At 72.0% G+C, this 56,862-nt stretch carries 51 protein-coding genes and 1 pseudogene (2 of these 52 cut by a window edge); 25 read left to right on the top strand and 27 right to left on the bottom strand.

What is annotated here, in order from left to right; genetic code table 11:
* On the bottom strand, positions 1-452 hold the beginning of the coding sequence (gene gyrB / locus AC0OO9_RS14665; protein ID WP_484517654.1) for a DNA topoisomerase (ATP-hydrolyzing) subunit B. 1,495 nt of this gene lie to the left of the window's left edge; only the first 452 of its 1,947 coding nucleotides appear in the window; its start codon is at positions 450-452; the stop codon falls past the left edge of the window.
* A 506-nt stretch (positions 453-958) separates the two neighbouring features.
* On the opposite strand from gyrB, the gene AC0OO9_RS14660 reads away from it, so the two are divergent.
* Entirely contained in the window at positions 959-1,513 is a 555-nt protein-coding gene (locus AC0OO9_RS14660; RefSeq protein WP_484517653.1) for a hypothetical protein, read from the top strand.
* Here the strand turns inward: AC0OO9_RS14660 and AC0OO9_RS14655 are convergent.
* Positions 1,498-1,974 carry a MarR family winged helix-turn-helix transcriptional regulator gene (locus AC0OO9_RS14655; RefSeq protein ID WP_484517652.1) on the bottom strand — a complete coding sequence of 159 codons (477 nt, stop codon included), beginning with the start codon at positions 1,972-1,974 and terminating at the stop codon, positions 1,498-1,500. The two genes, AC0OO9_RS14660 and AC0OO9_RS14655, sit on opposite strands and share 16 nt — an antisense overlap.
* A gap of 94 nt (positions 1,975-2,068) precedes the next feature.
* Here AC0OO9_RS14655 and AC0OO9_RS14650 point away from each other — a divergent pair, with 94 nt between their 5' ends.
* Positions 2,069-2,296, top strand: coding sequence for a hypothetical protein (locus tag AC0OO9_RS14650; protein ID WP_132235445.1), 228 nt, complete (start codon positions 2,069-2,071; stop codon positions 2,294-2,296).
* A 3-nt stretch (positions 2,297-2,299) separates the two neighbouring features.
* Here the strand turns inward: AC0OO9_RS14650 and AC0OO9_RS14645 are convergent, their stop codons facing one another.
* The 5 genes from AC0OO9_RS14645 to dnaA form a co-directional block, all read right to left on the bottom strand.
* Positions 2,300-2,911, bottom strand: coding sequence for a DciA family protein (locus AC0OO9_RS14645; protein ID WP_484517651.1), 612 nt, complete (start codon positions 2,909-2,911; stop codon positions 2,300-2,302).
* Positions 2,901-4,034, bottom strand: coding sequence for a DNA replication/repair protein RecF (gene recF, locus AC0OO9_RS14640; RefSeq protein ID WP_484517650.1), 1,134 nt, complete (start codon positions 4,032-4,034; stop codon positions 2,901-2,903). The genes AC0OO9_RS14645 and recF overlap by 11 nt, the downstream gene beginning before the upstream one ends.
* Positions 4,035-4,050: 16 nt before the next feature.
* A complete protein-coding gene (gnd, locus tag AC0OO9_RS14635; RefSeq protein WP_132235451.1) occupies positions 4,051-4,923 on the bottom strand; it encodes a phosphogluconate dehydrogenase (NAD(+)-dependent, decarboxylating) in 873 nt (290 codons plus the stop codon).
* A 41-nt stretch (positions 4,924-4,964) separates the two neighbouring features.
* Positions 4,965-6,098, bottom strand: coding sequence for a DNA polymerase III subunit beta (dnaN, locus tag AC0OO9_RS14630; RefSeq protein WP_132235453.1), 1,134 nt, complete (start codon positions 6,096-6,098; stop codon positions 4,965-4,967).
* 762 nt (positions 6,099-6,860) lie between these two features.
* On the bottom strand, positions 6,861-8,693 hold the full coding sequence (dnaA, locus tag AC0OO9_RS14625) for a chromosomal replication initiator protein DnaA (RefSeq protein ID WP_484517649.1): 1,833 nt from the start codon (positions 8,691-8,693) through the stop codon (positions 6,861-6,863).
* Between the two features lie 633 nt (positions 8,694-9,326).
* Here dnaA and rpmH point away from each other — a divergent pair.
* From rpmH to AC0OO9_RS14580, 9 genes are all read left to right on the top strand, one after another.
* A complete protein-coding gene (gene rpmH, locus AC0OO9_RS14620; RefSeq protein ID WP_089002791.1) occupies positions 9,327-9,464 on the top strand; it encodes a 50S ribosomal protein L34 in 138 nt (45 codons plus the stop codon).
* Between the two features lie 36 nt (positions 9,465-9,500).
* Positions 9,501-9,917 (top strand): ribonuclease P protein component, encoded by a 417-nt coding sequence (rnpA, locus tag AC0OO9_RS14615; RefSeq protein ID WP_132235457.1) that lies wholly within the window; start codon positions 9,501-9,503, stop codon positions 9,915-9,917.
* Positions 9,918-9,961: 44 nt separating this feature from the next.
* Positions 9,962-10,201, top strand: coding sequence for a membrane protein insertion efficiency factor YidD (yidD, locus tag AC0OO9_RS14610; RefSeq protein ID WP_207914193.1), 240 nt, complete (start codon positions 9,962-9,964; stop codon positions 10,199-10,201).
* A 3-nt stretch (positions 10,202-10,204) separates the two neighbouring features.
* Complete coding sequence (gene yidC / locus AC0OO9_RS14605) at positions 10,205-11,188, top strand: membrane protein insertase YidC (RefSeq protein WP_484517648.1); 984 nt, start codon at positions 10,205-10,207, stop codon at positions 11,186-11,188.
* Between the two features lie 215 nt (positions 11,189-11,403).
* Positions 11,404-11,994: a Jag family protein gene (locus AC0OO9_RS14600; protein ID WP_151452753.1), complete on the top strand. Its 591-nt coding sequence runs from the start codon at positions 11,404-11,406 to the stop codon at positions 11,992-11,994.
* Between the two features lie 208 nt (positions 11,995-12,202).
* Positions 12,203-12,949 (top strand): 16S rRNA (guanine(527)-N(7))-methyltransferase RsmG, encoded by a 747-nt coding sequence (gene rsmG, locus AC0OO9_RS14595; RefSeq protein WP_484517954.1) that lies wholly within the window; start codon positions 12,203-12,205, stop codon positions 12,947-12,949.
* 277 nt (positions 12,950-13,226) lie between these two features.
* On the top strand, positions 13,227-14,531 hold the full coding sequence (locus AC0OO9_RS14590; protein ID WP_484517647.1) for a ParA family protein: 1,305 nt from the start codon (positions 13,227-13,229) through the stop codon (positions 14,529-14,531).
* A 27-nt stretch (positions 14,532-14,558) separates the two neighbouring features.
* The gene (locus AC0OO9_RS14585) at positions 14,559-15,638 is read left to right on the top strand and encodes a ParB/RepB/Spo0J family partition protein (RefSeq protein ID WP_484517646.1); all 1,080 of its coding nucleotides are present in this window, start codon (positions 14,559-14,561) and stop codon (positions 15,636-15,638) included.
* Between the two features lie 1,654 nt (positions 15,639-17,292).
* Complete coding sequence (locus AC0OO9_RS14580) at positions 17,293-18,030, top strand: hypothetical protein (protein ID WP_484517645.1); 738 nt, start codon at positions 17,293-17,295, stop codon at positions 18,028-18,030.
* A 125-nt stretch (positions 18,031-18,155) separates the two neighbouring features.
* Here AC0OO9_RS14580 and AC0OO9_RS14575 read toward each other — a convergent pair whose 3' ends face one another.
* Both AC0OO9_RS14575 and AC0OO9_RS14570 read right to left on the bottom strand, forming a co-directional pair.
* Positions 18,156-19,154: a D-alanine--D-alanine ligase family protein gene (locus AC0OO9_RS14575; protein ID WP_484517644.1), complete on the bottom strand. Its 999-nt coding sequence runs from the start codon at positions 19,152-19,154 to the stop codon at positions 18,156-18,158.
* A 7-nt stretch (positions 19,155-19,161) separates the two neighbouring features.
* Positions 19,162-20,475 (bottom strand): aminotransferase-like domain-containing protein, encoded by a 1,314-nt coding sequence (locus tag AC0OO9_RS14570; protein ID WP_421456392.1) that lies wholly within the window; start codon positions 20,473-20,475, stop codon positions 19,162-19,164.
* A 294-nt stretch (positions 20,476-20,769) separates the two neighbouring features.
* Here AC0OO9_RS14570 and AC0OO9_RS14565 point away from each other — a divergent pair, with 294 nt between their 5' ends.
* Positions 20,770-21,435, top strand: a complete 666-nt coding sequence (locus tag AC0OO9_RS14565; RefSeq protein WP_101413445.1) for a GNAT family N-acetyltransferase — start codon at positions 20,770-20,772, stop codon at positions 21,433-21,435.
* Positions 21,436-21,483: 48 nt separating this feature from the next.
* Here AC0OO9_RS14565 and AC0OO9_RS14560 read toward each other — a convergent pair whose 3' ends face one another.
* The 7 genes from AC0OO9_RS14560 to murJ form a co-directional block, all read right to left on the bottom strand.
* The gene (locus tag AC0OO9_RS14560) at positions 21,484-22,647 is read right to left on the bottom strand and encodes an N-acetylmuramoyl-L-alanine amidase (RefSeq protein ID WP_484517643.1); all 1,164 of its coding nucleotides are present in this window, start codon (positions 22,645-22,647) and stop codon (positions 21,484-21,486) included.
* 150 nt (positions 22,648-22,797) lie between these two features.
* Positions 22,798-23,121: a thioredoxin gene (gene trxA / locus AC0OO9_RS14555; RefSeq protein ID WP_132235478.1), complete on the bottom strand. Its 324-nt coding sequence runs from the start codon at positions 23,119-23,121 to the stop codon at positions 22,798-22,800.
* Between the two features lie 32 nt (positions 23,122-23,153).
* On the bottom strand, positions 23,154-24,107 hold the full coding sequence (gene trxB / locus AC0OO9_RS14550; RefSeq protein WP_484517642.1) for a thioredoxin-disulfide reductase: 954 nt from the start codon (positions 24,105-24,107) through the stop codon (positions 23,154-23,156).
* Between the two features lie 177 nt (positions 24,108-24,284).
* On the bottom strand, positions 24,285-25,478 hold the full coding sequence (locus AC0OO9_RS14545) for a hypothetical protein (protein ID WP_484517641.1): 1,194 nt from the start codon (positions 25,476-25,478) through the stop codon (positions 24,285-24,287).
* A complete protein-coding gene (gene sigM / locus AC0OO9_RS14540; RefSeq protein ID WP_484517640.1) occupies positions 25,475-26,260 on the bottom strand; it encodes an RNA polymerase sigma factor SigM in 786 nt (261 codons plus the stop codon). Before sigM ends, AC0OO9_RS14545 begins: the two co-directional genes overlap by 4 nt.
* A gap of 43 nt (positions 26,261-26,303) precedes the next feature.
* Positions 26,304-27,908 (bottom strand): protein kinase family protein, encoded by a 1,605-nt coding sequence (locus AC0OO9_RS14535; protein WP_484517639.1) that lies wholly within the window; start codon positions 27,906-27,908, stop codon positions 26,304-26,306.
* Between the two features lie 462 nt (positions 27,909-28,370).
* The gene (murJ, locus tag AC0OO9_RS14530) at positions 28,371-30,122 is read right to left on the bottom strand and encodes a murein biosynthesis integral membrane protein MurJ (protein WP_484517638.1); all 1,752 of its coding nucleotides are present in this window, start codon (positions 30,120-30,122) and stop codon (positions 28,371-28,373) included.
* A 134-nt stretch (positions 30,123-30,256) separates the two neighbouring features.
* Here murJ and AC0OO9_RS14525 point away from each other — a divergent pair, with 134 nt between their 5' ends.
* Complete coding sequence (locus tag AC0OO9_RS14525) at positions 30,257-31,711, top strand: CCA tRNA nucleotidyltransferase (RefSeq protein WP_484517637.1); 1,455 nt, start codon at positions 30,257-30,259, stop codon at positions 31,709-31,711.
* A gap of 226 nt (positions 31,712-31,937) precedes the next feature.
* Complete coding sequence (locus AC0OO9_RS14520) at positions 31,938-33,989, top strand: S8 family serine peptidase (protein WP_484517636.1); 2,052 nt, start codon at positions 31,938-31,940, stop codon at positions 33,987-33,989.
* 201 nt (positions 33,990-34,190) lie between these two features.
* Here the strand turns inward: AC0OO9_RS14520 and AC0OO9_RS14515 are convergent, their stop codons facing one another.
* Together AC0OO9_RS14515 and AC0OO9_RS14510 are read right to left on the bottom strand one after the other, a co-directional pair.
* A complete protein-coding gene (locus tag AC0OO9_RS14515) occupies positions 34,191-35,708 on the bottom strand; it encodes a flotillin family protein (protein WP_101413437.1) in 1,518 nt (505 codons plus the stop codon).
* Positions 35,709-35,737: 29 nt separating this feature from the next.
* Complete coding sequence (locus AC0OO9_RS14510; RefSeq protein ID WP_484517953.1) at positions 35,738-36,259, bottom strand: hypothetical protein; 522 nt, start codon at positions 36,257-36,259, stop codon at positions 35,738-35,740.
* Positions 36,260-36,352: 93 nt separating this feature from the next.
* Here AC0OO9_RS14510 and AC0OO9_RS14505 point away from each other — a divergent pair, with 93 nt between their 5' ends.
* Positions 36,353-36,832 carry a methylated-DNA--[protein]-cysteine S-methyltransferase gene (locus AC0OO9_RS14505; protein ID WP_357577720.1) on the top strand — a complete coding sequence of 160 codons (480 nt, stop codon included), beginning with the start codon at positions 36,353-36,355 and terminating at the stop codon, positions 36,830-36,832.
* Between the two features lie 107 nt (positions 36,833-36,939).
* Here the strand turns inward: AC0OO9_RS14505 and AC0OO9_RS14500 are convergent, their stop codons facing one another.
* Together AC0OO9_RS14500 and AC0OO9_RS14495 are read right to left on the bottom strand one after the other, a co-directional pair.
* Complete coding sequence (locus AC0OO9_RS14500) at positions 36,940-38,019, bottom strand: inositol-3-phosphate synthase (protein ID WP_484517635.1); 1,080 nt, start codon at positions 38,017-38,019, stop codon at positions 36,940-36,942.
* 23 nt (positions 38,020-38,042) lie between these two features.
* Positions 38,043-38,681 (bottom strand): PadR family transcriptional regulator, encoded by a 639-nt coding sequence (locus AC0OO9_RS14495; RefSeq protein WP_484517634.1) that lies wholly within the window; start codon positions 38,679-38,681, stop codon positions 38,043-38,045.
* A gap of 174 nt (positions 38,682-38,855) precedes the next feature.
* Between AC0OO9_RS14495 and AC0OO9_RS14490 the strand changes: the two genes are divergently transcribed.
* From AC0OO9_RS14490 to AC0OO9_RS14475, 4 genes are all read left to right on the top strand, one after another.
* A complete protein-coding gene (locus AC0OO9_RS14490) occupies positions 38,856-39,323 on the top strand; it encodes a DUF5318 domain-containing protein (RefSeq protein WP_311409953.1) in 468 nt (155 codons plus the stop codon).
* 197 nt (positions 39,324-39,520) lie between these two features.
* Complete coding sequence (locus AC0OO9_RS14485) at positions 39,521-42,457, top strand: transglycosylase domain-containing protein (protein ID WP_484517633.1); 2,937 nt, start codon at positions 39,521-39,523, stop codon at positions 42,455-42,457.
* 117 nt (positions 42,458-42,574) lie between these two features.
* Positions 42,575-44,155 (top strand): glycosyltransferase family 87 protein, encoded by a 1,581-nt coding sequence (locus AC0OO9_RS14480; RefSeq protein WP_484517632.1) that lies wholly within the window; start codon positions 42,575-42,577, stop codon positions 44,153-44,155.
* Positions 44,156-44,191: 36 nt separating this feature from the next.
* Positions 44,192-44,518, top strand: coding sequence for a hypothetical protein (locus tag AC0OO9_RS14475; RefSeq protein WP_484517631.1), 327 nt, complete (start codon positions 44,192-44,194; stop codon positions 44,516-44,518).
* A gap of 12 nt (positions 44,519-44,530) precedes the next feature.
* On the opposite strand, the gene AC0OO9_RS14470 is transcribed toward AC0OO9_RS14475, so the two are convergent.
* Positions 44,531-46,726 (bottom strand): hypothetical protein, encoded by a 2,196-nt coding sequence (locus AC0OO9_RS14470; RefSeq protein ID WP_484517630.1) that lies wholly within the window; start codon positions 46,724-46,726, stop codon positions 44,531-44,533.
* Positions 46,723-47,514: a deoxyribonuclease IV gene (locus AC0OO9_RS14465; RefSeq protein ID WP_484517629.1), complete on the bottom strand. Its 792-nt coding sequence runs from the start codon at positions 47,512-47,514 to the stop codon at positions 46,723-46,725. Before AC0OO9_RS14465 ends, AC0OO9_RS14470 begins: the two co-directional genes overlap by 4 nt.
* Positions 47,515-48,153: 639 nt before the next feature.
* Between AC0OO9_RS14465 and rpsF the strand changes: the two genes are divergently transcribed.
* The 4 genes from rpsF (at position 48,154) to rplI (ending at position 49,804) form a co-directional block, all read left to right on the top strand.
* A complete protein-coding gene (gene rpsF, locus AC0OO9_RS14460) occupies positions 48,154-48,444 on the top strand; it encodes a 30S ribosomal protein S6 (RefSeq protein WP_121397433.1) in 291 nt (96 codons plus the stop codon).
* An 81-nt stretch (positions 48,445-48,525) separates the two neighbouring features.
* Positions 48,526-49,062 (top strand): single-stranded DNA-binding protein, encoded by a 537-nt coding sequence (locus AC0OO9_RS14455; protein WP_172896610.1) that lies wholly within the window; start codon positions 48,526-48,528, stop codon positions 49,060-49,062.
* Positions 49,063-49,103: 41 nt separating this feature from the next.
* The gene (gene rpsR / locus AC0OO9_RS14450; RefSeq protein WP_007073789.1) at positions 49,104-49,343 is read left to right on the top strand and encodes a 30S ribosomal protein S18; all 240 of its coding nucleotides are present in this window, start codon (positions 49,104-49,106) and stop codon (positions 49,341-49,343) included.
* Positions 49,344-49,357: 14 nt separating this feature from the next.
* The gene (gene rplI, locus AC0OO9_RS14445; protein ID WP_421456350.1) at positions 49,358-49,804 is read left to right on the top strand and encodes a 50S ribosomal protein L9; all 447 of its coding nucleotides are present in this window, start codon (positions 49,358-49,360) and stop codon (positions 49,802-49,804) included.
* A gap of 215 nt (positions 49,805-50,019) precedes the next feature.
* On the opposite strand, the gene AC0OO9_RS14440 is transcribed toward rplI, so the two are convergent.
* Entirely contained in the window at positions 50,020-51,627 is a 1,608-nt protein-coding gene (locus tag AC0OO9_RS14440) for a hypothetical protein (protein ID WP_484517628.1), read from the bottom strand.
* Between the two features lie 410 nt (positions 51,628-52,037).
* Between AC0OO9_RS14440 and dnaB the strand changes: the two genes are divergently transcribed.
* Both dnaB and AC0OO9_RS14430 read left to right on the top strand, forming a co-directional pair.
* Complete coding sequence (gene dnaB, locus AC0OO9_RS14435; RefSeq protein ID WP_484517952.1) at positions 52,038-53,429, top strand: replicative DNA helicase; 1,392 nt, start codon at positions 52,038-52,040, stop codon at positions 53,427-53,429.
* Between the two features lie 117 nt (positions 53,430-53,546).
* Positions 53,547-54,128, top strand: coding sequence for a hypothetical protein (locus AC0OO9_RS14430; RefSeq protein ID WP_484517627.1), 582 nt, complete (start codon positions 53,547-53,549; stop codon positions 54,126-54,128).
* Between the two features lie 65 nt (positions 54,129-54,193).
* On the opposite strand, the gene AC0OO9_RS14425 is transcribed toward AC0OO9_RS14430, so the two are convergent.
* The 4 genes and pseudogenes from AC0OO9_RS14425 to AC0OO9_RS14410 form a co-directional block, all read right to left on the bottom strand.
* Entirely contained in the window at positions 54,194-54,874 is a 681-nt protein-coding gene (locus tag AC0OO9_RS14425) for a maleylpyruvate isomerase N-terminal domain-containing protein (protein WP_484517626.1), read from the bottom strand.
* Positions 54,875-54,993: 119 nt separating this feature from the next.
* Positions 54,994-55,410 (bottom strand): TFIIB-type zinc ribbon-containing protein, encoded by a 417-nt coding sequence (locus tag AC0OO9_RS14420; RefSeq protein ID WP_484517625.1) that lies wholly within the window; start codon positions 55,408-55,410, stop codon positions 54,994-54,996.
* Between the two features lie 22 nt (positions 55,411-55,432).
* On the bottom strand, positions 55,433-56,065 hold the full coding sequence (locus AC0OO9_RS14415; RefSeq protein WP_484517624.1) for a phosphoribosyltransferase: 633 nt from the start codon (positions 56,063-56,065) through the stop codon (positions 55,433-55,435).
* Positions 56,052-56,862, bottom strand: a pseudogene (locus AC0OO9_RS14410) (glycosyltransferase 87 family protein) (its annotated part continues 517 nt past the right edge of the window); the annotation flags it as partial. The pseudogene AC0OO9_RS14410 and the gene AC0OO9_RS14415, both read right to left, overlap by 14 nt.

Below are 56,862 nucleotides of genomic sequence, written 5' to 3'. Positions count from 1 at the left end.
GAGTTGTGGTACTGCTGCCGCCAGACGAAGCCGGACTTGTGGATCTCCACCGCCATCTTGGTGGAGAGGGCGTTCACCACGGAGACGCCGACGCCGTGCAGACCGCCGGAGACCGCGTACGCCTTGCCGTCGAACTTGCCGCCCGCGTGCAGCACGGTCAGCGCCACCTCGACACCCGGCTTCTTCAGCTTCGGGTGCAGGTCGACCGGGAAACCCCGGCCGTTGTCGGTGACCCGGACCCCGCCGTCGGCGAGCAGCACCACGTCGATGGTGTCGCAGTGGCCGGCCAGCGCCTCGTCCACCGCGTTGTCGACGACCTCCCACACCAGGTGGTGCAGACCGCGCTCACCGGTCGACCCGATGTACATACCGGGGCGCTTCCGGACCGCCTCCAGCCCCTCGAGAACGGTGATCGACCCGGCGCCGTACTCCTGCTTGTCCTGCGCTGCCACCTTCGGCCACTTTCTCGCGCCGTCCGCACCTGGTGGCGCGTCGGGCGCGGGTTCGGCGGACAGGACGCGACGTCGACGCGCAGACCGGCACCGGGGACAATTCCGGGGTACGGGTCGAACGCGCCGGTCGCCGCGGTTGCCCGCGGATCGCGATCGGCTCGACCCGACGTGGACAATGATCGCGGGCCCCGCTCCGGGCCCGTGTCTCGTCGCTCCGCACCGGGTCTTCGTCTCAGGCTCAATCTTACTGTGCGCGGACGACAGAACCACCACTCGGCACCCCTGCGAGGCGGCTGAGACCGACGTAGCCGGCCGAACCGCGCCGCCCGCGACTCCCCCTACACGCCAGGGGGCGATCGAGGGCGGCGCCGCCTGACGATCGGTGCCGGTCGGGCGGCGGGAACGCCACCGCCGCCACGCCGTCGGCCCGGCCTTGATCTTTTCGGGCCGGAACCGGACGATCGAGCCGATACGAACTATCCGTGCTCTCGAAGAGGTGACGCCCGATGGGGCTGGACAACGTCGCGGTGCAGTGGCCGCGGACCGGCCGCTTCTACGATCCGGTCGCGCCGGCCGAGTTCGTCGACTTCGGCGACATCGTCGACATGCCCCGCATCTCCGCGCCCACCGCGGCGCTAGCCGAGCTGATCGCCAAGACCGGTACCGTGCGGGCGACCGCGTACACCGAGCTGGTCGACCTCCTGCTCGGCCTGGAGGGTGTGCTCTACGCCACTGACGCGGCGGCCGAGGACGAGGATCCGGTGATCGATCCCGACGGCTGCGCCTGGGTCGCCGGCGGCATCGAGCGGTTCGTGACCGGCCACCGCCCGCACGGCGAGGACGTCACCTTCGACTCGGTGAGCCAGGTGCTGCGGTCGCTGCTCGCCGACGGGCGGTTGGCCGAGCAGCAGCTGCGCTGGCTCGACAGCCGCCTGGACGCGCTGCGCGACGAGAGCGGCGAGCCGCCGCAGTGGAACTTCACCTGCGCCGAGCTGGCCGTGCTGGCGGCCTTCTACCGGCGCTGCGCCGACCGCGGCTTCGCCGTCTACGCCGACGCCTGACCCTTCTCGGCGGCTGACCCGCGGTTGGCGGCGTCGATGACCCGGGTCAGCACGGCGTGCAGGTGGCGCAGGTCCTCGACCGGCATGCCGAGCCGTTCGACGATCGCGGGTGGGATCTGCTCGGCCCGCGCCCGCAGCGCCTGGCCGGCGGCGGTCAGCGTCACCGCGAGGCTCCGCTCGTCGGCGGGGTCGCGCTCGCGCCGGACGTAGCCGGTCGCCTCCAGCCGCTTGAGCAGGGGCGACAGCGTGCCGGGGTCGAGCTGGAGCAGGCGGCTGAGATCGCGTACGGACAGCGGCGCGTGCTGCCAGAGGGCGAGCATCACCAGGTACTGCGGATGGGTGAGCCCCATCGGCTCCAGCAGGGGGCGGTAGACGGCGACCACGCCGCGCGCGGCGACGGAGAGCGCGAAGCACACCTGCTCTTCCAGCGCCAGGGGATCCCCGTCGGGCTGGTCTGTCACGGGCGGGCCTCCTCGTCGTCGTTGCGAGCGTACCAATGATTGGTGTACCAATGGTTTGCACGCCAATCGTTCCCGTCGCACCGGAGGCCAGGCGATGACCGAGGAGAAGCCCACCCCGAAGGCCCCGGGCGAGGGCGGCCGCCTGATGGCCTGGGCGTTCCGGCGCCTCGCCGGCCCGCCAGAGGTCCAGGGCGCGGTGCAGGGCGGCTCGAACCACGCCCGGGAGGCGTGGAAGCGGGACCTGGAGCGGCGCAAGCAGTGGAGCCGCGAGCAGCGCGAGCGCAAGCGCGCCGAGCGGGAGGCCCGGCGCGAGGGTCGCTGACCGTCAGCCGTAGGTGTCCCGCGGGCCGCGGCCACGGACCCGGCGCGGGCCCTTCGACCAGGAGGGCGCCGCCGGACCGTGGATGTGCAGCTTGCGCACCACGTTGTGGCCGACCTCGCTGGCGATCTGCCTGAGCAGCGAGCCGGCCAGCAGCCGCAGCTGGGTGGCCCACGCGGTCGAGCGGGCCTCCACGGTCAGCTCGCCGTCCTCCAGCTTCACCGGCCGGCTGTGCTGGGCCACCTCCGGGCCCACCACCCGCTCCCAGGCGCCGAACACCGTCGCCTCGGCCGCCGGCTGCTGCCAACCGCGCGCCTTGACGAACCGGTTGAGCACCGCGCCGAGCGGCTGCGGATCGCGCGGGTCCGGCCCGGGGCCGGAGTAGCCGCGCAGCCGCCGCTGGCCGCCCTCGCCGTCGCCCCCGCCGGGGGCACGCCGACGCGTTCGGGCCGCCGACTCCCGGCGGGCGCGCGCCGCGTCCAGCACGGCCCGCGCCAGCTCCGGGCCGCTCGCCCCGGCCGGTGCGTCGCCGCCCGCCGCGCCGCCGGAGTCGCCGCCGGTCGTTCCGTCGCCGCGGCCCGGGCCGAGCCGGGCCGGCGGAAGCTGCTCATCCGGCACGTCGCACCGTCCCCTCGCCCACGGCGTACCGGGCGCCACGCAGGGACACCGGCACGTCCTCGTCGACCGCGCAGGTCACAAGCAGCTGGCTCGCCCCGCCGACCAGCTCCGCCAGCCGCTCCCGCCGCCCGGCGTCCAGCTCGGCGAAGACGTCGTCGAGCACCAGCACCGGCTCGATGCCGTCGGCACGGAGCAGGTCGTAGGCGGCGAGGCGCAGCGCCAGGGCGTACGACCAGGACTCGCCGTGGCTCGCGTACCCCTTGGCGGGCAGCGGGCCCAGCGTCAGCGCCAGCTCGTCGCGGTGCGGGCCGACCAGGGTGGTGCCCCGCTCGACCTCGGCGGAGCGGGACTCGGCGAGCGCGGCGGTCAGCGCCGCCGCCAGGGCCTCGCGGTCGGTGGTGGGCTCCGCCAGTTCCACCGACGGCCGGTACGCGATCCCGGCGGCCCCCCGTCCCGCCGCGACGGCGTCGTACGCCTTCGTCACGTGCGGCCCCAGCGCGGCGACCAGTTCCAGCCGGCCGGCGAGCAGCTCGGCGCCGTGTCGGGCCAGGTGGGTGTCCCAGACCGCGAGGGTCGACAGGTCCCCGCCCCGCGACCCGCCCGTCTTGCGGGCCAGGTACGCGGTGCGCAGCAACGCGTTGCGCTGCTTGACCACCCGCTCGTAGTCGGCCCGCACCCCGGCGAACCGGGGCTGACGGCTGACCAGCAGGTCGTCGAGGTAGCGACGGCGCTCGGCCGGGTCGCCCCGGACGAGTTCCAGGTCCTCCGGGGCGAACAGCACGAGCCGGAGCGCGCCGAGGACGTCCCGCGCGCGGCGGGCCGGCGACCGCCCGAGCCGGGCCCGGTTGGCCTTGCCCGGAACGATCTCCAGCTCGACCAGCAGCTCGCGCCCCTCGTGCACGACCGCGCAGCGGATCACCGCCGAGGAGGCGCCCATCCGGACGAGGGGGGCGTCCGTGGCAACCCGGTGCGAATCCAGGGTCGCCACGTAGCCCAGCGCCTCGACCAGGTTGGTCTTGCCGACACCGTTGGCGCCGATCAGGACGTTCGCCCCCGGCTCCAGGTCCACGCCGACCCGCTCGTACGAGCGGAAGTCGACCAGTTCGAGCCGGCGGACGTACACAGGCTGTGGATACCGGTCAGCGCTTGCGGACGGCGTGGCCGCCGAACTGCTGGCGCAGCGCGGCGACGGCCTTCATGGCGGGCGAGTCGTCCTGGCGGGAGGCGAAGCGGGCGAAGAGCGAGGCGGTGATCACGTTAAGCGGTACGGCCAGCCGGACGGCCTCGTCGACCGTCCAGCGGCCCTCGCCCGTGTCCTCCGTGTAGCCGCTCAGCTCGGCCAGCTCCGGGTCCTCGTCGAGGGCCCGGTCCAGCAGGTCGAGCAGCCAGGAGCGGACCACGGTGCCCTCGCGCCAGGACTTGAACACGCCCGGCACGTTGGTGACCAGCTCGGACTTGGCCAGCAGCTCGTAGCCCTCGGCGTAGGCGTGCATCAGGCCGTACTCGATGCCGTTGTGCACCATCTTGGCGTAGTGCCCGGCGCCGACCGGCCCGGCGTGCACGAAGCCGAACTCGCCCTCCGGCTTCAGCGACTCGAAGATCGGCATGAGCCGGTCGACGTGCTCCTGGGCGCCGCCGACCATCAGCGCGTAGCCGTTCTGCCGGCCCCAGACGCCGCCGGAGACACCGGCGTCGAGGTAGCCGATGCCGCGCTCGTTCAGCCGCTCGGCGCGGGGCGCGTCGTCGCTGAAGCGGGAGTTGCCACCGTCGATGATGATGTCGCCCTCGCCGAGGACGTCGGCGAGCTCGTCGATGGTCGCGTCGGTGACGCCGGCGGGGACCATGACCCAGATCGCGCGGGGTGACTCCAGCTTCTCCGCCAGCTCCGCCAGGGTCGCGACATCGCTCAGCTCCGCGTTGTGGTCGAAGCCGACCACCTCGTGCCCGGCGGCGCGCAACCGCTCGCGCATGTTGCCGCCCATCCGGCCGAGCCCTACCAGGCCGAGCTGCATGTGTTCCTACCTCCGTGCGTCGGGGTCTTCTCGGGGTGCGATCAGCGGGAGACGCGGATCGGCATGATGAGGTACCGGTACCCGGGGATGACCTCGCCATCCTCGCCGGCGGGCGAAATCACCGCGGGCTTGAAGGCGTCGACGAACGAGAGCACGGCGAACTGGGCCCCCAGGTTCGTCAGGCCGTCGATCAGGTACTGGGGGTTGAAGCCGATGGTCAGCGGGTCGCCGGTGAAGGTGGCCTCCATGGCCTCGCTGGCCCGCGCCTCCTCGGTGCCGCCGGCCTCGACCACCAGGCCGTCGGTGCTGAAGCTGAGCAGCACCGGGGTGGTCCGCTCGGCCACCAGGGCGACGCGCTTGACGACCTCGATCAGGGTGCTGACGGGCACCCGCGCCTCGGCGTTGTGGCTGGCCGGGAAGAGCGAGCGCACCGGCGGGTAGTTCGCGCCGTCGAGCAGCCGGCTGGTGGTGCGCCGGGTGCCGCCGGCGAAGCCGATCATCCCCTCGCCGGCCGCGCCCTGGGAGAGCGCCATGACGACCTGGCCACCGATCGGGCCGAGGGCCTTGGCGGTGTCGTGCAGGGTCCGGGCCGGCACGAGGGCGTTGACGCTCACCTCGGGGTCGTCCGGGTTCCACTCCATCTCGCGCAGGGCCAGCCGGTAGCGGTCGGTGGCGAGCATGGCCAGCGTGCCGCCGGAGAGCTCGATGCGTACGCCGGTCATCATCGGCAGCGTCTCGTCGCGCCCGGCGGCGATGGCCACCTGGGCGACCGCGGCGGCGAAGGCGGCGGCGTCGACGGTGCCGGTGCTCTCCGGCATCTCCGGCAGGGACGGGTAGTCCTCGACCGGCATGGTGGGCAGGGTGAACCGGGCGCTGCCGCAGACCAGCTCGAGGTGCGCGCCGACGGCGGCGATGTCCACCGGCTTGGCGGGCAGTGCCTTGGTGATCTCGGCCAGCAGCCGGCCGGAGACCAGGGCGGCGCCGTCGGCGTCCCCCTGCACCTCGACGGTCACCTGGCTGGAGACCTCGTAGTCGAAGCCCGAGACCTGCAGGTTGCCGTCGGTGACGCGCAGCATCACGCCGGCGAGCACCGGTACGGACGGCCGGTTGGGCAGGCTCTTCGCGGTCCAGGCCACGGCCTCGGCGAGCGCGTCGCGCTCCACTCGGAACTTCATCAATGCCTCCGCGTCGACGTCAGCGACAACTCTCTCATGCCGACCGCTGCCTACCGACCCGCCTGTCCGTGCGGGTACCCATCGCACCTTAGGGCGCGTGGGCATCGGCTGTGCGCCCGACCCCGTGGACTGCTGGTGCCGGGAGGCCGTCCACGACGGCGTTCCGGCCAATCCACAGGAAGTCCAACGGTGATGATTGGTTTTTGTTCTCTTAGAAGAGATAACTCGTCATCTTCATCGCACCTGTGCAAACTGTGGAGAACCCGCGTTTGCGCAGCTCAGACACGTTATCCACCGGTGGTTTACCTGTGGAGAACCCGGGGTATAACTCGCGTCCCGGTCCACAGGCGGCCGGCGCCCCCAGGTTGTCCACCGTCGTCCACCGGTTATCCACCGGTTATCCACCGACTTTCTCCCCAGACCTGTGGACAGGCGGAAGCCGCACCGACGGCGTCATCCCCAGAACCTTCAACAGGTTTCCCACAGGCCGACCGTCGTCGGTGGACAACGAGCCGGTTGTCCCCAGGCGTCCACAGGTCGTCCCCAGGGCTTGTCCACAACCTGTGGGTAACCGGAGCGTGGACGGACCGTAGTTTCCCACAGCCTGTGGACAACGAGATGTGGACAACGATCGGGGCGGTGGACGGTCACGGCTCAGATGCTGTGGCCTAGACCATGTCGAGGGTCAAGCCGGGACCGGCTGTGGAGGACGAAAAAGCGCCCGACCGATGGTCCGGTCGGGCGCGTCCGTGGGGTCGTCGCTCAGGTGTTCTGCTTGATCCGGTTGGTCAGCTCGGCGATCTGGTTGTAGAGCGACCGGCGCTCGGCCATCTGCTGGCGGATCTTGCGGTCGGCGTGCATCACCGTGGTGTGGTCCCGGCCGCCGAAGGCCTGCCCGATGCGGGGCAGCGACAGGTCGGTCAGCTCCCGGCACAGGTACATGGCCACCTGACGGGCGTTCACCAGCACCCGGGAGCGGGAGTGGCCGCGCAGGTCCTCCAGGCTCACCCCGAAGTAGTCGGCGGTGGAGACCATGATCTGGTCGGCGGTGATCTCCGGCCCGGCGCCGTCCGGGATGAAGTCCCGCAGCACCTCCTCGGCCAGCGCCAGCTCGACCGTCGAGCGGGTCAGGCTGGCGAACGCCGTCACCCGGATCAGCGCGCCCTCCAGCTCCCGGATCGAGTTCGACACCCGCGAGGCGATGAACTCCAGCACGTCCGGCGGGGCGTAGAGGCGCTCCTGCGCCGCCTTCTTCTGCAGGATCGCGATCCGGGTCTCCAGGTCCGGCGGCTGGATGTCGGCGAGCAGCCCCCACTCGAAGCGGGTACGCAGCCGGTCCTCCAGGGTCGCGAGCTGCTTCGGCGACCGGTCCGAGGTGATCACGATCTGCTTGTTGGCGTTGTGCAGGGTGTTGAACGTGTGGAAGAACTCCTCCTGCGTACGCTCGCGGTTCTCCAGGAACTGGATGTCGTCGATCAGCAGGATGTCGACGTCGCGGTAGCGCCGCTGGAACGCACTGGTCTTGTCGTCCCGGAGCGAGTTGATAAAGTCGTTCGTGAACTCCTCGGTCGAGACGTACCGCACCGAGCGCGCGTTGCCCAGCGTCGTGGCGTAGTGCCCGATGGCGTGCAGCAGGTGCGTCTTGCCCAGTCCCGAGCTGCCGTAGATGAACAGCGGGTTGTACGCCTTCGCCGGCGACTCGGCGACCGCGACGCTCGCCGCGTGGGCGAAGCGGTTGGACGAGCCGATGACGAACGTCTCGAACATGTACTTCGGGTTGAGCCGGTTGCCTCCGCCGTCGACGCCGGGCATGCGGCGGTCGTCGCGACCGCCGGGCCGGTGATCCGCGCCACCCCGCCCAGGGCCGTTGTCCGTGCCGGTGTCGCGGGGCAGGGCCCGGATCACGTGCTGGTCCCGGGGGGAGACGGCGTCCTCGCGGTAGCGCGGCTCGTACCCCCGGCTGTCGGCGGCCGGCGGGTCCAGCCGGGCGGCCTGCTCGTCGTAGCCCCGGCGCTCGGACGGGTGCCGGGGCGGCCCCGACCGGTCGGGGCGCGGCGGCTCGGCGAAGGCGGTACTGAACAGGGCCTCCTGCCCGTCCCGGTCGTCCGGCCGGTGCCCGTCGTCGCCCGGCGACGACGGGTCGGGCCGGCGCCGGGGGTGCGCCTGCTCGGGGATGAGCGGCGACTGCCCGGCGTCGTGGTCCCCGCCGTCGCGCTGCCCGGGCAACCCGTCGTAGCCGGCGTCGGCGTAGCCGGGCGGCCCGCCGTCGTGGTCGGCCGGCCCCGGCTCCGGAACGCTGCGGTAGACGGTCCCCGCCGGGCGCCCGGAACCGTCCTCGGTCACGCGTACGGTCACCGCGACCTGGATCGGCCGGCCCAGCCGGCGGGTGAGCGCCTCCGTGATCGCCGGGCGCAGGCGGGACTCGATCACGTCCCGGGTGAAGGCGTCCGGGACGGAGAGCAGTGCCGTGTCCTCGACGATGGCCCGCAGCCGGGTCAGCCGCAGGTACGCCCGCTGCTGCGCGGAGATGATCTCGTTGGCGAGCTCGTCGGTCGTTGCTGTCCACACCGCGGCAAGGTCGGTCGTACCGGTCACCGTCGTGCCACCCCCTCGCCTCTGCTCCGCCGACGCCGCCGTCTTCTCCGGTCGGCCGTCCCGGGCCCGCCGCGTACGCGCGGGTGGAACGACACCCACCGGACGACCGACCGGTCCTCGTCCACAAGTTATCCACAGCCTGTGTACGCACCGATTGTGGCCGCCCGCCGGACGCGGGTCGGACCTGCCCCCTGCCTGAACGGGCGCTGAAGCGGGTTCACCGTGCCGAACGATTCACTACCTTGTCCGGTCTTGCCCGCCGGCGACGACCGGACCTTTCGACGCTGACCGCAATCGGGCACGGTAACAGCGTTGTCGGCGCGCCATCAACCGCCGACGCGCGGCGACCCTCGCCGACATCAGCGAAAACCGCCGCTCCGGCCGCCGGGAGGGCCCGGTGTCCGCCCTGCTGAGGGTGTTTGACGGTGGTTGCCGCCCTGCGTAGGCTGGAACGGCTGCTCTCTCGCCCTCTGCTAGGGTGTTAGGTGCTTGCTGTCCGCGGTCGCTTCCCCGCATCGCCGAGGTCCCGCGCCACCGGGCAGCACCGATCGGGGGCCACCGCCGAGGTGGCCTGGACCACCACACGATCCCGGCGACCCCTCGCCCGGGGCGTACGAAAACGGAGAGCCTGACGTGAGCAAGCGCACCTACCAGCCGAACAACCGCCGGCGCGCGAAGACCCACGGCTTCCGGCTGCGCATGCGCACCCGTGCCGGCCGCGCCATCCTTTCGACCCGTCGCTCCAAGGGCCGCGCCCGCCTGTCGGCCTGAGGCCGACCGGGGCAGGTCCGGGGGACGTGGGCAGTCGTGCTGGCGGCCGCACAGCGACTGCGGCGCAGCACTGACTTCGCCGCAGCGGTCCGCGGTGGTCGACGTGCCGGCCGTGGCGCGGTCGTCGTCCATCTGAGCCTGCCGACAACCCCCGACGCCGCGACAGCAACCTCGCCGGAGCCGGCGCGGAGCAGCGGTGCGGAGCAACCCTCCGCACCGGCCCGCGCCGGCTTCGTCGTGTCCAAGGCCGTCGGGAACGCCGTGGTCCGCAACCGGGTCCGGCGTCGCCTGCGGCACCTGGTCCGCGAGCGGCTGGCGGCTCTGCCCGCGGGAAGCACCCTGGTCGTACGCGCGCAGCCCGCCGCGGCCGACGCCTCGTACCCGCGACTCGGCGCCGACCTCGACGCGGCGATCGTCGCCGCGAAGGCGCCCCGCGGGCGGCGGTCCCGGTGACCAGCGGACCGGCCGGGCCCCGGCCGACGACGATCGGTGCCCGGGTGCTGAGCGGGCCCGTCATCGCGTACCGTCGGTGGATAAGTCCGGCTCTGCCGGCCCGCTGTCGGTTCTACCCGTCGTGCAGTGCCTACGCCCTGGAGGCGGTGGCGGTGCACGGCGCGATCCGGGGAGCTGGCCTGACGGCCCGGCGGCTGTTGCGCTGCCACCCCTTTCACCCAGGTGGACACGACCCGGTGCCGAAGCCGGGCGGCCGCCGCCGCGCCGATGTGACTGGAGCCTGAGAATTGAGTCTCGACTGGATCTACTACGCGATTTCGTGGATCCTGCTGGTCTGGCACGGGGCCTGGGACTTCGTCGGGGTGCCGGATCCGGCGGTGATCGGCACCAACTGGGCCTGGATCCTCGCCATCATCTTCCTGGTGGTCACCGTCCGGGTGATCCTCTTCCCCGTCTTCGTCAAGCAGATCAAGTCGCAGCGGGCGATGCAGGCGCTCCAGCCACAGGTGAAGGCCCTGCAGGAGAAGCACAAGGGTGACCGGGAGACGCTCCAGAAGGAGATGATGGAGCTCTACCGGAAGGAAAAGGCCAACCCGCTCATGGGCTGCCTTCCGATGTTCCTCCAGATTCCCGTCTTCCTGGGCCTCTTCCACGTGCTCCGCCGGCTCAACCCGGACAAGAGCGAGGCCGGTAAGACCCTCTACGGCTGGACGATCAGCCAGTTCGAGAGCGCCTCGTCCGCGAAGCTCTTCACCGCCCCGATCGCCGGCAAGTTCGGCTCCACCGCCGAGGAGCTGACGCGGCTCGGCGCCAACGGCACCACCGTGAAGATCATCGCCGGCATCCTCGTCCTGGTGATGATGGGCACCACCTACCTCACCAGCCGTCAGATGATCCTCAAGACCGGCTGGGCCGAGGACCCGCAGCAGCGGATGATCCAGAAGCTGATGCTCTACGGCATCCCGCTGTCGCTGCTCATCTCCGGTGCCATCTTCCCCATCGGTGTGATCATCTACTGGGTCACCAACAACCTCTTCACCCTCGCGCAGCAGCAGTGGGTGCTGCGGAAGTTCCCGCCGCCGCCCACCGCCACCAGCAAGCCGGGCGCCTCGTCCCGCAACCCGGTGCAGCCGGCGAAGACGGGCGGTCTGCTGGGCCGCAAGTCGGCCCCTCCGGCCCCGGCCAAGCCGGTCGCGCCGAAGGTCGCCGGCCCCAAGCCGGGCGCCAAGCCGGTCAACCCGAAGAAGGGCCCCGCCAAGCGGCAGGGCTGAGAACGTCCGGGCCGCCGTCGGGAGACCGGCGGCGGCCCGTTCCGCACCGCGCAGCCGCCGTACGGCCGGCGCCGGGCGGAACCCGCCGCGCGCGGCGCGGCCACGGGCGAGACTGCCCGTACGACAGACGTGCCCATGGGCACCGGCGACCTCCCGCCGGCCCCGGGAAACCAGCGGACCCGACGGTCCGGCCGAGCGACTACGGAGATGAGACCGTGACCGACACCAGCACCCCCCGCGCCGACGAGTCCCTGGACGAGGAGGGGACCGAGCCGACCGCGGTGAACGGCGAGACCGAGGAGACCGACGAGGAGTCGGGCACCCGGGAGAAGAAGGCCGTCGGCGAGAGCGAGCTGTTCCGGCAGAGCGAGATCGCGGCCGATTACGTCGAGGGCCTGCTCGACATCCTCGACTACGACGGCGACATCGACGAGCTGGTCTCCGCCGGTCGTCCCGTCGTCGAGGTGGTCGGCGGCCGGCTGCAGAACCTCGTCGGCCAGCGCGGCGCCACCCTGGAGGCGCTCCAGGAGCTCGCCCGGCTGGCCGTCTTCCGGCAGACCGGCACCCCGAGCCGGCTGCTGCTCGACGTCGGCGGCTACCGGGCGACCCGCCGCAAGGAACTCGCCGCCGTCGCCAAGAACGCCGTGGAGAAGGTCAAGGAGCACGGCGAGCCCGTGCGCCTGGAGCCGATGTCCGCGTTCGAGCGCAAGTGCGTGCACGACGTGGTCAACGCCATGAGTGGCGTGGAGAGCGAGTCCGAGGGCGTCGAGCCGAACCGGCGCATCATCGTCCGGCCGGCGGACTGACCGGGTGACCCACGACGACACCACGGCCGGTGCCGTGGACGGCCCGGGTGGCACGCCGCCCGGGCCGTCGCCTGTCCGGCCCGAGCCGACCGCGACCCCCGACGCCGCGCCGTCGACCGACGTCCCCGAGGGCGCGCCGTCCTCGACCGTCGCCCCTGAGGGTGCCCCGTCATCGACCGACGCCGCCGAGGGCGCCCTGCCCTCGGCCGTGGCCGCGGAGGGCGCTTCCCCGGCCGTGGCGGTGCTGCCGCCGGAGTTGGCCGGTGCGGCGCGCACCCTCTTCGGCGACCGCCTCGACCTGGCCGCCTCGTACGCCGAACTGCTCGCCACCGACGGCGTGGTTCGCGGCCTGATCGGCCCGCGCGAGGCGCCCCGGATCTGGGATCGCCACCTGCTCAACTGCGCGGCGGTCGCCGAGCGCATCCCGGAGGGCGCGACGGTGCTCGACGTCGGCTCCGGGGCCGGGCTGCCCGGCCTGGTGCTGGCCATCGCTCGACCCGACCTGACGGTGACCCTGATCGAACCGCTCTCCCGGCGCACCTCCTTCCTTATCGAGGCGGTGCAGCACCTCGGGCTGGCCAAGATGGTCCGGGTGTTCCGGGGGCGCGCCGACGAGGCGGCGAGCGGGTCGACGGGCATCGGTCCGCTGAGCGCGGACGTGGTCACCGCGCGCGCCGTCGCACCGCTCGACCGGCTCTCGACGTGGTGCCTGCCACTGGCCGTGCGCGGCGGTCGGCTGATCGCCCTCAAGGGAGCTTCCGCCGCGGAGGAGATCGCCGAGCACGCGCAGACCGTGGCCCGACTCGGTGGCGGTGAGCCCGAGGTGCACCGCTGCGGCGAGGGAGTGATCGATCCGCCGACGACGGTGGTGGAGATCGTGCGGGAGCGGATGATCGGACCGGCCCGGCCGAAGGTCGCGAAGAGCGCGCGCGGCGGCCGCTCCCGGCGGCGTTGAGTCCCTCCCGGACACCCGCGCGGGATGTCCGCTTACCGGCTTCCCGGCCGGCGGTTGTGTCGTTGAACCGGTACGGGTGGACGGAAGGATGAGAACCCGACGTGGACCGGCCGCGCCCGTGAGCCGTAGGCTGGCTGCGCGTCGATAGTGTGGAGCGGGCGGCAACGGACGTTCACCGGTCCCGCCGCTCCCGCCGGGCCGTACGCTCCGCGGTGCGATCGCGTACGGCCAGTTGACGGGGTGCGGACCGACCATCCGAAGCGGGCAGGGATGACAGGTGCATGACGACGGAAGGTACGACGATCCACGCGTGACGGGGCCAACGGGCGACCCCGTTTCACGTGAAACCGACTACCCGAGATGGTCGCCCGACGGGCCGACGGTCCGGCCCCCGGACCGGGGCGCGGCCGTCCGGCCGAGCGGCGCCGAGCCGGTCGTGCCGGAGCCTCCGGCGACCCGGGCCGCGCCCGACGTGCCGCGGGCCGGCAATTCGGCCGGCGGTCGGGCGATCTCCGTTCGGCGCAACCCCTCGGCCTCGGCGCGGTTCGAGTCCGCCGTGCCGCAGCAGCCCACCCCGGACTCCGTGCCGGACGCGACTCCCGAACCCGTTCCCGTCACCGACCCGTTCGCGCCCTCGGCCGGCTCCTCCGGAGCCACAGTCGCCGAGGCCGCGTACGTTTCACGTGAAACCCCGACGCGCGAAGAGGATGACCCACCGTTGGCTATGGAGGCGATGCGCGCCGTGCAGATCCTTAATCCGAGTGGCGAGGTGACGATGCCTCGTCCGGAACGGACCCGGGTCATGTGCGTCGCGAACCAGAAGGGCGGCGTGGGAAAGACCACGACCACGGTCAACCTTGCGGTGGCGCTGGCCCTGCATGGCAACCGGGTGCTGGTGGTCGACCTGGACCCGCAAGGGAACGCCTCCACCGGGCTGAACGTCCCGCACCACACCGGTGTGCCGGACGTCTACGACTGCCTCATCAACAGCGTGCCGCTGGAGGAGGTCGCCCAGGGTGTCGAGGGGATCCCCAACCTCTGGTGCGTACCGGCGACGATCGACCTCGCCGGCGCGGAGATCGAGCTGGTGTCGGTGGTGGCCCGCGAGTCCCGGCTGGCTCGGGCGATCGCCGCCTATCCCGGCCACTTCGACTACGTCTTCATCGACTGCCCGCCCTCGCTCGGCCTGCTCACGGTCAACGCGCTCGTGGCCGCGCAGGAGGTGCTCATTCCGATCCAGTGCGAGTACTACGCGCTGGAGGGGCTGAACCAGCTGATCAACAACATCAACCTGGTGCGCCAGCACCTGAACCCGAAGCTCGACGTCTCCACCATCCTGCTCACCATGTACGACCGGCGCACCCGGCTGGCCGACGCCGTCGAGCAGGACGTGCGGAACCACTTCGGCGACAAGGTGCTCCAGGCGGTCATCCCCCGCAACGTCCGCGTCTCGGAGGCACCCAGCTACGGCCAGTCGGTGATGACCTACGATCCGGGATCGCGGGGGGCGACGAGCTACTTCGAAGCCGCCCAGGAGATCGCCGAGCGTGGCGTCAAGGAGCCGGTGGGCCGGAATGCGTAGTGCGGAACAGTCGCTGGGAGGCGTGGCATGAAGAACCGTCCTCGGGGCGGTCTGGGACGAGGCCTGGGGGCGCTCATCCCGACCGGGCCGGCGCCGACCGCCGTAGTCGAGCCGACCGCCGTAGTCGAGCCGACCACCGCAGAGGAGTCGCCAGCTCCCATGGAGGCGGCTGCTGACACTGCCGCGGCTGCGCCGCCGGGACAGGTGCCGGCCGGTCCGGTGCCGGCCGTGGCGATCCCACCGGTGGTGGCGCAGCCCGAGCCGCAGGCCGAGCTCAGCCCGGTGCCGGGTGCCCGGTTCGCCGAGATCCCGGTCGACGCCATCGTGCCGAACCCGAAGCAGCCGCGCCAGGTCTTCGACGAGGACGCCCTGGAGGAGCTGAAGACCTCCATCCAGGAGGTCGGCTTCCTCCAGCCGATCGTCGTACGACAGCTCGACGACGAGAAGTACGAGCTGGTCATGGGTGAGCGGCGCTGGCGGGCCGCGCAGGCCGTCGGGCGGGAGAACATCCCGGCGATCGTCCGGGACACCCAGGACGACGCCATGCTCCGGGACGCATTGCTGGAGAACATCCATCGAGCGAATCTGAACCCGCTGGAGGAGGCGGCCGCGTACCAGCAACTGCTGGACGAGTTCGGCGCCACCCACGAGGAACTTGCCCGGCGCATCGGGCGGAGCCGCCCGCAGATCTCGAACACCATCCGGCTGCTCAATCTGCCCGCGCAGGTCCAGACGCGCGTCGCCGCAGGCATCCTCTCCGCCGGGCACGCCCGTGCGCTGCTGAGCCTCGACGAGGCCGAGGCGCAGGAGCAACTCGCGCGCCGGATCGTCGCCGAGGGGATCTCGGTCCGCGCGACCGAGGAGATCGTCGCGCTGGCCCTGAGCGACGGTACGAGCAAGAAGGAGACGGCCAAGCGTCGTCCGAAGCCGCACGCTCCCGCCCTGACGGATCTGGCCGACCGCCTCTCCGACCGGTTCGACACCCGCGTGAAGGTGGACATCGGCCGGAGCAAGGGCAAGATCACTATCGAGTTCGCGACGGTCGACGACCTGGAGCGGATCGTCGGCCTAATCGGCGTCGGCCAGGAGGAGGAGCCGGAAGCCTGACCTCGATCGGCTGTCCTGCGGGGCGACGCCGCCGTTGCGCCTGGGCTCGGCTTCACGGCCGGGCCCAGCGTCGTTGCGAATGGCACCACTGCCGGCCGCGTGATCCCGGATCACGCGGCCGTTGCATGTGCTGCGGGTTGCGAGATGCAGTTGCCGCCTCGATCGGCGCGTTCAGGAGACCCGGGCGGGCGATGGCGTTTCACGTGAAACTCGGGATTGGGTCAGGGCGGTTCCTTGAGTCACCTCGACGGTTTCACGTGAAACGGGCCGGGCCTGCGATCTGCGAAGCGGTGGGCAGGCGGGCGCCGGTGGTCCCCATCCGGTCTCGCACCTGAGCCAGGCCTCGACCGGCTGGTCGGCAACGGACGAAGGCGGAGCCCTGCGCCCGGAGGCATTCGAACGGGGCCGGACCGGGCTGCGCTGCGCCCCTCAGTGATCGCGAGCTGGTAGCGGAAACGCGCAACCGCTCGGCGGTCCAGCCGGGCGCGTCGGCGTAACCCCGGCCGACCCCCGCGCCGAGGGAGACGCAGCCGTGTCACCGGCCGGCCCTCGGTGCCTGTTGCCGACGCTCAGCGCGTGCTGAGGGCCTCGGCGCTGCCAATTGGTACCCATACACAGGGCTGGGCCACTCGACGGGCGACTCAGCGCCGCGAGAGGCCGGGGGCCGCCCGCCGTCGCTACCAAGACGGCGCATGGCTACCCCGCTGACACGAGCAGGCGGCCCCCGCGTTTGCCTATGGCCCTGCTTCTGGATGCGTCGGACCGTTCTGGTTCTCCTAGCCGTCTGGTCCTTCTGGCCGTTCTGGTCCTCTTGGCGGTTTCTGGTCGTTCTGATAATTCCGGTTGTCCCCGACCATTCGCGGCAGTCTCGATGCGGGTGGGGCCCTCCAGGCCACCTCTCACCGGGCCACGCTCATCGGGCCGGTCAGCACCCACGGCGGGCCGTCGAAGCGGAGCACCTCCGACCGGCCACCGGCTTGTCCGGCCGCTTCATTGCTGGCTGGTTTCGATGCCGGGCCGGCAACGGTCTGCGTATCCGCACCGCCACCGGCGTCTCAGCGGTTCAGGATTCTCGATCTCCCGGCCCCTCCACTCTTCCCGCCCGCCCGCCCAGAGGCCGGACGCGTCCTGCGTCGAGCGTCAGCCGGCGCCCACCTACGAGACAACGGCAACTACGAGTACGCGTGGGCGGACGCTGCCACTGTCCACCGGCTTCGGACTGACGCTCGGCGGCTGCCGCGTGGCCGATCAGCACGACCCGTTCCTAGCCCTGTCCGCCTACCTCCTCGCCTCCAGGCTTCCCCCCGACACGCTGCACGCCCGGCCGCACCGGCCCGGCTTCGGATGACCCGCCCGGCGTGCCTCTGTTTCACGTGGAACCGACGACTCCACACCGACGAAGGATCCGCGATCGCGCCCGAAAGTTATCCACAGCAGTTATCCACAGGTCGCCCCGTTTCACGTGAAACCCCGCGTGAAACGGGGTGGCAGCCTGTGGATGACGGCGTGTGTCCGGCGTCTCATCAGCCTGTGGGTGCCTGTGGATAACTGTGGACAGAGCCGCTCTCGGTTCTGCCGTCACAGCCGGACTGAAGCCGTCCGGCTGATCGTTCGGGTAGGGACAGCGGTGCCGAGACCGGTTAGTGTCAGCGTCGTGCACGACACCCCTCCCTCCGTTCCGGACTTCACCCAGTGGCCGTCCTTTCCCTTCGAGGGCGACCTTCGTGTCAAGCAACTCGATGACCCGGTCCCGGTCGAGCCGCCGCGCAAGGGCGAGGGGAACCGGGAATGCACCGCCTGCAACGCCCCCGACGACGCCTACATCTGGGTGGGTGAGCGATGGCGGGTACGCGCCATGGACCGCCCCACCGGACTGCCGATGGTGCTGATCCTGGAATCCCGCTCGCATCTCGACCTCGGCGACCTGCCGAATCTGCTCGCCGCCGAGCTGGGGGTGATGACCGTCCGGCTGGAGCGGGCCATCCGGTCCCTCGACGGGGTCGCCCGGGTGCACGTCAACCGCTGGGGCGACGGCTCGGCGCACCTGCACATGTGGTTCCTGGCCCGGCCCTACGGGCAGCTCCAGTTGCGGGGGACCTTTCTCTCCCTGTGGGACTCCATCCTGCCGCCCATCTCCGAGGCGCGGTGGCGGGAAAACCTCGCCATGGTTGCCGCCTGGCTGGCGGAGTTCGGGGGACGGCCGCTGGCGGAGCCGCCGCGCATCCAGTGGCAGGCCCCGTCCAGCTTCACCGGGCAGCCCCCGGCGGAAGACGCTCCGACCGAGGGCGAGGCGGTGTCCGTGATCGAGTCCGCCGAGGAGACCCCGCCGGCGCAGGAGCCGGAGGGCGAGGCGTCCGCCACGGACGCCGGACGGTCGGGCAGCCAGACGTAGAACCGGGGCGGCCACCCGAGGAAGTACCTCCGGGTGGCCGCACAGCGGACAAGCGAGGCGGCGGACCGGACGGGGCGACGGCCGAGGCCGACACCCCAGCGCCGCCCGGAAGGTGGGCCGGTCGGTCAGGGGTGCCGGGTTGCGGCGCGGGCCACCAGGGTGCCGACCATCCTGCCGAAGTCCAGTCCGGCGGCCTGGACCGCGAGCGGCAGCAGCGAGGTCTCGGTCATCCCCGGCGAGACGTTGACTTCCAGCACGTGCGGCTGGCCGGCTGAGTCCACGATCAGGTCGACGCGGCTCAGGTCGCGTAGCCCCAGCGCGGTGTGCGCGGCCAGCGCGACGTCGGCCACCGCGCCGGCCACCTCCGGCTCCAGCCGGGCGGGGGTGTGCCAGGTCGTCCGGCCGGCGGTGTAGCGGGCGGCGTAGTCGTACACCCCGTTGCGGGGCACGATCTCCACCGCGGGCAGGGCGCGCGGCCCGTCGCCCAGGTCGACCACGGAGACCGCCACGTCCATGCCGGGCACGTACCGCTCGACCAGCGCCGTGGGGTCGTACGCGAAGCAACCGACCATCGCGGCCGGCAGGGACGCGGCGTCCCGGACCACGGCGGCGCCCAGCCCCGAACCGCCCTGGGCGGGCTTCACCATGAGCGGCAGCCCCAGCCGCTCGACGATCCGGTCCAGCACCGCCACGGCGCCCAGCTCGGAGAACCGGTCGTGCGGGAGTGCGACCCAGTCCGGGGTCGGGATGCCCGCCTCGCGGAGCACCGCCTTGGCCGAGGGCTTGTCCCAGGCGAGCCGGGACGCGCGGGCGTCGCATCCCACGTACGGGACGCCGCAGAGATCGAGCACGCCACGCAGCGACCCGTCCTCGCCGGTGGCGCCGTGCAGGGCGATCACGACGGCGTCCGGCGGGTCGGCGCTCAGGGCCGGCAGCAGCGCCACGTCGGCGTCCCGCAGCTCCGCGTCCATCCCGACCGCGCGCAGCGCGTCGAGCACCCGGCGCCCGGACCGCAGCGAGACGTCACGTTCGTAGGAGAGCCCGCCGGCGAGCACCAGCACCCGCAGGTCGGCGGTGACGGCGGAGTCGGTCACGACGGAACGGTCGGCAGCGGTGGGAACCATGCCGGAATCATGCCAAGTCGGGTCCCGGCGTGTCCGCGCCGGCCTGCCCGCGCCGCGTGCCGGGGCGACCGACCGCGCCGAACACCCGCCGCGTGGCGATGTCCTGCTCCATCACGCCGGCCAGCCGGCGCACGCCCTCGCGGATCCGCTCCGGGGACGGGAACGAGAAGTTGAGCCGCATGTTGCCGCTGCCGGTGCCGTCGGCGTAGAAGCCGGTGCCCGGAACGTACGCCACCCGGGCGGCGATGGCCCGCGGCATCATCGCCTTGGAGTCGAGGCCGTCGGGCAGGGTCGCCCAGACGAAGAGGCCGCCGCCCGGCGTCGTCCAGGTCGTGCCGGCGGGCATCAGGTCGTCCAGCGCGGTGAGCATCGCGTCGCGCCGTTCCCGGTAGACCTCGCGGTAGACCTTGAGCTGCTCCCGCCAGGGCATGGTGCCGAGGTAGGTGGAGACGGCGGCCTGCGCGTAGCCGCTCGGGCAGAGGATCTGCGCCTCGCTGGCGATGACGAGCTTGTCGCGGACGGCATGCGGCGCGAGGATCCAGCCGACCCGCAGGCCGGGGGCGAAGGTCTTGGAGAAGGTGCTGAGGTAGAAGACCCCGTCGCGGCGCCGCGCGCGCAGCGGCGCCGGCGCGTCCCCCTCGAAACCCAGCTGACCGTACGGGTCGTCCTCGACCACCAGCAGACCGGCGCGCTCGCAGATGTCGAGCACCCGCTCCCGCCGCTGCTCGGTCAGCGTCACGCCGGTCGGGTTCTGGTAGGTCGGGATGGTGTAGAGGAACTTGACCCGCCGGCCGGCTCGCGCCTGCTCGGCGATGGCCGCCTCCAGCGCCTCCGGGATCAGCCCGTCGTCGTCCATCGGCACGTGCGCGACCTGCGCCTGGGCGGCCTGGAACACCCCGAGCGCGCCGACGTAGGTCGGGCCCTCGGCGAGCACCACGTCGCCGGGGTCGAGGAAGAGCCGGGCCACCAGGTCGAGGGCCTGCTGGCCGCCCACGGTGACCACCACGTCGTCCGGGGAGGCGCCGCAGGCGGCGTCGATGCCGGAGAGCGCCATCACCTCGCAGATCCGCTCGCGCAGTTCCAGGGTGCCCTGGCCGATGCCGTACTGGAGGGTGGTGGCGCCGTGTTCGGCGCCGAGCCGGCCGAGCATCTCGCCGACCGCGTCGAGCGGCAGCGCCGCGATGTAGGGGGCGCCACCGGCGAGCGAGACCACCTCCGGCCGACTGGCCACCGCGAAGAGCGCACGGATCTCCGAGGCGGTCATGCCGCGTACGCGGCGGGCGTACCGGTCGGTGTAGTCGTCGAGCGTCGTGCCGGTCATGACATCACCTCGATGGCTGCTCGGGTGGCTCCCGCCCCGGCGTACCCGGGACACCTGCGACCATGGCGACGCGGGGCGCCGAGTGTCGATCCTAGTCGCCGTCTGCCAGGGGTGTAACCGCTGAGTGACCGGCGTCCACATCGCGGACCCCGGCCGGCGCCCCGGAAGGAGAGGCATTCGCGCGTCCCCTCCCGCAGCGTCCGTTTGCGGCGTACGATCGCTCGTCGGGGGCAGGTAGGCGGTGTCGTCGTTCCGTGCCGGTCTCACCTCCGAGCCTAATGTGGGGATACACCAATGTCGCGACGTCTGGTCAGCTTGACCCTCGACACCCTGGAGGACCTGCCCCGCCCGTGCCGGCAGTGCGTCTACTGGGAGCTTGATCCGGTCTCGGCGGACCGGGCCTGTGCCGCGGGCGACCCGGGGCTGGAGAAGGAGGCCTGGGTCTCGCAGACGCTGCTGGAGTGGGGCTCCTGCGGCAAGCTCGTCTACGTCGACGGCATGCCGGCCGGTTTCGTCCTGTACGCCCCGCCGGCCTACGTGCCCCGCTCGATGGCCTTCCCCACCTCCCCGGTCTCCGCCGACGCCGCGCTGCTGATGACGGCCAACGTGGTGCCCGCCTTCGCCGGCGGCGGGCTGGGCCGGATGCTGGTCCAGGGCGTCGCCCGGGACCTCACCAAGCGTGGCATCAAGGCGATCGAGGCCTTCGGCGACGCCAAGTTCGGCGACGCGGCCGACCCCGCCGGCGCCTGCGTCGCCCCGGCCGACTTCTTCCTCTCCGTGGGCTTCAAGACGGTCCGCCCGCATCCGCGTTACCCCCGCCTGCGGCTGGAGTTGCGTACCGCGTTGAGCTGGAAGTCCGACGTCGAGTACGCGCTGGAGAAGCTGCTCGGCTCGATGAGCCCCGAGACGCTGCTCCGCCCGGTCCGTCCGGCCCCGGCCACCCGCTCGACCGCCGGCTGATCCCACCCCGGCGCAGCGGCGGAGCCCGGTCGGGAGCCGGCAGGCGGCTCAGTCGACGACCGTGCCGGCGGCCACCACCGCCCGCAGCGCGCTCACGTCGATCGAGCCGGTGGGGACGTCGCGCTCGACGGGGAAGTACATGCGCTGCACGGCGGCGACGACGGCCTCCACCACCCTGTCCCGGAACCGGGGGTCGACCAGTCGGGCCCGGTCGGTGGGCGAGGTGAGGTAGCCGACCTCGACGCGTACGGCCGGCATCCGGGTCAGCCGGAGCAGGTCCCACGCCTTCGCGTGCGTACGGCAGTCGCGCAGCCCGGTGCGGGCGACGATCTCCCGCTGCACCAGCCCGGCCAGCCGCTCCCCGGTCGCCGAGGTCACCCCGTTGTCGGTGCCGTAGTGGTAGGTCGCCACCCCCTCGGCCGCCGGGTTGGCGTGCTCGTCGACGTGCAGCGAGATGAACACGTCGGCGCCGAGCGAGTTGGCCAGCTCCGCCCGGTCGACGTCCGGCAGGCAGTCCTCCTGGGCCGGCCCACGGGTGAGCTGCACCCGGACGCCGGCGGCGGCGAGCCTGCCCTCCAACCGGCTGGCCAGGTCGTACACGAGGTCCGCCTCGGTCCACCGCAGCGACCTGTCCGGCACCACCACGCCCGGGTCGGTGCCCCCGTGCCCGGGGTCGATGACGACGGTCCGGCCCACCAGCGCCGGGCCGGACTGCCGGATGGCGTCGGACTCGCGCAGCCACTGCGGCCGCCCGCCGACGACCTTGCGGCCGAGCCGCCGCAGCGCGTTCATGGTGTGCGGACCGCACGAGCCGTCGGGCGTCAGCCCGACCTCGCGCTGGAACTGGGCGACCGCCCGGGAGGTCCGTACGCCGTAGATGGCGTCCGCGCGCCCGACGTCGTACCCCATCTCCAGCAGCCGCTCCTGGAGCGAGCGGACGTCCTCACCGGTGAGCGGCTCCGGGACGGCGTGGTAGAGCGTGCGGGCGCCCAGCCGCCAGCGGGCGGCGTCCAGGGCCCGCCAGGTCTCCGCACCGACCCGGCCGTCCACGCTGAGCCCACGCGACTGCTGGAAGGCCCGCACGGCCCGTTCGGTGTGCGTGTCGAACTCGTCTGCGCCCGGTGCCGTCGGGACGAGCAGGTCGAGGCCGGTCAGCACCGTACGGATCTCGGTCACCGCGGGTCCACGGTCACCGGGTCGGATCGGACGCACGCACGACCCCCTCTGCACGGACGGTTGCTGGCCGGGCGGCCCCCGCTTGAGGTTATGCGTTCCGGGGGCTCCGGATGCCCCACGTCGGGAAAAACGCGTCGACCCCGTGCCCGGCGGACCGGGTACGGGGTCGACGCGCGTCGGTGCTGCTCAGAGCGCCGATTCGATGAGCCTCACGAGCTCGCCCTTCGGCTTGGCGCCGGCGATGGACTGCACCGGCTCGCCGTTCTTGAAGACGGTGAGGGTGGGGACCGACATCACCCGGTAGGCGCGGGCGGTCTCCGGGTTCTCGTCGATGTTGAGCTTGACGATGGTGACCTGGTCGCCCATCTCGCCGGCGATCTCCTCCAGCAGCGGCGACACCTTGCGGCACGGGCCGCACCACTCGGCCCAGAAGTCCACCAGAACCGGCTTGTCGGACTTCAGCACGTCGGCGGCGAAACTCGCGTCGGTGACCGACTTCGTTGCTCCCACTATGACCCTCCTCCGGAATGTGTTTCGGTTGTTCAGCCCTGCAGCGTGGCGATGAAGCGCTCGGCGTCCAGCGCGGCGGCGCAGCCGGTGCCCGCGGCGGTGATCGCCTGCCGGTACGTGTGGTCCACCAGGTCGCCGGCGGCGAAGACGCCGGGCACGCTGGTCCGGGTGCTGGGCGCCTGGACCTTCACGTAGCCCTCGTCGTCGAGCTCCACCTGCCCCCGGAAGAGCTCGCTGCGCGGATCGTGACCGATGGCCACGAAGACGCCGGTGACGTCGAGGACCTTGGTCTCGCCGGTGTGCGTGTTGCGTACCCGCACCCCGGAGACCTTGCCGTCGTCGCCGAGGATCTCCTCGACCGTGGTGTTCCACTCGACCTTGATCTTGTCGTTGCTCAGTGCCCGCTCGGCCATGATCTTGCTGGCCCGGAAGGAGTCCCGGCGGTGGATGATGGTGACCGATTCGGCGAACCGGGTGAGGAAGCTGGCCTCCTCCATCGCCGAGTCACCGCCGCCCACGACCACGATGTGCTGGTTGCGGAAGAAGAAGCCGTCACAGGTCGCGCAGGACGAGACGCCGTGGCCCAGGTACTCCTGCTCGCCGGGCACGCCGAGCGGACGCCACGCGGAGCCGGTGGAGAGGATGACCGCCCGCGCCCGGTACGCGGTCTGGCCCACCCAGACGGTGCTGACGGCGTCGGAACCCACGCTGCCGGTGTCCTTCAGCTCGACCCGCGTCACGTCGTCGGTGAGGAACTCCGCGCCGAACCGCTCGGCCTGCTTGCGCATGTTGTCCATCAGCTCGGGGCCGAGGATGCCGTCGGCGAAACCGGGGAAGTTCTCCACCTCGGTGGTGGTCATCAGCGCGCCGCCGGACTGCACGCCCTCGATGATGAGCGGCTTGAGGTTGGCGCGCGCCGCGTAGACCGCCGCCGTGTAACCGGCTGGCCCGGAGCCGATGATGATCAGGTTGCGGACCTCGTCCACTGCCGTCTCCCGATTGTGTTGTTCGCCATCGGCGCGCACCGATGCCGATCCGATGCCGACGCCGCTCGGTGCCGGCACTTCGATGTGCAGAACGTCATCGTACGAACCGGGGATTCCCGAGCCGGTCATCCGGTGGGTCAGGTCACGTGGACGGCCAAACGGCCGGTGACCGCGAATTCACCCTACCCGCGTGCGGTAGCGGCTGTCCGAGCCGGACCCGGGCACACCGCATTCCGGCCCGCTCGCCCAGGCCCAGTGCGCTCCCGTGGCGTCGGTGAAGCGCACGATCAGCGCCGGGCGACCCTGGAACCGGGCGTAGTCGACCACGTCTACCACCAGCGGACCGTTGCCGTGCTCGGCCTTGATCTCGCCGATGCAGGCGCCCAGCGCGGCGGGGTCGGTGAGCCGGTCGAGCCCGGTTACGGAGCCGGGCAGCCGCCCGCCCTCCGCCTGGACGCCGGGCTGCTCCCCGGGCGGGCCGCCGGTGAACGGCCGTGCCTTCGGCGACGACGCAAGGGCGGCCAGGGACTCCGGCGTGTAGTCCGTTCCGCTGCGCACCGACGGCTCGCCGGCGATCCGGAAGGGCGTGGCGGCGGGGGCGGCGCCCTCACGGTTCGTCGCGGGCAACGCCGAGTCCGCAGCGCCGCCCGTCTGCTGGTCCCTGGTGAGCTGGTCGACGCCGAGCCCGACCGCCGCGATCGACACGGCGGCCAGCGCGACCGGCCCGGCCAGCCGGGACCAGCGGCGCCGTCGTCGCCCGGGCCCGGTGGCCCCGCCGCGACCCGGCTCCGACCGGGGTACGCCGGCAGGACGTCTCCCGGACCCGCCGAGCGGCTGTGCCGGCACCGCCCCGATGCCCGTTCTGACCGTCGGTTGACCCTCCGCCGACCGTTCCTCGGCGGACGTCGCGTCGTCCCCAGCCCTCCGGCCGCCCGGCTCGGCCCGGCCCGGCCCGGCGGAGTCCACGGTGCCGGGGTCGGGGTCGGACGCGGTGCCGAGGTCGGACGCGGTGCCGAGGTCGGACGCGGTGCCGAGGTCGGACGCGGTGCCGAGGTCGGACGCGGTGCCGAGGTCGGACGCGGTGCCGAGGTCGGACGCGGTGGCGGCGTCGGACGCCGTGGCGTGGGCCAGGGCGGCAACGATCCGGTCGGTGACGTCGGCCGGCATCTCGGGGGCGGACGCGCCCCAGGTGGCCAGGTCCGCGTGGACGTCCGCCATGGCCGGGGCCAGCAGCGCGTGCGCCTGCGCCCAGCCGGGGTCCTCGTCGACCAGTCGGGCGACGAGATCCTCGTCCGGGGTGCCGTCCAGCGCCCCGCCGAGGTAGTCGGCGAGCAGGTCGTGGTCGACCTCCCTGTACCCCCCGGCAGTCACGCGTCCTCCTGGTGGAGATCCCGCCGGGACCGTCCCGACCCCGATCGGACGCCCTCGGGCGACCGCGGGTTCCCTCGGGTGACGGCCGGCACGTTCGGGCCCGTCGCCGGGGCCGGCTCCGCCCGCTGCGGGGTGGCCTGCGGCTCCGGCTTCTGCCTGGCGGGGCGCAGGTGTCCGAGCTGTGTCGCCAGGCGGGCCCGGCCCCGGGCGCACCGGCTCTTGACCGTCCCCTCGGCCACGTCGAGAATCCGGGCCACCTCGGCCACGGGGTAGCCCTGCACGTCGACCAGGATCAGCGCCGCCCGCTGCTCGGCCGGCAGTTCGGCGAGCGCCTGCCGGACCACGAGCGCCGTGTCGTGGTCCTGCACGGGTGCCGCCGGCTCGACGCCCCCGGTGCCGGAGTCGGTGTCCCGGACCCCGTCCGGCAGCGGCACCGTCGGGTGCGCCTGGCGGCGGCGGATCCGGTCCAGGCACGCGTTCACCACGATCCGGTGCAGCCAGGTGGTGACCGCCGAGTCGCCCCGGAACCGCCCGGCGGCGCGGTGGGCGGAGAGCAGGGCGTCCTGGAGGGCGTCGGCGGCCTCCTCGCGGTCGCCGAGCGTGCGCAGGGCCACCGCCCAGAGTCGGTCCCGGTGCCGGTGGAAGAGCTCGGTGAAGGCGTGCGGGTCGCCGGCCACGTGGGCGTGCAGGAGATCGAGGTCCGCCGGCCCGGACGCCGGCACCGACGACGAGACCGGCGGACCCGCCGGCCCACCGGTCACCCGTTCCCCGCGTACGCCCATCACCACGTCCGGCGGATGCGGTGCCCGGAGCGCGGTGGCCGCCTCACGACCCCTGGACCGTGATCTCCTGGACGCCGAGCTTGTAGCCGCCGTCGCTCGACGGCAGCTCGGTGATCCAGAACAGCAGGTAGCGGTACTTCTGGTCGGCGTTGAAGCCGTTGAAGGTCATCTTGGTGCCCTCGTGCTCCTCGAACGGCTGGCCGATCGCGGTCTTCCTGTAGTCCGCGAAGAGCTGGGCGTCACCGGAGGACGACGACGGCCGGTCGGTGGTGCCGGCGTAGAGCTGGGCGGAGGCGCCCCGCGCGGACAGGAGCACCTGCACGGACTTGACCGTGTGCTCGCCGCCGAGGTCGATCCAGACGCCCATGCCCTTCTTGAGGTTGCCGAAGTTGGCGCGCCCCCGGTAGGTCTGGGTCTCCCAGCCCTCGTCCTCGTCCCCGTCGTGCACCTTGTCGGCGTTGCGGACCTCGGTCCGGTCGCCCTCCGGGTCGATGATCCGGGCGGTGCTGATCTTCAGCGGCCCCGCCGTGATGGCGGCCGGGGTGGCGTCGCCGGCGGGCGCGTTCGACGAGGGCGCGGCGACCGGATTGGTCTGTGGGTCGTCGTCACCGCCGCCGAGAGCGGTGATGCCGATCAGCAGGCCGACGAGGGCGACCGCCAGCAGGCTGGCGATGCCGATCGCGACCTTGCGTCCGCCGGCAGCGGCGAGCGGCGACGGCTCCTCGCCGGTGTCGGCCGCGAAGCGCAGCGGGCCGGCGCTGTCGAGGAACTGCTCGTCGGCCGGCACGTCCAGCCGGGCCAGCTCGGCCGCGAGCACGTCCGACGAGGGCGGCTCGATCTCGGCGTCCAGCAGGTCCATGGTGAGGTCGTCGAGGTACGCCGGCACGCCCGCCCGCACCTGCCGGGGGGCGGCGAGAGCGCCGGCCGCGTCGCGTACGGCGTCGGGGATGGCGGCCCGGCCGTGGCCGGCGGTGGCGCCACGCAGCGGGGCCTCGGCGTGCGGCCAGTGCCCGGTCAGGGCGAAGTAGAGGACCCCGCCGATCGCGCGGACGTCGCTCTGCTGGCTGTCGGCGCCGTCGGTGCGCGCGTCGGCCAGCACCACCCGGCCGTCGTCACTGATCATCACCGTGCCGGGGTGGACGTTGCCGTGCACCATGCCGGTGGCGTGCACGGCGGCGAGGGCGCTGGCGACCGCGTTGCCGATGGTGGTGGCGCGCGCCGGGTCCAGTGGCCCGTCGGTTACCAGCTCGCGCAGCGACTGCCCGTCGACCCACTCCCGCACCACGTACGCCCGCTCGGCCTCGTCGATCGCGTCGTAGACGCCGACCAGGTTGGGGTGGATGACGCGGCTGGCCGCGACGGCGCCCTGGAGCATCTCGGTGGCCGAGTCGCCACCCGGGTACCGCAGCACGACCGCGACGGGACGGCGCAGGATGACGTCGACCCCACGCCAGACCAGCCGACCCGCGCTGTCGTTGTTGATGTGCTCGACCAGCTCGTAACGCTCGGCGAGGATCTCACCGGCCGTGGGAGCACCGAAGGTCATGACCTGAGGAGCGCTCTCCTCCGCCTCCTGACCTTCGCCGACCTGGGTCACCCGTCCTCCCTCGGTGATCGTGTCGATCGATGGACCCGCGCTGCTGGGCATGTGGCTTCCCGCTCTGCCTTCGAAGGAACCGGCCGACCGGTGTCGACGCGGAGCGCCGGCGCCTGCCGTACCCGTCGAGAGCGACCTTACCCGGGTTGGCCGTCTCCCCGACATGTCATCTTCGCGCCGCTCCCGGGCCGAGCTGCCGGCAGGCGGCCGACTTGTCCGGTTACTCCCGCTGTCAGCCACGTTGCTGGCACATGTACTGGCCAATCTAGAGGTTGGCCGCAAGCACCCGCAGGGAGGGGGCCGGCCGTTGCGGCGATCGCGTCGACGCAGCCGGGTTCCCCCCGACCGGACCGCCATGCTCATCCGTACGGCTGGTTATCCACAGGACCTTTCGGTGTCTGAGCGGCGAATCGCGGAGTTATCCACAGGCGCATCCCCAGGCTGGTGATCCTCGTTCACAGAGAGTGCAGTCCGCCCGCAGCGTGTCGCCCGCGCCCGAGAGACGGGTTTCGGTCAGCGGCCCAGCCGGCGGCGGACCATGCCCACGACCTCGGTGATCTCGCCGATCCGCAGGACCATGGCCAGCCCGAGGTACGTCCCGCCGATCACCGCGCCACCGACCACGAGCTGGACGACGGCCTCCAGGCGGCTCGGCGTGTCGTCGCCGGGCAGCAGCTTGACCACGATCAGGCCGACCACCGCCGCGCCGAGCGCCGCGACCGCCACCCGCGCGCCGGTGCGCATGATCTCGCCGAGGCCGATCCGCCCCACCCGGGGACGTAGCAGCCAGGCGGAGGCGATCGCGGCGGCCAGGTAGGAGACGGCGTTGCCGATCATCATGCCGGCGCCGGCGAAGCTTGCGGAGAAGACCGCGAAGAGCACGATCTGCACCCCGATGCGCAGCGCCACCACCGGGATGTTGATCAGCGCCGGGGTGCGGGTGTCCGGCAGGGCGTAGAAGGCGAACGTGAAGAGCTGGCTGACGGCGAACGGCACCAGGGCGAGCGCGGCGGCGAGCAGCACCACGGAAGTGGCGGTGGCGTTGCCCTCGTCGAAGGCGCCCCAGCGGAACAGGGTGAACGAGATCGGGGAGGCGAGCACGGCGTAGCAGACCGCGATCGGGGCGAGCACCGCGGTGACCGTCCGGGTGCCCCGGGACAGGTCGGCGGCCACGTCCGCGTACCGGCCGTCGGCGGCGGCGGCGCTCATCCGGGGCATCAGCGCGGTGATGATCGAGACGGCGATGATGCCGTGCGCCGTCATCAGCAGCAGGAACACGTTGTTGTAGATCAGCGGGCCGGCGGCGTTCTCCCTGCCTGCCCGGTTCAGCAGGTTGAACAGCACGATCAGGCCGATCTGGCTGACCGCGACGTAGCAGAACATCCACGCCCCGAGCCGGCCCAGCTCGCGCAGGCCGAGCGCCCGGAAGTCGAAGCGGAGCTTCCAGCGGAAGCCGACTTTGCGCAGCGCCGGCAGCAGGCCGGCGGCCTGGATGGCGACGCCGAGCAGGGTGCCGCCGCCGATCAGCAGGATCCGCCCGGTCGTCATCTCGTCCGGCTTGATGATGTCCGCGCCGAAGACCGCGATGTAGAGGCCGGCGGTGGCGATCACCACCAGGTTGTTCAGGATCGGCGCCCACATCGGGGCGGCGAAGTGGCCCCGCGTGTTGAGCACCGCGCTGATCAGCGCGCTCAACCCGGAGAAGAAGATCATCGGCAGCATCAGGCGGGCCAGCGCCGTGACCAGCTTCGAATATTCGCCGGCCGACTCACCGCTGCCGTAGAGCATGGTCAACCACGATGCCGACAGCACTGCCAACAACGCGGCCACGCCGAGGGCGAGGACCGCCAGGGTGAGCAGTCGCTGGGCGTACGCCTGGCCGCCGTCCGCGTCCGACTTGCGCCGCCGTACCAGCACCGGGATCAGCACGCTCGTGAGTACGCCGCCGAGCAGGAACTCGTAGACCATTCCGGGCAGGATCTGCGCGGTGGTGTACGCGTCACCGACCAGCGCGCCGCCGAGCGCCGCCGCGATCACCAGGTTGCGCAGGAAGCCCGTACCGCGGCTGACCAGGCTGCCCATGGCCATCACCGCGCTGTTGGCCGCAGCGCTGGCCTCGCCCACCTGCTCCTGCGGCGGCGCCGTCGACTCCATGGCCGGCTGGTTGAGCGGCTCGGCGGAGATGAACGTGGCGCCGTCCGACGGCCGGCCGGGCGCGGCGCCGCCCTGGGCGGCGTTCGCGCTGCGGTAGAGACCGCCGCTCATCTTGTCGCCTCCAAGGCAGAGAGGTACGTCGGAGCCGGGGCACGGCCCGCACGTCACAGACGATAGTCAACGGCCACCCGTTACCCGCGCCCGGCGGACCGCATCCCCGTCGGGACCGATAGTCTGGCGCTCCCATGTCCGAAGCCTCCGCTCCCCACGCCGCCGACCGCCGCGAACTCACCGCCGCGCAGCGCAACGCCGTCGCCGAACTGCTCCGGGTCTCCCCGGTCGCCGACGAGTTGGGCCGCCGGTTCGCGCGGGCCGGCCACGAGCTGCACCTGGTGGGCGGTTCGGTACGCGACGCCCTGCTCGGCCGCCTCGGCGACGACCTCGACTTCTGCACCGACGCGCACCCCGACGAGACCCTGCGCGTCGTGCGCGGCTGGGCCGAGTCGATCTGGGAGACCGGCCGGGAGTTCGGCACCATCGGGTGCCAGCGCGACGGGCTGCGGCTGGAGATCACCACCTTCCGTGCCGAGTCCTACGACCAGGTCAGCCGCAACCCGGTCGTCGAGTACGGCACCGACCTCGCCGAGGACCTGCGGCGGCGCGACTTCACCATCAACGCGATGGCGGTCAGCCTGCCCGAGCACCGGTTCACCGACCCGCACGGCGGGCTGGACGACCTCGCCGCCAAGGTGATCCGCACCCCGGGCACCCCGGCGGAGTCCTTCGGCGACGACCCGCTGCGGATGCTGCGCGCGGCCCGCTTCGCCGCGCAGCTGCGCTTCGTGGTGCACCCCGACGCGTACGCGGCGATGACCCGGATGGCCGGCGACCTGGATCGGATCACGGCCGAGCGGATCCGCGACGAGTTCACCAAGCTGCTCTGCGGCGCGGACCCGATCACCGGGCTGCGGCTGCTGGTCGACACCGGGCTCGCCGAGCGCTTCCTGCCGGAGCTGACCGGGCTCAAGCTGGAGATCGACGAGCACGCCCAGCACAAGGACGTCTACGAGCACACCCTGACCGTGGTGAGCAACGCCGTCTCGTACGAGACCGAGGGGCCGGACTTCGTCCTGCGGATGGCCGCGCTGATGCACGACGTCGGTAAGCCGGCGACGAAGGCGGTGGGCTCGGACGGCCGGGTCAGCTTCCACCACCACGAGGTGGTCGGCGCCCGGCTCACCAAGGCCCGGATGAAGGCGCTGCGCTACCCGAAGGAGACCACCGCCAAGGTGACCGCGCTGGTGGCGCTGCACCTGCGCTTCTACGGCTACGGCCGGGGCGAGTGGACCGACTCGGCGGTGCGCCGCTACGTCGCCGACGCCGGTGACCTGCTGCCGCGACTGCACAAGCTGACCCGGTCGGACTGCACCACCCGCAACCGCCGCAAGGCGGCCCAGCTCGCCGCCGACTACGACGCGCTGGAGGAGCGGATCGCCCGGATCGCCGCCGAGGAGGACCTGGCGCGCGTCCGGCCCGACCTGGACGGCAACGCCATCATGGAGCTGCTGGGCGTACCGCCGGGGCCCGTCGTCGGACAGGCCTGGAAGCACCTCAAGGAGCTGCGCCTGGAGCGTGGCCCGCTGGACCGCGACGAGGCCGAGGCGGAGCTGCTGCGCTGGGCCCGCGACGAGGGCCTGTAGCGCAGACCGGTGCCGATGCCGGCCGGCGTCCTCCGACAGCGGGGCGTACCGCTTCGCGTAGCGAGTACGAGACGCCAACGTATCGACCGAATGGCTGACGCGTCAGCTACTGATCATTACTGATGATGGGGCGGAATTCTCCAGCCCTCCGAGTCCGGTAGAGGCTGGCCGTGTGACCGGTCCGAGTCCACAGCGGACGGTCCTTCGAATCAACGGGGAGTCATTTGTGAGACGTCGTGGCGTTGCGCGCCGCTCAGCGGTGGCGGGCCTGCTTCTCGCCTCCGCGACGGCCGTCGCCGTCGCTGGTTCGGGCGGCGCGGCGATGGCCGAGCCCGCCGAACCGACCCGGGCACCCGTGCGCGGTGCCGAACCCGGCGAGGTCGTACCGGGCCGCTACATCGTCGTCCTCAAGGACGGCAAGGCAACACCGAGCGAGACCCGGGCCGCCGCGTCCGCGCTCGCGCAGAAGAACGGGGGCAAGGTACGCAAGGTCTTCACCAACGGCCTGCGTGGGTACTCGATGGAGGCCAGCGCGGGTCAGGTGAAGCGGCTCTCGCTGGACCCGCAGGTGGCCTACGTGGAGCCCGTAGTACGGGCCTCCGCCACCGGGACCCAGAGCAGTCCGCCGTCCTGGGGCCTGGACCGGATCGACCAGGTGTCGCCGAAGCTGGACGGCTCCTACACCTACCCCGGCACGTCGGCGGCGGGCGTCACCGCGTACGTCCTCGACACCGGTATCAACATCACGCACCAGGACTTCGGCGGCCGGGCCAGTTACGGCTTCAACGCCATGTCCGACCGCACCTCCACCAAGGACGCCAGTGACTGCGACGGGCACGGCACGCACGTGGCGGGCACGGTGGGTGGCACCAGGTACGGCGTCGCCAAGGACGTCAAGCTGGTCGCGGTGCGGGTCCTGGACTGCGAGGGCTCCGGCACGAGCGAGGAACTCCTCAGCGGTATCAACTGGGTGACCGCGAACGCCGTCAAGCCGGCTGTGGCGAACATGAGCCTCGGTTTCGGCGGCAACGTCCAGGCGGTCAACGACGCGGTGAACGCCTCGATCGCCAGCGGCATCACCTACGCGGTCGCCTCGGGCAACTCCATGCAGGACGCCTGCCTGGTGAGCCCGGCGTCCGTGCCGGCAGCGATCACGGTCGGCGCCACGGACAAGATCGACGCGCGGGCCTGGTTCTCCAACTACGGCGCCTGCGTCGACACGTTCGCGCCGGGCGTCAGCATCACCTCCGCCACCATCGGTTCCACGACGGGCGCCGCGACGCTGAGCGGCACCTCGATGGCGTCACCGCACGTCGCCGGCGCCGCAGCGCTGCTGCTGGCGGCGAACCCGACGTGGAGCCCGTCGCAGGTGCGCGACAGCATCGTGACCGGTGGCCTCTCCGGCGCCGTCCACGACACGCAGCGTTCGCTGGACCGGTTCCTCCAGGTCGGTGCCGGGCCGGTGGCCCGCAGCTCGTACGGGCTGAAGGCGCGGGTCAACGGCAGGTTCGTCGTCGCGGACGGTGCGGGCACGAAGCCGCTGATCGCCAGCGCCGCTGCCATGGGCGGGTGGGAGAAGTTCGACATCGTCGACGCCGGAAGCGGGTACGTCGGGCTGAAGGCGCGGGCCAACGGCAGGTTCGTCGCCGCGGACGGTGCGGGCACGAAGCCGCTGATCGCCGCCGCCGCTGCCATCGGCGGGTGGGAGAAGTTCCAGATCGTCCACAACACCGATGGCAGCGTCAGCCTCAAGGCGGTGGTGAACGGCAAGTTCGTCGTCGCGGACGGCGGGGGTACGCTGCCGCTGATCGCGAGCGCCGATGCCATCGGTGCCTCGGCGAAGTTCGACCTGGAGGCACCGAACCCGATCGTCAGCCTCAGGGCGGCGGCGAACGGCAGGTTCGTCGCCGCGGACGGTGCGGGCACGAAGCCGCTGATCGCCGGCGCCGCTGCCGTCGGCGGGTGGGAGAAGTACGAACTGGTCTTCCTCCCGGAGGGGAGCTTCTTCACGCTGCGCGCCCTGGTGAACGGCAAGTTGGTGACCGCGGCGAGCGAGGGCACGAAGCCGTTGATCGCCACAAGCACCACCGTCGGCTCCGCAGAGGTGTTCGACTTCATCGACTACAACGCGGACGGCTCCATCTATCTGCGCGCGTACGTCGACGGGCAGGCGATCACCGCCGGTGCCAACCCGCTCATCGCGGACCGGACCATCGACTGGTCCAGCCCGACCCTGGGCCTCGGGACCGCACAGAAGTTCACCGTCGACGTCGTCTGACGGAGCTGTGGCACCCGCCGTGTCGGCCCCTAGGGCGGCGCGGCGGGTGCCGGCCCACCGCGGCGTCCGCCGGGCGGTCACCACCATCAGGTGAGCTTCGCCCCACCGTCCCACCGAACGTCGGCGCCCGCCGAGCCGTTGCAGGAGCACGGCTCGGCGGGCGTCGTTCTGCCCAACCCCGGGCAGTCGTGTCGGGTCGCGTCAGCGGGTCTCGACCGCCGTACCGTCGACGGGCGGCTTGCCGTTGCCGGTGGTCGCCGCCGCCGAGCCGAGCTTCCCCAGCAGGCCGGCCAGGTCGATGCCGGTCAGGTCGCTGCCGAGCTGGAGCCCCTGGGCCACGTTGCCCGCCACCGACTTGGTCAGCGACGAGGCACCGTCGGTGGAGATGACGGTCATCTTGTCGATCGCGCCGATCGGGGCGCTGGCCGCCTCGACGACCTGCGGCAGCACCTTGACCAGCAGGTCCAGCACGGCGGCTTCGCCGTACGCCGCGAAGGCCTCGGCCTTGCGGGCCATCGCGTCGGCCTCGGCCTGCCCCTTGGCCAGGATGGCCGCGGCCTCGGCCGCACCCTCCCGCTCGACCGCCTCGGCGATGGCGGAGCGGCGGCGCTGCTCGGCCTCACCCTCCTTGGCGCCTTCGATGGCGTTGGCCTCGGCCAGCGCGGCCCGGCGGGCCCGCTCGCCCTCACCGGTGAGCCGTGCCTGCTCGGCGGCGGCCTGGGCGGCGGCGATGACGGCCTGGCGCTGCGCGTCGGCGTTCAGCACGGCCGCGTTGCGGGACGCCTCGGCCTCCTGCTCCACCTTGTACCGGGCGGCGTCGGCCGGCTTGCGCACCTCGGTGTCGAGCTGACGCTGCTTGAGCTCGGCGTTACGCTCGGCGACCTTCTGCTGCTCGGAGAGGATCGCCTGGTCCCGCTCGGCCTGGGCCAGCGGCCCGGCGGCGGCGGACTTCGCCTTGGCCGCGTCGATCTCCGCCTGGATGGCGGCCTGCTTCAGCGACAGGTTCCGGTTGGCCTCGGCGATGGCCTCCTCGGCGAGCAGCCGCTCCTGCTCTGCCTGCTGCCGGGCCCGCGCCTCGGCGATGGCCGCGTCCTTGAGCACCCGGGCGGCCTCCGGCCGGCCCAGGTCCTGAAGGTAGGAGCCCTCGGCCAGGATGTCCTGGAGCTGGAAGGTGTCCAGCACCAGGCCCTGGTTGGTCATCGAGTGCTCGGCCTCCTCGGCGACCGCGCTGGCGAACGCCGCCCGGTCCCGGATGACCTCCTCGACGGTGAGCCGGCCGACGATCGAGCGCAGCGCGCCGGCCAGCACCTCCCGGGTGAAGTCCTCGATCTCGTCCTGCTGGTGCAGGAAGCGCTGCGCGGCGGCGCGGATGGCGTCCTCGGTGCCGCCGACCTTCACGATCGCGACGCCGTGCAGGTCGGCGCGGATGCCCTGCTTGCTGACCGCGCCCTTGATGCCGACGTCGATGCGCCGGCTGGACAGGTCGAGCGACTGGAGCTTCTGCACCACGGGCAGGACGAAGACGGACGCGCCGAGCACGACCTTCTGCCCGGAGTTGTCGGTCGACCGGCCGCCGTCGGCGGTCTGCGTGGTGCGGCCCTTGCGGCCGGTGACGATGAAGGCCTCGTTCGGCCCGGCGACCTTGATCCGGGAGAGCACGAAGAGCACGAGCACGAGGACGAGGAGGACCGCGCCGCCGATGGCGATGAGAAGGGGCATGTGACCGTCCTGTTTTCTATGAGGGGGGTTCAGTAGGTCTCGACGTGCACGCTGGTCTCGCTGAGCGCCTCGACCACGAAGATCTGGGCGCCGACCGGGATCGGTCGGTCGGCGCGGGCGTTGAGCTTGACCGGCTGGCCGGCCACCCGGACCCGGACCTCGCCGTAGCCGTCGGCGGGCACGGGGGTGACCACCAGGCCGAGCGCGCCGACCAGGTGGTGGCGGGTGGGAGTGGGGTCGGTGCGCATGTCGCGGGCCGCCCGGCTCAGCCGGGCCGCGGCCCAGGCGGTGGGCACGGCCGCGACGACGCCGCCGGCCAGGGCCACGGCGATCATGCCGGGCGTACGCCCACCTACCAGCTCGTTGACGATCGCGGCGCCGAAGCCGAGCGCTCCGGTGAACCCGGCGACCGCCTCCACCGACACCGGACCGTCGAAGTCCGGGTTGCCGAAGTGGAGCAGCTCGCCGCCGAGCAGGGCGAGCGCCAGCACCGCGACGCCCGCGCCGCCGGTGATGAGGAAGATCAGCGTCCCCGTGGCCACGGCCTGCACGGTATCGGTGCCCCGCAACGTCGGTCGGGACGCAAACGGCCCAGCGGGGCCGCGACGTGGGGCAGTACAGCGGGCACCGGGGACAATGGGGGGATGCGCTGGACCGTGCTCGACTCCCCGATCGGCGAGTTCTCCGTCGCCACCGACGGCACCCACGTGTGCCGGGCCCACTTCGGCCGGGTCGACGCCGCCGCCGAGGAGCCGGGCGACGAGGCGGCCCGACAGGCGCTGGCGGAGCTGCGGGCGTACTTCGCGGGCGAGCTGACCGGGTTCGCGGTGCCGCTGGCCGCGCCGGGCGGGTCCGACTTCGAACGGGGCGTCTGGCGGGAGATGACCCGCATCCCGTACGGGGAGACGCTCACCTACGGCGAGGTGGCCCGCCGGCTCGGCGACCCGGGTGCCGCCCGCGCGGTCGGGGTGGCCTGCAACCGCAACCCGATCCCGGTGCTCGTGCCGTGTCACCGGATCGTCGGCGCCGGCGGCAAGCTGGTCGGTTTCGGCGGCGGCCTGGACCGGAAGGTGAAGCTGCTGGAGTTGGAGGCCGGGGTCGCCCTGCGTCGCGCCTGGTCCTGACGCGGTCCCGTCCCAGCCCGCCCGGTTCAGCCCGGGGTGGAAGGGCCGGACGCGGCGAGGGCCGGGTCCGCGCGGACCCGGCCCTCGCCGGTGCTGCTGTCGGCGCGTCAGCGCTCGGCGTCACCGGCGATGAACGCCTCGACGGCGGCCTGCGCGTCGTGGTCGGCGTACTGCACCGGCGGGGACTTCATGAAGTACGACGAGGCCGACAGGATCGGGCCGCCGATCTTCCGGTCCAGCGCGATCTTCGCGGCGCGGACGGCGTCGATGATGACACCGGCCGAGTTCGGCGAGTCCCACACCTCGAGCTTGAGCTCGGCGTTGAGCGGGGTGTCGCCGAAGGAGCGGCCCTCCAGGCGGATGTACGCCCACTTGCGGTCGTCCAGCCACGGCACGTGGTCCGACGGGCCGATGTGCACGTCGCTCTTGCTCATCTCGTGCGGGATCTGCGAGGTGACCGACTGGGTCTTCGAGATCTTCTTCGAGACCAGGCGGTTGCGCTCCAGCATGTTCATGAAGTCCATGTTGCCGCCGAAGTTGAGCTGGTACGTGCGCAGCAGCTCGACGCCCCGGTCCTCGAACAGCTTCGCCAGCGCGCGGTGCACGATGGTGGCGCCGACCTGGCTCTTGATGTCGTCACCGACGATCGGCAGGCCCGCGTCCTCGAACTTCTTGGCCCACTCCGGGTCGGAGGCGATGAAGACCGGAAGCGCGTTGACGAACGCGCAGCCGGCGTCGATCGCGGCCTGGGCGTAGAACTTGTCGGCCTGCTCGGAGCCGACCGGCAGGTACGAGACCACGACGTCGACCTGCGCGTCGCGCAGCGCCTGGGCGACGTCGACCGGCTTGGCGTCGGACTCCTCGACGATCTCGCGGTAGTACTGGCCCAGACCGTCGAAGGTCGGACCGCGCTGCACGGTGACGCCGGTCGGCGGCACGTCACAGAGCTTGATGGTGTTGTTCTCGCTGGCGACGATCGCCTCGGCGAGGTCCATGCCCACCTTCTTGGCGTCCACGTCGAACGCCGCGACGAACTGCACGTCCGAAACGTGGTAGTCGCCGAAGGTGACGTGCATGAGACCCGGGACGCGGTCGTTCGGGTCGGCGTTCCGGTAGTACTCCACGCCCTGTACGAGGGACGAGGCGCAGTTACCCACACCGACGATGGCGACGCGGACGGAGCCCATAGCGTCTGCCTCCTTCTTCTTCATCACGGCCGCTCTTTCCTGGACTCTCCAGGCGGAGGCGGGCTGTTGTCTTCTCGTCGGCCGCCGGCCGTCCCGGTTGACGGGACCGTCGGGGCACGGCCGGAGCGCTCGTTGGCGATGAGCTCCTCCAGCCAGCGGACCTCGCGCTCACAGGCGTCCAGGCCGTGGCGCTGCAGTTCCAGCGTGTAGGCGTCGAGCCGCTCGGCCGCCCGGCCGAGCACGTCGCGAAGCCCTTCACGGCGTTCCTCGATCTTTCGCCGGCGACCCTCGAGGATGCGGAGTCGGGTCGCCTGGTCGGTCCGGGCGAAGAACGCGAAGTGCACGCCGAAACCCGTGTCGTCGTACGTCTCCGGCCCGGTCTGCGCGATCAGTTGGGCGAAGCGTTCCTTGCCCTCCGCGGTGATCTCGTAGACCACCCGACCTCGTCGGCTGGTCAGCGCGGGAGCCTCCTCGACCGTGGCGGGTGCCTCCGCGGCCTCGGTGATCCATCCCGCCGCCTGCAACCTGCGCAGCGTGGGATAGAGCGAGCCGTAGCTGATCGCCGCCCTGATCGCACCGAGCTTGGCGGTCAGCTCCTTGCGCAGCTCGTAGCCGTGCATCGGAGACTCCTGCAGGAGGCCGAGGATGGCGAGCTCGAGCACGGGCCATCCTCTCTGTACCCTCTACGCGGAGCAGTAACCGCCGCGATGTATCGGACCGATACATCGCACGCTAGCGGATCGCCGTGATCAGGGCAAACCCCCGCTCCGAGGTTCTTCGGTCACGCATCGTCACCGTGGTCGCCCCGTCCGACGAGACCGCGTACCCTTCTCCGCATGCGTACGCAGCGCCAGGTAGTCGACTACTCGCTCCGGAAGCGAGCGGTGCTGCGTGAGCTCCTCGCGGGCCGGGTCGGCACGTACGACGTCTGCGACGCCTCGCCCTACCTGAAGAACGCCGCCCGCTTCCACGGTGAGCCGACCGACGAGCGGTGTCCGATCTGCCGGAGCGAGAACCTGACCCACGTCCACTACATTTACGGCGACGAACTCAAGCAGTCCGCCGGCCAGGCCCGGACACTGGCCGAGTTGCCGGTGCTGGCGATGACGGTGCGTGAGTTCCAGGTCTTCGTGGTGGAGGTGTGCCTCGGCTGTGACTGGAACCATCTCGTCGAGCAGTACCTGCTCGGCCGGGACGGCCTGGCCGGGAGTCCGGAGGGTGGGCAGGAGCAGGACGCGGTGGGCGGCGCGGCCGCCTCGGGCAACGGTGCGGGCAGTCGACGGAGGCGAGAGGCGCAACGGTGATCTTCGCTCGATCGGCCGACCCCGGCCAGCGCACGCACGCCTGGGGAGACCGACGGATCGTTGGTCTGATTGGCCCGATTGATTCGCAAGTGGCACCGGTCGACCGGCACGCACGTGCCGCCCTCGACAGGTGTCCCATCTCACGGCAAACCGGTGGCGGCGCAGTCGCGTCCCACCGCGACGGCAGGGTGTGAGGAATGAACTCGTACGGCGATTCCAGTTCCCCGCGCGGGCGGGCCCAGATCCCGGGCCAGCACGGCGACCCCGGCGGCGACGCCTCCGGGGGCGGCTGGTCGGCTGCACAGGACGGTACGGCACCCGCGGGCCGCGCCTCGGTCGCGCCCCGCGCCGCCGGCGGACGGGCCTCGGTCGGCGGCTCGGCCGCCGTCCCGCCGCGCGGCGGTTCTGTCTCCGGTTCAGCCTCCGCGGCCGTCCCGCCGCGCGCCGGAACGGCCTCGGTGGGCTCCGCCTCGGTGGGTTCGGCCTCGGTCGGTCGGGCGGCGCCGGGCCGGGCCGCGCCGGTCCCGCCCGCACCCGGCGCCGGCCGGGCGGCGGGCTCGGGTCGCGCTTCGGTGCCGGTCTCCCCGGCCGGCGGGCCGGCGGGTCGCGCCTCGGTGGGCTCCGCCGCCGTCGGCGCCGCCCCGGCCGGACGGGCCAGCGTCGGGTCGGCGGCGGTCGGCGGCGTCAGCGGCCGTGCCTCGGCCCGGGCGAGCGTCTCCCCGGCCGCAGGCGGCCCTGGTGGGCCCGGCGGGCCGACCGGCCCCGGTCGGCGCGGGCGCGGCGCGGGCGACCCGGCCGGTTCGTCGCGGGCGAAGAAGCGCAAGCGGGTCAACATGCTGATCGCCGCCTTCGCCGTGTTCATCATGCTCGCCGGGCTCGGCGTCGTCGGCTTCACCTACTACTCGACCAACGTGGTCCTTCCGGAGGACACCACGCCGCCGCAGGCGACCACCCTCTACGCGTCCGACAACAAGACGATCATCGCGAAGGTCGGCACGCAGAACCGGACCCTGGTCACCATCGACCAGATCCCGAAGCACGTGCAGGACGCGGTCGCCGCGGCCGAGGACCGCAACTTCTACGAGCACTCGGGTGTGGACTACAAGGGCATCGTCCGGGCCGCGTGGAACAACGTCTCCGGTGGCAGCAAGCAGGGCGCCTCGACGATCACCCAGCAGTACGCGCGCAACGCGTTCGACAACCTGAAGGACGACACCTACGCCCGGAAGGTCAAGGAGGCGATCCTCGCCTCCAAGCTGAACGACGAGTACACCAAGCCGCAGATCATGCAGCACTACCTGAACATCATCTACTTCGGGCGGGGCGCGCACGGCATCGAGGCGGCGGCGCAGACGTACTACGGCAAGCCGGCGAACAAGCTGAGCGTGGCCGAGGGCGCGGTCCTCGCCGCGCTGATCAAGCAGCCGGAGGCCGGCATGGGCCACAAGGGCTACGACCCGGCGGTCAACCTGGTCGACGCCAAGTCCCGCTGGGAGTACGTCATCAGCGGCATGGTCGCCGAGGGCTGGCTGAACGCCCCGGGCAAGCCGGCGGCGCCCACTCTGGCCGAGTACCCGATGCCCAAGAAGCCGAGCCAGGGCGGCGCCGGCATCGACTTCGGCGTCAACACCCCGTACGGCAACGTGATCAACTACGTCAAGCAGGAGATGCGGGACAAGGGCCTCTGCGTCGACAAGGAGGAGCAGGTCACCGACGCCAAGCCGCTCTGTTCCCAGGCGCTCATGTCGGGTGGCTACAAGATCCGCACCACGATCGACACGAAGATCCAGGAGGCGGCCGTCGAGACCGCCCAGCGCAGCAAGAAGGGGTCGGAACTCTCCGACCAGCCGCCGAACCTGATGGCGGCGGTGGTGGCCATCGATCCGAAGAACGGTCGCGTGCTCGCCTACTACGGCGGTGACAACGGCACCGGCACCGACTACGCCGGCAAGAACATCGACTCCTCCGGCAACCCCTACGGCGGTCACCCGCCGGGCTCGAGTTTCAAGATCTACACCCTGGCGGCGGCGCTCAAGGCGGGCAAGGCCCTCGAGTCGCGCTGGAAGGGCAAGGCCTTCACGCCCGAAGGCACCAAGTTCAAGGTCAGCAACGCCGGCGTGGACAACCCCGAGTGCGGCAACTCCTGCACCCTGACGGTCTCCACCCTGAAGTCGCTGAACGTGCCCTTCTACCACGTCAGCCAGGACATCGGCCCGGACAAGGTCGTCGACATGGCGGCCAAGGCCGGGGTCAGCATGATGTGGCGGTCGGACACCAATCCGCCGAAGGGCTACGACCTCACCAAGACCGATCCGAAGGACATCGCGCCGAACCCGTTCTTCCACGTCGTCGGCTACGGCCAGTACCCGATCACCGTCCTGGACCACGCCAACGGCGTCGCCACCTTCGCGAACCAGGGCCGCTACCACAAGGCCCACTTCCTCTTCTCCGTCGAGAAGCGGGACGAGGCTACCGGCAAGTGGAAGAAGATCGCCGACGAGGGCTCGCTCAAGGGTGAGCAGCGCATCGACAAGGACGTCGTGGCGGACGTGACCTCGGTGCTGGAGCAGTACCCGGCGCGGGTCAACCACAAGCTCGACGACGGCCGGAAGGCCGCCTCCAAGACCGGCACCTGGGAACTCAAGGCGAAGAGCGACGACAACGGCGACGCCTGGATGATCGGCTACACCCCGCAGATCGCCACCGCCGTCTGGGTCGGCAACGTCAAGGACCGCAAGCCGCTCAAGCTGAAGAACGGCGACAAGATCAGTGGCGGCAACCTGCCGGGCACCATCTGGGAACGGTTCATGGACGAGGCACACAAGGTCAAGAAATGGGAGAAGAAGGACTTCCCGCCTGCGGCGAACGTCGGCGACCCGAACACCGGCAACGGTGAGGCGCCCCCGCCCCCGCCGCCTCCGTCGGGCCCGCCGAACTGCGGTCCGCTGGACCTGCTCTGCCCGCCCGGCGGCAACAACGGCGGTGGAAACAACGGCGGCGGCACCCCTCCCGGTGGCCCCGGTGGCCCCGGTGGCCCCGGCGGGCCCACCGCCCCGACTGATCCCCGCCCCGGCCGGGACGGTGGCGGCGGCGGGCTGCTACCGAGCCTGACACCCAGGCCGGACAACGACTGATCGACGAACGCCGCCGGCGGCCGGAGCAACTTTCCGGCCGCCGGCGGCGTTCCACGTATCGACGTGTCGTGAGAGGGAGGGGACGCGGAGGCCCGATGTACGGCAGGATGCACCTTCATGAGCACGCAGTCGACGCGAGGCATCGACGACGCCGGTGCCCCTGACCATCCGTCCCGCTCCGACGGCTTCGTCCGGGGCGTCTCCGGCGCGATCGGCGGCCCGCTGGGCGACCACGCCGTCACCCTGGACCGGCCCGCCGGGCGGGAGAGCCGGTTCTGGACCGCGACCCGCATCGTCCTGGCCCTGGTCTGCCTGACCCTGGCGTTGCACTGGGTGCAGAAGTCGCCCTGCCAGGACGGCGCCTGGCAGAACAACGTGCAGTACACCCGCTTCTGTTACACCGACGTGCTGGCGCTCTACTACGCCGAGCGGCTCAACGAGGGTGCGGTGCCCTACCAGGACCACCCCGTCGAGTACCCGGTGCTCACCGGGTACTTCATGGGCGCCCTCGGCCTGCCCGTGCACGCCCTCGGCCAGAACGACCCGGGAATCAACCAGGGCATGTGGTTCTACAACCTCAACGCGCTGGTGCTCGGCGCGCTGGCGGTCGCCACCGTGGCGGTGCTCCTCGCCCTACGCCGCCGTCGACCATGGGACGCCGCGCTCTTCGCGCTCGCCCCCGCGCTGATGCTCACCGCCACGGTCAACTGGGACCTGCTCGCCATCGGCCTGGCCGCGTTCGGCCTCTTCGCCTGGGCCCGCAGCCGACCACTGGCGGCCGGCGTCCTGCTCGGTCTCGCCGGGGCGGCCAAGATGTGGCCGCTGTTCATCCTCGGCCCGATCCTGGTGCTGGGACTGCGCGCCGGGCGGCTCCGCGCCGCCCTCACCGCCTTCGGCGCGGCCCTCGTCTCCCTGGTCCTCGTGAACCTTCCGGTCGCCATTCCCTACCGGGAGAACTGGGACCGCTTCTTCGAGCTGAACTCGACCCGGCCCATCGACTGGGGCACCCTCTGGTACATCGGCCGCTACGTGGACGGAAAGTTCGGCAACGCCAACCCCGCCGACCTCGGGCCGTTCGAGTGGCTGAACGCCAACATCCCGACGCTGAACACCCTGTCGTACGCCCTCTTCGGGCTGGCCTGCCTCGGGGTGGCCGCGCTGGGGCTGCTGGCGCCGCGCCGGCCCCGGCTCGCCCAGCTCGCGTTCCTGGTGGTCGCCGCCTTCCTGATCTTCAGCAAGGTGTGGTCGCAGCAGTTCGTGCTCTGGCTGCTGCCGCTGGTGGTGCTCGCCCGCCCGAAGTGGGGCGCCTTCCTCGCCTGGCAGGTGGCCGAGGTCTGCTACTTCGTGGCCTTCTACGGCGAGCTGCTCGGCGCGGCGACCAGCCGGCCGGTCTTCCCGGAGGGTGTCTTCGTGCTGGCCTCGACGCTGCGCCTGGCCACCGTCGTGCTGCTCTGCGTGCTTGTCGTCCGGGAGATCCTGCACCCCGAACTGGACGCGGTCCGCAAGACCTATCCGGATGATCCGGACGGTGGGGTGTTCAACGGCACCAGGGACGCACCCTGGGTGGCCCGCTGGCGTCGACCAGCCCCGGCCTCGCCGCAACCGACGGAGCTGGCGGCCAGCTCGGCGCTGACGGCCCCGGCCGTCAGCGGCGGGGACGGGGACGGGCTGGACGGTGGCCGGCGAGTGACGTCCTGATGGCGTCCTGTCGAGAGTCATGACCCGTTGGCCGGCGTGAGCGCCGTCGACGCGCTCCTGCCCGCGCTGCTCGTCACGGTCTGGCTCGGCCTGGTCCTCGTCCGGCGGGTGTCCGGGTGGTTCTTCGGCCTGGGCGGCTGTGTCGCGCTGGCCTGCCTTCCCGCCGGAGTCATTGCCGGCAGGTTCGAACTCGGCGACGCCGACTGCACGCCGGACAGCCTGTGTTTCTCCGCCGACACGGTCGACTGGTGGTTGAACGGGCTGTCCGGGCTGTTCACGGTCGCCGTGTTGGCGATCCTCTCCGCTGCCCGCAAGCTCTTCCGAGGATCGGACGACCGGGAGGCTGCTTCGAGGCCGACGTGAGGGCGACGAGGGTCACAAGCGGTAGACCACCATGTTCCCTATCTCCTCGCGGGTGATGCCGAGCCCGTCGACCGGCGCGTCAACCGTGACCTCCCACGGCGTGCCGGCGATGTGGTCCCGCATCAGCAGCACGTTGCGCACGCCGAGGACGCGCAGGTAGTCGACGCTGGTCTGGTCGGGGAAGGCCAGCGTGACCCGGCGTACGTCGTCGAGCTGGCGCGGGGTGAAACCGCTGCCCCCGTTGACCACGTCCTGGAACTTGCTGGTGGACCAGAGCATGACCGGTTGGTCGAGGCTCTGGCTGCTCGGCAGCACCAGCAGCGGCCCGTCCACGGTGCGCATCGCGGCCGGCTGGGACGGCACGACCGGGTGCGGCGTGGCGTTCAGCCCCTCGCCGAGCACCAGCACCAGCGGCAGCAGTGTGGCCAGCCGCAGCCACGGGCTCGGCCAGGAGGGGATCCGCTCGGCGTAGACCTCCCGGACCCGGGTGGCGAACGCGCTGACCGCGCCCGCCGCGAGCAGCCCGAGCAGCAGCGTGGTCCAGAGCATCAGCCGGCCCGGGGTACGGATGCCGTTCCAGCCGGGCAGGTGGTCGAACAGCGGCACGTAGGTGAAGGTGCCGTCGAAGAACCGGGTGCCCATGGCGAGCACCATCGTCACCACCACCCCGACGAGCAGCAGCAGCCGGTGGCGCAGCTTCCACACCGAGAAGAAGAGCCCGCCGGCGGCGAGCGCGTAGAGCACGAAGCCGGGCAGCAGGGTCATCTCCGGGTGCCAGGGCAGCGCCGCCCGCGCGCCCTCGTGCAGGGCGCCCCAGACCCGCGACTCGGCGGGCGCCGTGAAGAAGCCCGCCACCGGCGGCGAGTAGACACCGATGTCGCCGATGGAACGCTCTGCCTGCGGGTGCGCCCCCGCCACCTTGAAGTACGGGATGGCCAGCAGGGCGCCGACACCGGCGAAGAACAGGCCGCCGACCAGGTCCGCGATCAGCAACCGGCGACCGAACGGGCGCTTGACCGGCCGGACGACCCACCGCCGCAGGAACCAGGTGACGGCCGCGACCAGCACGGTCCCGGCGAGGAAGTACGCGAACGGCAGCCCGATGCCGAAGCCGAGACTGAGTTGCCAGGCCGCCACGAACCAGCCGGCGTAGACCCAGCCGTCGTGCCGGCGCTCGGGGCGGTACCCGTGCCGCAACGACCAGCCGTGCCCCCGGGCGAGCATCGCCAACGCCAGCGGGATGCCGCCGTTGGAGATCACGTGCAGGTGCCCGGCCTGGGCCAGCAGCCACGGCGCGTACGCGAAGCTCGCCCCGGCCACCGCCGCGCCGATCCGGCCGGCGCCGAGCTGACGGGCCAGCGCGTACGCCCCGAGCATGGCGAGCGCGTGGGCCAGCACGAACATGATGTTGTAGCGGAGCACGGCGGCTTCGGGACCGGTGCCGATCATGCCCGCCGGGGCGTAGCCGAGCAGGGTGTCGGAGAAGGCGAAGCTCCAGGACTCCGGGAAGAAGGTGTTCGACTGCCACAGCTGCCCCGGGTTGGTCAGCAGGATGTGCCCCGACCAGGCCATCTGCCACGCCTGGAGGCTGGGATCCCAGTAGTCCTGCGGCAGGGTGTGTCGCGGGTAGCGCAGCGTGGGCCAGGTCAGCAGCACGGCCAACGCCAGCGAGGCGAGCGTCGCGAGCGTCCACTCGTGGATCAGCAGGCGGCCCACCGCCCGCGCGGCGCGCCCGATCCGGGAGGGCACCGGTTCGGGGGCGGACGCGAAGGCCTCCCACCGGTCCGGCTTTCCGTCCTTGTCACCCCCGTCCTGATCCTTGCTGGCCGCCTTGTCGCCGCCCTTGCCCGCGCCGCCGGCACCGTCCGCACCGGCCGAGCCCGCCTTGGCGTCCGGCTTGTCGGCTGCCTTGGCGTCGTCCTTGCCCGCCTTGGTGTCCGTCTTGCTGGCTGCGCCCGCCTTGGTGCCGTCCTTGACGGTTCCGCCGGCCTTGGGCTCGGCCGCTCCGGCCTTGGGCTCGGCCGCCCCGGCCTTGGACTGGGTCCCGCCGGTCCCGGGTTCGGCCCCGGCGGTCCCGGTGGCGGCCGGGCCGGGCGTGGCGCCGGTCGCGTCGGTCTTTCCGGCGGCTTCCGTCTTCCCGGCAGTGCCGGCCTTCTCGGCGGCTGCGTCGGGACGGGGACTGCCGGAGGCGGACTGCTCGGTCGTCATGCCGCCGGGCTCCCCGCGCCCAGCCGGTCGCGCAGGAAGGCGATGTCGGCGCCCTGACCGTCGACCCCGCCCGGGGTCTCGACGATGACCGGTGCGCCGGCCGCGCGGATGACCGCCACCACCAGTTCCGGGTCGATCGTGCCGCCGTCGAGGTTGTCGTGCCGGTCCTGGCCGGAGTTGAACGCGCCCTTGGAGTTGTTGGCGTGCACCAGGTCGATCCGGCCGGTGATGGCCTTGACCCGGTCGACGAGCCCGAGCAGCTCCTCCCCGCCGGCGTGGGCGTGGCAGGTGTCCAGGCAGAAGCCCACCTCGTGATCGCCGACGGCGTCCCAGAGGCGGGCGAGCGCGTCGAGCCGCCGGGCGCAGGCGTTGTCACCGCCGGCGGTGTTCTCGATCAGGACGGGCACGCCGAAGCCGCCGGAGTCCGCCGCGTACGCGAAGGTCTTGCGCCAGTTGTCGAAGCCGACGGCCAGGTCGTCGCCGGCGTTCACGTGCCCGCCGTGCACGATCAGCCCCTTGGCGCCGATGGCGGTGGCCGCCTGGGCGTGCCCGAGCAGCAGCTTGCGGCTGGGGATCCGGATCCGGTTGTTCAGGGTCGCGACGTTGATGACGTACGGCGCGTGCACGTAGAGGTCGACGCCCGCGGCCCGCAGCCGGTCCGCGTCCTCGCGCGGCTTCGGCGCCTTCCACCCCTGTGGGTCGGAGAGGAAGAACTGCACGGCCTCGGCCCCTCGGGCGGTCGCCTCCGCCACCGGGTCGGTCGAATCGACGTGGGCTCCGATACGCATGCAGGGGAGCCTACGTCGCGTCGCCGACAGCCGGGATGACGGCGGTGGCGGACTCGCCGTTCCTCGCGTCACCTCTCGGCGGCGGTGGTCGTTGATGCGAGTGGGATCCACGGTTGCCGCAGCCGGCCCGGAACGGCCGCTGGTCGGCCTGTCCCGGAGGCGCGTCGAACCGCCCGAGAGCGGGGCACCCTCGTCGCGCGGCCCGGCGCGGCGGGGGCCCGCCCCGACGGAACCGGGCTCATCGGGAAATTTGTCGGAGAATTCCGCCATTTCCCCCGACAAGGGGCAAGAGCCGTTGTAACGTCAGGTAACAACACGATAAAGCTCCGCGGGGCGTCCCCGGTCCAACCTCATCGGTGTGGTCGTTCCTCCCCAGGTCCCACCCAAGGAATGCGGACGGGACGCCCCGCGGCCTCGTGTACGGGGGCTCGCATCGACAGCGACGTCGATGCGAGCCCCCGTCGCCTCGCCCGGTGGAAGGGCGCCGCCGACCACCGCGGGCATGATCGTCGGGACCGGGTATCCTGGTCCGGTTGTCCGCGTACGGCCGGGTTCCCCCGGAACCGGCGCGGGCCACGACGCACGACCTCCTGCCACGGAAGGACCGTGGCCGCTTAGCCCACAGGAGGTGAGCACGTCTTGCGTCATTACGAAGTCATGGTGATCCTCGATCCCAGCCTCGAGGAGCGCACCGTCGCCCCGTCCCTCGACACGTACCTGAACGTGATCCGGACTGCGGGTGGCTCGGTCGAAAAGACGGACGTGTGGGGCCGCCGGCGCCTCGCGTACGAGATCAACAAGAAGGCCGAAGGCATCTACGCCGTCATCGACCTGCAGGCGACGCCCGCAGCGGTGGCCGAGCTGGACCGTCAGCTGCGGCTCAACGAGTCCGTGCTGCGCACCAAGGTCATCCGGCCGGAGATGCGCTAAAGCATTCAACCCCGGTCCACCCGGATCAGCCTCATCGGCACTGTCGGAGGGCTCTGAGAGCCTGTACGGCAGAACTGATGAGTGCGCGAGGAGATGGTCATGGCAGGAGACACCACCATCACGGTCATCGGCAACCTGACCGATGACCCCGAGTTGCGGTTCACCCCGTCCGGTGCGGCGGTCGCCAAGTTCCGGGTCGCTTCGACGCCCCGGTTCATGGACAAGGCCTCCGGCGAATGGAAGGACGGCGAGCCGCTCTTCCTGGCGTGCACCGTGTGGCGGCAGGCGGCGGAGCACGTCGCCGAGTCGCTCCAGCGGGGCGCCCGCGTGATCGTCTCGGGCCGGCTGCGTCAGCGGTCGTACGAGACGCGCGAGGGCGAGAAGCGCACCGTCATCGAGCTCGAGGTCGACGAGATCGGCCCGTCGCTGCGCTACGCCACGGCGAAGGTGCAGAAGATGTCCCGCTCCGGCGGCGGTGGCGGCGGCTTCGGCGGTGGTGGTGGAGGTGGCCAGGGCGGCGGCGGAGGCAACTTCGACGACCCCTGGGCCTCGGCTGCACCGGCACCCTCGCGCGGTGGTTCGGGTGGCGGCAACTTCGACGAGGAGCCCCCGTTCTAATGGCGCCGAGCGCCCGCGATCGCAAACCAGGAGCACGAGCAATGGCCAAGGCCGCTGCACTTCGCAAGCCGAAGAAGAAGGTGAACCCGCTCGACAAGGACGGGATCACCTACATCGATTACAAGGACACCGCGCTGCTGCGCAAGTTCATCTCCGACCGCGGCAAGATCCGCGCTCGGCGGGTGACCGGCGTGACCTCGCAGCAGCAGCGGCAGATCGCCCGTGCGGTCAAGAACGCCCGTGAGATGGCGCTCCTGCCGTACACGGCCACGGCCCGCTGAGAGGAGGCACCGATATGAAGATCATCCTGACTCAGGAGGTGTCCGGCCTCGGTGCCCCGGGCGACATCGTCGAGGTCAAGAACGGCTACGGCCGTAACTACCTGCTGCCGCAGGGCTTCGCGATCGCCTGGACCAAGGGTGCGGAGAAGCAGGTCACGGTCATCAAGCGGGCCCGCTCGGCCCGCGAGATCCGCGACCTCGGCCACGCCAACGAGGTCAAGGGCCAGCTCGAGGGCCTCAAGGTCAACCTGAAGGCCCGCGCCGGCGACGGCGGTCGGCTCTTCGGCTCGGTCACCCCGGCCGAGATCGTCGACGCCGTCAAGGCCGCCGGTGGTCCGGCCCTCGACCGTCGTCGGCTGGAGCTGTCCGGTCCGATCAAGTCGACCGGCTCCTACCCGGTGCAGATCAAGCTGCACCCCGAGGTGAGCGCCAAGTTCGACCTCAACGTCGTTCAGGGCTGACACCTCACCCGAGCACCACGACAGGGCCCGCACCGACCGGTGCGGGCCCTGTCGTGTACGACCTGCGGCGTACGCTCCCGCTCGTGCCGTCGCGGTGCGGACCGACCAGGGCGGCCGTGCGCCAGCCATCGGGCGGCCACGCTGATCACCAGCCGACAAGCCGGCCGGCGCGTTCGGCGAGCAGCGGCACCATGATCGTGCGGTCACGCTGATCGTCAGCCGATCGGCTGGCCCGTCACCGCGCTGATCATCACCGTCGAGAGGCCACCGCCGACCACGGCCGCCGCCAGCGCGACGCTGGCCGAACGCCACGTCGTCCCGACCCGGCGCAGCAGCAGCGCCACGACCAGGCTGCTGGCCAGCGCCAACCCGAAGCGCGGCAGGCCCGCTGCCAGCGAGCCGAGCGCCCGCGCCCGGGGCGAGTCGCAACCCCCTCCGCTGATGTCGGTGACACACCCTGCCGGCACCTGCCCGTCCAGGGTCAGCAACCAGACGAAGATCAGCACCGCCGGCACCAGGTAGCACGCGACCGTGTAGAGCAGCGACCGCCACGGCCCGCCCGGATCGGGATCGAGCAGGTCGTCCTCGATACGACGGCCCCACGCCCCCGCCCCGGCGGTCCCGGCCCGACGGCGTACGGCCGACGCCGTCGCGGCACCGACCGGCTCGGCCACGCGCCGACGCGGTGCCGCACGCGGCCGCGGCGCGGAGTAGGGCACCACGGGTGACCGGGGCGCCGACGCCGGCGGGTCCATCCAGCGGGGATCGTCGCCCGCCAGCCGGGTGCCCGACCAGAAACCCTCGCTCCGCTCGTCCCGGCCCGGCCATGGCCATTCCTGCACGGCGCCCCCGCCGGAACCCGGCGCGGTCCTGTCCCACCCATCGTCGTCGGAACACCGCTCCCACGCACCGGTGTCGTCGGACCGGCGCCACTCACCGGTGCCGTCGGTCCGGTCCCACTCACCGTCGCCGTCGGTCCGGTCCCCACTGCCGGTGCCGTCGGAACGGTCCCACCGGCCAGTGCCGGTGTGGTCCCAGCGGTCGACCTCACCGGCCGGGCGCCACGCGTGCACCCCCGACGCGTCCCACGCGTCCACCGCCGGAGGCGAGGGCGCGCTCTCGGACGCGGCGAGGTGCGACTCCCGGTCCCAGGGATCGACGGCGGGGCGGTCCTCCGCCGCCCGCCGGCCCCGGCGGGCCGGCCGCTCGGCCTCCCCATCCGGTACGGACCCGGACGCGTCCGCCTCCTCCAGGTCGGACCAGACGACCTGCGGGCGTTCCGACGGCAGGCGCCTCGGTCGGCTCGGCGGCGCCGACCCCGAGACGGGGTCGTCCTCGGCCCGCCGCCGCCCGGAGTATCCCCGCTCCTGCGGACGGTCGAACGTCCACTCCCCGGTGTGCTCCGACTGCGGGGCAGCGCCTGACGTCCACTCCCCGGTGTGCTCCGACTGCAGGGCCGCGCCGATCGCCGGGGACTCGTGCCAACTCGTCTCGCTGACCCGGTGCCAGCTGCTCGTGGTCTCCGTGGCCCGCCAGGCACCGGGGTGCGGTTGCTCGGCCTCGGTCCCCACCTCGTCGTCGGGCGCGGCATGACGGCCACCGCCGTCGGCGCTGCGGATCCCCGACTCCAGGGCCCAACGCGGCAGGTAGCTGTCGACCGGCTCCCGCTGCCCGCGCTCGACGGCCCGGCGCCGGCTCGGCGTGCGGTGCCGCGCGGGAGCGCGCTCGTACGGATCGACCGGTGCCGGGTCGGCGGGATCGTCCCAGGGGGCGACCGGCTCGCGCGGACCGCCATCTCCGCGTCCCCAGTCCCGGTTACTCACGGCCGGAGCGTGACCCTTCTCAACCGATGGCGCAATCCGCTGTGCAGGTGTAGCCGTTCGCTGGAGATAGTACGGGACGTTCGACCGCGCAGTTCGACCGAAAACTTGCCATCCACAGGCTGGGGATTGTGTTTCCGCAGCTCAGCGCCTTGTGGCGGAGAATTCCCCAGCCGTTGTCCACAGGCTGTGCACACCCTGCGCACATGCTTGTCCCCCGGCGTCCACAGGTTGTCCCGAGGCTCGTCCACCGACGTGGTTGAGGGGCTGACCTCGGGTTCCGTATGGTTGGCCCCCGACCGGTCGTGCGATGACCCCCGATCGACCGGCAGGTCGAGGTTGTCCATCCCGGCGACAGGGCTGGATCCGGATCCGACGCAGTGGAGGGGGGACCCGTGTCGGTCACCGACGACATGCGGGCGGACTCGCGATCGGGCGGGGGGCAGGCGTCCCCGCCGCCGCAGCGCGACGGCCAGTTCGACAAGACCCCGCCGCAGGACGTCGCCGCCGAGCAGTGCGTCCTCGGTGGCATGCTGCTCTCCAAGGACGCCATCGCCGACGTCGTCGAGATCCTCAAGACCAACGACTTCTACCGGCCGGTGCACGCCACCATCTTCGACATCATCCTGGAGATCTACGGCCGGGGCGAGCCGGCCGACTCCATCACCGTGGCGGCGGCCCTGGCCGACTCCGGCGATCTGGTGCGGATCGGCGGCGCCCCCTACCTGCACACGCTGATCGCCAGCGTGCCGACCGCCGCGAACGCGGCGTACTACGCCCGGATCGTCAGCGAGCGGGCGGTCCTGCGGCGCCTGGTCGAGGCCGGCACCAAGATCGTGCAGCTGGGCTACGGCACGAGCCAGGGCGGCAGCCGCGACGTCGACGACATCGTGGACCTCGCCCAGCAGGCGGTCTACGACGTCACGGAGCGCCGCGTCAGCGAGGACTTCGCCGTACTCGCCGACATGCTCCAGCCGACTCTGGACGAGATCGAGGCGGTGGGCGCCCAGGGTGGCGTCATGACCGGCGTCCCCACCGGCTTCACCGACCTGGACCGCCTGCTCAACGGCCTGCACGCGGGGCAGCTGGTGATCGTTGCCGGACGCCCTGGGTTAGGAAAATCGACAGCAAGTATGGATTTTGCCCGAAACGCTGCAATTCGGGCAAATCAAGCGTCTGCCATCTTCTCGCTGGAAATGAGCAAGGTCGAGATCGTCATGCGGCTGCTGTCGGCCGAGGCGCGCGTGCCCCTGCACGTCCTGCGCAGCGGCCAGCTCTCCGACGACGACTGGACCAAGCTCGCCCGCTGCATGGGCGAGATCAGTGAGGCGCCGCTCTTCGTCGACGACACGCCGAGCATGAACCTGATGGAGATCCGGGCCAAGGCGCGCCGGCTCAAGCAGCGGCACGACCTCAAGCTGATCGTGGTCGACTATCTCCAGCTGATGACCTCTCCGAAGCGCACCGAGAGCCGGCAGCAGGAGGTCGCGGACCTGTCCCGTGGCCTCAAGCTGCTCGCCAAGGAGGTGGAGTGCCCGGTGATCGCGGTCAGTCAGCTGAACCGTGGCCCGGAGCAGCGCACCGACAAGCGACCGCAGCTGTCCGATTTGCGCGAAAGTGGATCGATTGAGCAGGATGCCGACGTCGTCATCCTGCTGCACCGCGACGACTACTACGACAAGGAGTCGCCGCGGGCCGGGGAGGCGGATTTCATAATTGCCAAGCACAGAAATGGTCCCACCGACACGGTGACGGTGGCCGCGCAACTCCACCTGTCGCGCTTCGTGGACATGGCCATCGTATGAGGCAGACCGGGGCCCGGATGACGGAGGCTGCGAGGGCCGACGCCATTGCGCGTGCGCTTGCAGGCGAGAGTCTCAGCAGCATTGCCCACGCCAGCGGTGTGTCCCGGCAGGCGATTCGTGTTCGCTGACGGGTCGATCAGTTACCGACCGAAGCACATCCCGCAGATCTCGGTAGGACTGGCAGAACGCGATCGAGCACATCTGGCCAAGCTCCGGACCTTCCTCGGTTCGACGAGCGCCATCTCGGCGCCCAATCCGACCCACCACTCGTGCCAGTTCTCCGTGCGTTCCCGCCAGTTGGCCGACCGGCTCGTCGCGTTGGGCCGGTACCAGGGACCGACCGACGCCCGGTTGGTGGAGTCGCGTGACTTCTGGCGTGGTGTGGTCGACGGCGACGGATCACTGGGCCTCTACCGCCGATCGCGATCGGCCCCGGCCACCATGCCTCAGTTTCGTCTGGTGGGCCGACGTCATGTGCTCGAGGAGTTCCTTGGCTTCCTGCGGACCCAGGGGATCGGCAGTCTTTCGGTACGACCTCACAAGTCGATCTACACCATGGGAACGACGTGTGGTCCGGCAGAGAGGATCGTCGCGTTGCTTTACTCCGGCGCTACCGTCGCCCTGTCACGCAAGGCGGAGACGGCCGAACGGATGCTGGCGGCAGCCGCCAGTTCTCCTGGTCCGAACCGGCGAGGCTGAACCGACCGTTGCGGCGGTTGCACCAATCAGCCCGGTCACGCCGGTCAGCCCGGACGGAGGACTGGTCAGCCCAGCAGGGGGAACCAGCCGGCGACCTCGCCGAGTTCGAGCTGGTCGCGGTCGGTGAGCGGCAGCCGGCCGGTGGCCTTGAGCAGGTACTCCGCGTCGCTCCACGCGGCTGGCCGGACGGCGTCGTCGCTGAGCAGGCCGTCCATGGTGGTCACGGCGACCTGCGTGGCCAGCACCCCGGGCAGGGGCGCGTCGGGCAGGTCGAGGACCAGGTCCAGGTGGTGCACGACGGCCTCGGTGGTCAGCGTGGCGAGCAGGTCCGGCACCCGCAGCACGTGCCCCTGGGTGGTCACGTGGCCGTCGGGATCGGCTGCGCCCGCGGCGCGTACGGCGGCGGGTGCGGTGTCGGTCCAGAGCCGGACGATCCCGCCGGGGCGGTCGAAGGCGGCTGCGGAGCGGCGGGCCCACCGGGCGTGCCGCGCGCCGTCGCCGTCCCCTTCAGACGGGAACGCGCGCCAGTAGGTCACGTCGTCCACGTCGGCCGGGCCCTCGGCGGGGCTGGCCAGCGCGACCAGCGCTCGCTGGGCGTCGCAGAGCACGTTGAACAGCAGGTCCGCGACGAGCCAGCCCCGGCACCGGGTGGGCCGTTGCAGGTCCGCGTCGTCGAGGTCGGTGACGACGCGGGTGATCCCGTCGTACGCCTGCGCCAGCGCGAGGTGCCGTCCGCGGTGCGTCATGGAGCGCAGCGTCGCACGACCGCCGCCGCTCGGCACGGCGAACGGCGGTGGCGCGGTGCGTGGAACCGAACCACGGGTGACCGGGCCGGTCGAGGCGCCGGCCCGGTCGACGGAGTGGCTCAGCCGAACATCTCGTCCAGGAAGCTCTTGTGCTTCTTGCGCTTGTAGTGCCCGTGGTAGCCGTGGTGCTGCTGGCCGTAGGCGGGGGCCGGCGGGTAGCCGTGCACCGGCGGGGGCGGCGGCGGGACGGCGCCGTAGCCCGGCTGGTGCGGGGCGGGAGCGGGCGGCGGGGGCGGCGGGGGCGGGTAACCGCCCTGCTGGTGGCTCGGCTGGCCGGGGTAGCCGCCCTGCTGGTGGGCGGGCTGTGCCGGGGTCGCGCCCTGCTGGCGACTCCAGTTGGCCTCCGCCTCGAACAGCTTCTCCAGCTCACCGCGATCGAGGAAGATCCCCCGGCATTCGCCGCACTGGTCGATGGTGACGCCGCTGCGCTCGTACTGGCGCATTTCTCCGTGACACTTGGGACAGGTCAGGCTCATCCTCCGACCGTACCCGGTCAGGTCACGCAGTCGCTGTCAGCGCTTCCGTGACTTCGGAGTCGGCGACCTCGTGGAAGTCCTCGTAGTAGGTGCTCACCGCCATGAACTCCGGCGGGTGCTGGGCGCAGACGACCTGGTCGGCCTCGGCGGCCAGCATCTCGTAGGCCTCCTGGGAGCCGACCGGGACGGCGACCACGACCCGGCGGGCGCCGAGGTGACGGGCGACCTGGACGGCGGCGCGGGCGGTGGCCCCGGTGGCCAGGCCGTCGTCGACGATCACGGCGGTGCGCCCGGTCAGGTCGAGCGGCGGCCGACCGGCGCGGTAGAGCCGTTCCCGCCGTTCGAGCTCGGCCTCCTCGCGGCGGACGACCTCGGCGACGTCGTCCTGCGTGAGTCGACTGGCGACGACGTCGTTGAGGACGCGCACGCCGCCGGGGCCGAGCGCGCCGAAGGCCACCTCGGGCGCCCACGGCATGCCGAGTTTCCGGACGACCAGCACGTCGAGGGGTGCGCCGAGCCGCTCGGCGACCACCCGGGCCACGGGCACGCCGCCGCGTACCAGCCCGAGGACGATGACGTCCGGTGCGCCGATGAGTGCGGTGAGCCGTTCGGCGAGCGTCCGGCCCGCCTCTTCGCGGTCGCGATAGGTGGTCATGCCTCAGGTCTACGCCGTGTCGCCGGCCTCCGCCCGCCGGTTCGCGGAAACCGGGGGGTGCAGGGCGGGGGCCCACGCGAGGAGGGCGAGCGGGTAGAGCAGGTAGCCGAAGCGGGTGGTGGGCATCAGCAGGATCGCGGCGAGCAGGCCGTACCCGCAGATCAGGGCGGTGGTGGCGGCGGTGCGGGGCGGGCGGCGGGCGAGCCGGACGGCGATGGCCAGGCCGGCGGCGAGCAGGAGGGCGACGGCGACGGCGCGGCCGGCGGGCAGCGCGGTGGCGATCAGGTGGCCGGGGAAGGGCGACTGGGCGGGGCTGGACACCAGGCCGTGCCCGAGCGGGAAGCGGAGCACGTTCTCGACCAGCGCGTCGCGGTCGACGAGCAGGGCCGGCAGCAGCGCGGCGGCGGGCACGCCGATCGCGCCCGCGGCGACCCGCAGGCCGGCCCGCCGGGTCAGTCCCCAGATGATCAGCACGAGGGCGACCGGCCAGGCGAAGAGCTTCAGCGCCCCGGCCAGGCCGACGGCGAGACCGGCCCGGCCAGGTCGGCCGGCGGCGGCGAGGGCGAGGGCGAGCAGGCAGAGCGCGAGTACGGGCAGGTCGTCGCCGCCGGTGGCGAGGGTGAGCGCGCAGATCGGGAGGACGGTGGCGGCCTGTACACCCCGGAGCAGGGCGGCGCCCGTGTGGTCGTCCGCCCTCCGGCGTACGCCGCGGGTGAGGGCGCGGACGGCCAGGGCGAGCGCCAGCGCGGTCCCGACGGCGAACCAGACGCGGGCGTCGGTCCACCAGGCGTCGACGG

This window comes from Micromonospora sp. USAFONa4 (assembly GCF_057197825.1).
This window is presented reverse-complemented; position numbering and strand designations above follow the sequence as displayed.

What these genes read in the sequence shown, in the direction of transcription:
- AC0OO9_RS14660 (WP_484517653.1), top strand. Translation starts at nt 959, where the DNA reads ATGGGGCTGGACAACGTCGCGGTGCAGTGGCCGCGGACCGGCCGCTTC.
- AC0OO9_RS14650 (WP_132235445.1), top strand. Translation starts at nt 2,069, where the DNA reads ATGACCGAGGAGAAGCCCACCCCGAAGGCCCCGGGCGAGGGCGGCCGC.
- gnd (WP_132235451.1), bottom strand. Translation starts at nt 4,923, where the DNA reads ATGCAGCTCGGCCTGGTAGGGCTCGGCCGGATGGGCGGCAACATGCGC.
- dnaN (WP_132235453.1), bottom strand. Translation starts at nt 6,098, where the DNA reads ATGAAGTTCCGAGTGGAGCGCGACGCGCTCGCCGAGGCCGTGGCCTGG.
- AC0OO9_RS14585 (WP_484517646.1), top strand. Translation starts at nt 14,559, where the DNA reads ATGAAGAACCGTCCTCGGGGCGGTCTGGGACGAGGCCTGGGGGCGCTC.
- AC0OO9_RS14575 (WP_484517644.1), bottom strand. Translation starts at nt 19,154, where the DNA reads ATGGTTCCCACCGCTGCCGACCGTTCCGTCGTGACCGACTCCGCCGTC.
- AC0OO9_RS14570 (WP_421456392.1), bottom strand. Translation starts at nt 20,475, where the DNA reads ATGACCGGCACGACGCTCGACGACTACACCGACCGGTACGCCCGCCGC.
- AC0OO9_RS14565 (WP_101413445.1), top strand. Translation starts at nt 20,770, where the DNA reads ATGTCGCGACGTCTGGTCAGCTTGACCCTCGACACCCTGGAGGACCTG.
- sigM (WP_484517640.1), bottom strand. Translation starts at nt 26,260, where the DNA reads ATGGGCGTACGCGGGGAACGGGTGACCGGTGGGCCGGCGGGTCCGCCG.
- AC0OO9_RS14535 (WP_484517639.1), bottom strand. Translation starts at nt 27,908, where the DNA reads ATGCCCAGCAGCGCGGGTCCATCGATCGACACGATCACCGAGGGAGGA.
- murJ (WP_484517638.1), bottom strand. Translation starts at nt 30,122, where the DNA reads ATGAGCGGCGGTCTCTACCGCAGCGCGAACGCCGCCCAGGGCGGCGCC.
- AC0OO9_RS14525 (WP_484517637.1), top strand. Translation starts at nt 30,257, where the DNA reads ATGTCCGAAGCCTCCGCTCCCCACGCCGCCGACCGCCGCGAACTCACC.
- AC0OO9_RS14515 (WP_101413437.1), bottom strand. Translation starts at nt 35,708, where the DNA reads ATGCCCCTTCTCATCGCCATCGGCGGCGCGGTCCTCCTCGTCCTCGTG.
- AC0OO9_RS14505 (WP_357577720.1), top strand. Translation starts at nt 36,353, where the DNA reads ATGCGCTGGACCGTGCTCGACTCCCCGATCGGCGAGTTCTCCGTCGCC.
- AC0OO9_RS14500 (WP_484517635.1), bottom strand. Translation starts at nt 38,019, where the DNA reads ATGGGCTCCGTCCGCGTCGCCATCGTCGGTGTGGGTAACTGCGCCTCG.
- AC0OO9_RS14490 (WP_311409953.1), top strand. Translation starts at nt 38,856, where the DNA reads ATGCGTACGCAGCGCCAGGTAGTCGACTACTCGCTCCGGAAGCGAGCG.
- AC0OO9_RS14485 (WP_484517633.1), top strand. Translation starts at nt 39,521, where the DNA reads ATGAACTCGTACGGCGATTCCAGTTCCCCGCGCGGGCGGGCCCAGATC.
- AC0OO9_RS14480 (WP_484517632.1), top strand. Translation starts at nt 42,575, where the DNA reads ATGAGCACGCAGTCGACGCGAGGCATCGACGACGCCGGTGCCCCTGAC.
- AC0OO9_RS14470 (WP_484517630.1), bottom strand. Translation starts at nt 46,726, where the DNA reads ATGACGACCGAGCAGTCCGCCTCCGGCAGTCCCCGTCCCGACGCAGCC.
- AC0OO9_RS14465 (WP_484517629.1), bottom strand. Translation starts at nt 47,514, where the DNA reads ATGCGTATCGGAGCCCACGTCGATTCGACCGACCCGGTGGCGGAGGCG.
- rpsR (WP_007073789.1), top strand. Translation starts at nt 49,104, where the DNA reads ATGGCCAAGGCCGCTGCACTTCGCAAGCCGAAGAAGAAGGTGAACCCG.
- rplI (WP_421456350.1), top strand. Translation starts at nt 49,358, where the DNA reads ATGAAGATCATCCTGACTCAGGAGGTGTCCGGCCTCGGTGCCCCGGGC.
- dnaB (WP_484517952.1), top strand. Translation starts at nt 52,038, where the DNA reads ATGCGGGCGGACTCGCGATCGGGCGGGGGGCAGGCGTCCCCGCCGCCG.
- AC0OO9_RS14425 (WP_484517626.1), bottom strand. Translation starts at nt 54,874, where the DNA reads ATGACGCACCGCGGACGGCACCTCGCGCTGGCGCAGGCGTACGACGGG.
- AC0OO9_RS14420 (WP_484517625.1), bottom strand. Translation starts at nt 55,410, where the DNA reads ATGAGCCTGACCTGTCCCAAGTGTCACGGAGAAATGCGCCAGTACGAG.
- AC0OO9_RS14415 (WP_484517624.1), bottom strand. Translation starts at nt 56,065, where the DNA reads ATGACCACCTATCGCGACCGCGAAGAGGCGGGCCGGACGCTCGCCGAA.